Here is a 57,671-nt window from a genome sequence, read left to right as displayed (position 1 = left end):
ACAGCGAGACGGGCTCCTTGCACTCGTACTGGATGTACATCTCCAGGTGGTCCTGCAGGTTCTGGCCGACACCCGGCAGGTCGAGCACGACGGGGATGTCCAGTTCCTTCAGCCACGCGCCGGGGCCGACGCCCGAGCGTTGCAGCAGCTGCGGCGACGCGATCGCGCCGCTGCACACGAGCACTTCGCGGCGTGCATGCGCGCTCGCGCGCTCGCTGCCGCGCAGGTACGTGACGCCCGACGCGCGCTTGCCGTCGAACAGGATGCGGTCGGCGAGCGCATGCGTGACGATCTCGAGGTTCGGCCGCACCTTCGCCTGGTCGAGGTAGCCGCGCGCGGTGCTCGCGCGGCGGCCCTTCGGCGTGACCGTGCGGTCCATCGGGCCGAAGCCTTCCTGCTGGTAACCGTTCAGGTCGTCGGTGCGCGGATAGCCGGCCTGCACACCCGCATCGACCATCGCCTCGAACAGCGGGTTCACGCCCGGCTTGCTGGTCGTGACCGACACGGGGCCGCTGCCGCCGTGATAGTCGTTCGGGCCGACGTCGCGCGTCTCGGCTTTCTTGAAGTACGGCAGGCAGTCGAGATACGTCCAGTTCTCGAGGCCCTTGTGCGTCGACCAGTTGTCGTAGTCGAGCGCGTTGCCGCGGATGTAGCACATCCCGTTGATCAGCGACGAGCCGCCGAGCCCCTTGCCGCGGCCGCATTCCATCCGGCGGTTGTCCATGTGCGGCTCGGGGTCGGTCTCGTACGCCCAGTTGTAGCGGCGGCCCTGCAGCGGGTAGGCGAGGGCGGCCGGCATCTGCGTGCGGAAGTCGAAGCGGTAGTCGGGGCCACCGGCTTCGAGCAGCAGCACCGTGACGTCCGGATCTTCCGTCAGGCGCGTTGCGAGCACGTTGCCCGCGGAACCGGCGCCGCAGATGATGTAGTCGTATTCGCGTGTCGTCATGACGGTCAATCTCCTTTCGTGATCCTCAAAACACCGGGTTGTAGCGGCCGAGCTCGACCTGCACCGACTTGATTCGAGTGTAGTGCTCGAGCGTCGTGATGCCGTTCTCGCGTCCGACACCGGATTGCTTGTATCCGCCAACCGGCATTTCGGCCGGCGATTCGCCCCACGTGTTGATCCAGCAGATGCCGGCTTCGAGGCGATGGATCGTGCGGTGCGCGCGCGACAGGTTCTCGGTCACGACGCCGGCCGCGAGGCCGTAGTGCGTGTCGTTCGCGCGGGCGATCACTTCGTCTTCCGATTCGAAATCGAGGATGCTCATCACCGGCCCGAAGATTTCCTCGCGCACGATCCTCATGTCGTCGCGGCAATCGCCGAACACGGTCGGCGCGACGTACTGGCCGTTCGCGAAGTGGCCGTCGGTCAGGCGGGTGCCGCCCGCGAGCAGCTTCGCGCCTTCGGCCTTGCCGCTCTCGATGAAGCCGAGCACCTTGTCGAGCTGCGCGGCCGACACGAGCGGGCCGAAGTTGGTGTCGGCATCGGTCGGCTTGCCGACGCGGATGCGCTTCACGCGTTCGAGCACCTTTTGCGTGAACGCATCCTTGATCGAGCGGTGCACGAACACGCGCGTGCCGTTCGTGCAGACCTGGCCCGAGCTGAAGAAGTTGGCGGTCACGGCGATGTCGGCCGCACGATCGAGGTCCGCATCGTCGAACACGATCAGCGGCGACTTGCCGCCGAGTTCCATCGTCACTTCCTTCAGCGACGACGCGCCGGCCAGCGACATCACTTTCTTGCCCGTCTCGACGCCGCCCGTGAACGACACCTTCGCGATGTCCGGGTGGCCCGTCAGCAGCGCGCCGACCGAGCCGTCGCCCTGCACGACGTTGAACACGCCGGCCGGCACGCCGGCTTCCGTATAGATTTCCGCGAGCTTCAGCGCGGTCAGCGGCGTGACCTCGCTCGGCTTGAACACCATCGCATTGCCGGCCGCGAGCGCGGGCGCGGTCTTCCAGCACGCGATCTGGATCGGGTAGTTCCACGCGCCGATGCCCGCGCACACGCCCAGCGGCTCGCGGCGCGTGTAGACGAACGACTCGGCGCGCAGCGGCACCTGCAGCCCCTCGATCGCGGTCGCGAGGCCCGCGTAGTACTCGATCACGTCCGCGCCGGTGACGATGTCGACCGCGAGCGTCTCGCCGATCGGCTTGCCGGTGTCGCGCGTTTCGATCGCCGCGAGTTCGTCGTTGCGTTCGCGCAGCAGGTCGACCGCGCGGCGCAGGATGCGCGAGCGCTGCATCGCGGTCATCGCGGCCCATTCGCGCTGGCCTTCCTGCGCGGACGCGACGGCGCGCTCGACGTCGGCCGCGCTTGCCTGCTGCACCTGGGCGAGCAGTTCGCCGGTGGCGGGATCGAAGGTGTCGAAAGTCTTGCCGCTCGTGGCGTCGACGTAACCGCCGCCGATGTAGAGGCGCTGCAAACCGTATACGGACATGAGGATCTCCTGGTAGGCGACTGCGTGACGCGTCAGGCGGACGCGAGCAGCAGGTCGATGTAATCGTGGGCGAGCTTCAGTGCAGCCCGGGTGTCGATCGGGCCGCCGGCGAGCGCGCCGCGCAGCCACAGGCCGTCGATCAGCGCGGCGAGGCCGCTGGCGGCTTCGCGCGCTTTCGTGCGCGGCAAGGCCTTCGCGAACTCGGCGCACAGGTTCGAATGGAGGCGCCGCGTGTTGACGTGCTGCAGGCGCTTGAGCATCGGGTCGTGCATGCTCTGCGACCAGAACGCGAGCCACGTCTTCATCACGGGGGCGCTGACCTGCGTATCGTCGAAGTTCGCGGCGACGATCGCGCGCAGCCGCGAACGCGGATCCTTGCGCGCGGCCGTGCGGCGGCGCGTGGTGGCCGACCACAGGTCGCGCAGCACGTGCCGCATCGTCGCTTCGAGCAGGCCGTCCTTGTCGCCGAAGTAGTGGCTGACGATGCCCGTCGAGATGTTCGCGCGTTGCGCGACCGAGGCGAGCGTCGTGCCGGGCAGGCCCGCTTCGTCGATCGAGCGCAGCGTGGCATCGATCAACTGCGCGCGACGGATCTCCCGCATTCCGACTTTCGGCATCGCGACTCCCTTCGCCCGGACGGGGCCGTTCATGGAAGTCGAAAGCTTAGCGGTTTTTTATTGATCGTTCAATCAACAAAAAATCGGGGTCCGACGGCGAAACAGCACGCCGCGACGGGTGCCGCGTCGCCTCCGCGGTCATGTGCGGGTGCGGAAAAATGCATTGAAAGAAGGTTAATTAAATTGAAATCTGTTTAAAACGGATTCCGAAAAGATGACGCAATGCGAGGGAAAATTTCCACTTCCGGTGCATTACAAAACGAAAGAGTGTCGAAATATGTAAGATTATTCGCAATGTGAAATCGTCAATTCGGATCGTGAATGTGTGCGGCTTTCATGAAATCGTTTTAATCAGGCGATTAAAACATAATATGTATTTGAATTAAAACAATAATATCGATTTTTGAGCGCTTCTCCAGATTGCTCGCAAACGATTGCGTCCGCCCGCGTGGAGAATCCGCATACCATAGAAATTGACGAAAAAATTTGAATCATGGGCATTTTCTAACAGAGTAGAGGGGATCGTTGGAATGACTTGAGTAAGTAATATCGACCGTATTAGTATGGCGCCGCACCATCAGGAATCAATGAGCGCCGCCGGCATTTGCCGCGGTGCGTCGGCAATGGGCGCGATGACGGATCGCGCACGGGGCCGTCACCTGTCATTGCGCACCTGCAGCATGCCGCGACGTCGAGACGCCGCATCCACCGGAGAACGACGATGCCGACCGAAAAACACGTGGTCCCGCTACCGAATGGCCTGAAGGTCTATGTCGAACGGAACGTGTTCGACCCGGCGTTCGACACCGCGATGCTCGTCAACGGCGCGCTCGCGACGACGGCGTCGTTCGGGCAGACCGTCCAGTACCTCGGCGAGCGGATGAACACGATCTGCTTCGACCTGCCGTATGCGGGCCAGTCGCGTCAGTACAACCCGGGTTGCTGCATCCTGACCAAGGACGACGAAGCCGCGATCCTCCAGTACCTGGTCGAGCATTTCGCGCCGGCGTTCCTCGTGTCGGTGTCGTGGGGCGGCGTCGCGTCGCTGTTCGCGCTCGCGCGCGGCTGCCCGAGCGTGCGTCGCGCGGCGATCTGCTCGTTCTCGCCGTTCCTGAACGACGCGATGGTCGACTACGTGACGCGTGCCCGCGATCACATCGCGGCCGGCGAGAACCTGAAGGCCGCGCAGCTGCTGAACGACACCGTCGGCCGCTACCTGCCGCGCATCATGAAGCTGTACAACTACCGGTATCTCACGCGCCTGCCGCGCGACGAGCAGGACCAGGTCGCGTTCCACGTCGACCAGATTCTGTCGCTGCGGCCCGAGCGCTACTTCAGCGAGTTCTCGAACATCGGCTGCGAGCTGCTGTTCCTGAACGGCGAGCGCGACGAATACACGACGCCGGCCGACGTGCGCCAGCTCGGCGCGCACGTGTCGCGCGCACGGTTCGCGACGGTGCCGGACGCCGGCCATTTCCTCGACATCGAAGGCCGCGCGCAGCGCGAATGCACGCGCACGGCGCTGCTCGAGTTCTTCTGCGGCGAGGCGAGCGTCGCGGCCGGCATGGCGCGCGCCGCCGCGCATGCGTGCGTGCCCGCGCCGATGCACGCGCTGTCGTCGTGACGCCAACCGTCGTGCACCGGGTTCGCCCCGCACATCCGAATTCCCATCCCAACGAGGCAGGCCAGCCGTGAATATCGTTCAGACCATCGCCATCGTCGTTCCGTGGGCCGCATGGCTCGCTTACTGGATCGCCACGTCGCAGGGCGTGAAGACGACCGTGCGCAAGGAAGCGTCGCGCTCGCGCACGCTGCAGTCGATTCCGCTGATCGTCGGCGGCGCGCTGATCATCCTGCCCGATCCGTCGTGGCAGGCGCTCGTGCCCGACTGGCAGCGCTTCGGGCTGCAGGCGCAGTGCGGGCTTGCGGTGCTGGCGGCCGGTCTGTTGTTCTCGGTGTGGGCGCGGTTGCATCTCGGCACCAACTGGAGCGTGTCGGTCACGCTGAAGGAGAACCACGAGCTCGTCCGCACGGGGCCGTACGCGTTGGTGCGCCACCCGATCTATACGGGCTGCCTGGTCGCGCTCGCCGGCGCCGCGCTGATCGGCGGCGAATGGCGCGGCGCGGTCGGCGTGCTGCTCGTGTTCGCGTCGCTCGCGTACAAGGTGCGCGTCGAGGAGAGCTGGCTCACCGGTCATTTCGGGCCGGCGTACACGCAGTACCGCCGCGAAGTGGCGGCGCTGATCCCCGGTTTCTACTGACCTCCGCGAGGCGCGCGATGGCGAAGATGATCGTGACCGCGATCGGCTCGGCGGGCGACGTGCATCCGCTGCTCGGTGTCGCGCGCACGCTCGCGGCGCGCGGTCACGACGTGGTGTTCTGCACGCACGCGCCGTTCGAGGCGGCCGTGCGCCGCTGCGGGTTCGCGTTCGTGCCGGTCGGTACCGCGGCCGAATACGACGCCGCGATGGAGAACCCGGCACTGTGGGATCCGCGCACGTCGTTCCGCACGCTGTGGCAGGTGATCGCGCCGACGCTGCGCCCGCATTACGACGCGCTGCATGCGCTGACCGATGCCGACACGGTGCTCGTCGGCACGCTGTGGGCGTTCTCCGCGCGCTTCATGCAGGAACTGCATGGCACGCCTTACGTGTCGGTGCAGGTGTCGCCGTCGACGCTGCTGTCCGCGCATGCGCCGCCGACGCACCCGCGCCTGACGATTCCCGCGCGCTGGCCGCTGCCGGTGAAATCGGCGCTGATGACGCTGATCGAGCGCCAGGTGCTCGATCGTGTGTGCGGCCCGGCGCTCGACGCGGTGCGCCGCGAGCTCGGGCTCACGCCCGCGCGGCGCGTGCTCGGCCGCTGGCTGCATTCCACCGACGGCGTGCTGTGCCTGTTTCCCGCCTGGTTCGCGCCGCCGCAGCCCGATTGGCCGTCGAACCATCTGCAGAGCGGTTTTCCGCTGTTCAACGATATTGCGACGCCCGACGATGATGTGGCACTCGATGCGTTTCTCGCGGCCGGCGAGCCCCCGGTCGTGTTCACGGCCGGTTCGACCCGCGTCGATCACGCGGCCTACGCGCGCGCGGTGGCGGACGCGCTGCGCGCGACCGGCGCGCGCGGGATCCTGCTGACGCCGCACGATGCGGCGCCGGGCGACGAGCGGCTGCTCGTGCGCCGCTTCGTGCCGATGCGTACGCTGCTGCCGCGTTGCCGCGCGCTCGTGCATCACGGCGGGATCGGCACCGCGGCGCTCGCGTGCGAGGCGGGGATCGTGCAGGTCGTCACGCCGTTCGCGCACGACCAGTTCGACAACGCGCAACGCGTCGTCGCGAACGGCTGCGGCGTGCGCGTCGACGGCCCGGTCGACGGTGCGCGGCTCGGCGCGGCGCTCGCTCGCGCGCTCGACGAACCGGCGTTCGCGGTGCATGCGAAGCGCATGCGCGCGCTGCTCGCGGCCGCGCCGGACGGTTGCGAGGCGGCCGCCGATTTCATCGAACGATTCGTGCCGAAGCGCGGCCGGCTGGCCGCGCGGGCCGATCTCGCGGCGGCCGGCGCATGAGCACCGCGTCGCCGCTTCACGACGGGCCGGTCGCGCCGTCCGCGTTCGACACGCCCGCGCCCGCGCCGGCCGCGCAGCCGGTGCGCGGCATCCGCCTCGCGCTGCTGACGTTCGCGCTGTCGCTCGCGACCTTCATCGAGGTGCTCGATTCGACCGTGACGAACGTCGCGGTGCCGGCGATCTCCGGCAGTCTCGGCGTATCGAACAGCCAGGGTACGTGGGTGATCAGCTCGTACTCGGTCGCGGCGGCGATCGCGGTGCCGCTGACGGGCTGGCTCGCGCGCCGCGTCGGCGAGCTGCGGCTGTTCGTCGGCGCGGTGCTGCTGTTCACGCTCACGTCCCTGCTGTGCGGGCTGGCGCGCGACCTGCACGTGCTGGTGATCTGCCGCGCGCTCCAGGGGCTGTGTTCCGGGCCGATGGTGCCGCTGTCGCAGACGATCCTGCTGCGCACGTTCCCGCCGGACAAGCGCACGATCGCGCTCGCGCTGTGGGCGATGACCGTGCTGCTCGCGCCGATCTTCGGGCCGGTGGTCGGCGGCTGGATCGTCGACAACTTCTCGTGGCCGTGGATCTTCCTGATCAACCTGCCGATCGGGCTGTTCTCGTTCGCGGTGTGCACCGCGATGCTGCGCCCCGACGCGCAACGCGGCGCGGCCGGTCCGATCGACGTGCCGGGCATCGTGCTGCTCGTGATCGGCGTCGGTTCGCTGCAGGCGATGCTCGACCTCGGCCACGACCGCGGCTGGTTCGGTTCGCCGCTGATCGTCACGCTGGCGGTGGTCGCGACGCTCGCGATCGTGTCGCTGCTGATCTGGGAAGCGGGCGAGGCGCACCCCGTCGTCGATCTCAGCCTGTTTCGCGACCGCACGTTCTCGTTCTGCGTGCTGATCATCTCGCTGGGGATGATGAGCTTCTCGGTGGTCGGCGTCGTGTTCCCGCTGTGGATGCAGGCCGTGATGGGCTACAACGCGTTTCACGCGGGGCTCGCGACCGCATCGCTCGGCGTGCTCGCGCTCGTGTTCTCGATACTCGTCGGGATTCACGCGCACCGCTTCGACGCGCGCGTGCTCGCGACCTTCGGCTTCCTCGTGTTCGCTTCCGTGCTCGCGTGGGATGCGCACTTCACGCTGAAGATGACGTTCGCGCAGATCGCGGCGCCGGGGCTGATCCAGGGGATCGGGCTGCCGTGCTTCTTCATTCCGCTGACCGCGGCGACGCTGTCGCGCATTCCGGACGACCGGCTCGCCGCCGCGTCGAGCCTGTCGAACTTCCTGCGCACGCTGTCCGCCGCGTTCGGCACCGCGATGAGCGTCACGCTGTGGGAAAACCGCGCGACCTATCACTACGACACCGTGTCGCAATCGGTCACGCACGCGTCGGCGAACACGCAGCGCTTCGTGCACGCGCTGAACGCGATGGGCGTGGACGGCGTGCGCGAGTTGTCCACGCTGCACCACGTCGTGATGCAGCAGGCGTACATGATGGCGACCAACGACATGTTCTGGATGGCGAGCATGACGTGTCTCGCACTCGCGGCGATGATGTGGCTGACGCGGCCGAAGCGCGGCGCGGCCGCGTCGTTCGGGCATTGAGGAGAAGACCATGACGACACTCGGCGCACTCGTGATCCTGTATCACCCGAGCGATGCGCAGCTCGACGCGCTCCGTGCGTGGCGGCACGCGTGCGATGCGCTGCTCGTCGTCGACAACACGCCGCGGCCCGATGCGCGGGCGCGCGCGCTGTGCGACAGGGAAGGCATCGCGCTGCTGCATCACGGCAATCGCGGCGGGATCGCGGGTGCGTACAACGCGGGGCTCGCGGCGCTGTTTCGCGATCGCATCGACGCCGTCGCGCTGTTCGACCAGGATTCGTCGGTGCCGGCCGCCTATTTCCCGGTGATGCGCGACGTCTGTGCGGGGCTCGCGGGGCGCGCGTTCCTGGCCGGCCCGCGCATCTTCGACGAAAACGCGCGCAGCTTCCTGCCCGAACTCGCGACGAACGGCATCGGCCTGCGCCGCCTGCGCATCGAGCCGGGCGCGCCGCTGCAGCGCTGCGCGTTCCTGATCTCGTCGGGCTGCGTCGTGTCGCGCGACGCGTTCGACCTGCTCGGCCGCTTCGACGAGACGCTGTTCATCGATCACGTCGACACCGAATACAGTTTTCGCGCGCTGTCGCGCAACGTGCCGCTCTATGTCGTGCCGTCGCTGGTGCTGCCGCACCGGATCGGCGCGAAGCAGCGGCACGCGATCGGCCCTTTTGAAATGACGTCGATGAATCATTCGTGGCAACGGCGCTACTACAGCGCACGCAATGCGGTGCAGCTCGGGATGCAGTACGGGCTGCGCTTTCCGGTGGCGATCGTGCCGAACCTGCTGACCGTGTGGCAGGTCGTGCAGATCGCGCTCGTCGAGCGCGACAAGCGCGCGAAGCTGGCCGGCATCCTGTTCGGTGTCGCGGACGGCCTGTTCGGCCGGCTCGGCCCGCTCGAACGCACGCGGCCGCGTCTGGCCGCGCGTGCGCAGCGCGTTCGGCAGGGGTGACGATGCGGCGTTCGAGGAAAGCGGCGGGGCCGGCGCGCGGCGTGAGGGGCGGCGCGACGATCGCGGCGGCGGCCGCGTTGCTCGCGTTGAGCGGATGCGTGCCGTCGGGGTTCCTGCCTTCGCTGTCGCTGCGTGCGCCGGCCGACGACGCGCTCGCGCATACGGCCGGGCCCGGCGCGAACGGCGCATGGCCGGCACCGGACTGGGTGAAGCAGCTCCAGGATCCGCAGCTCGACGAGCTGGTGGCCGAGGCGTCGCGGAACAGTCCCGATGTGCAGGTCGCACAGGCGCGGTTGCGGATCGCACAGGCACAGCTTCAGCAATTCGATTCGCTGACCGGGTTGACGGGCACGGCCGGCGCCACGATCAGCCGCGCGCGGATGCCGAAGCCGGGCGACATCGCCGACGTGACGGCCGGCGGCTATCGCGTGCCGGTGCAGATCTTCGGCGATCCGAACGTATCGCCGTCGTCGATCTTCGTCGGCCTGAACTACCAGCTCGACCTGTGGGGCAAGAACCGCGCGGCGACCAGGAGCCTGATGTCGCTGCGCGACGCGGCCGGCGTCGAAGCGGAGCAGGTGCGGCTGACGCTCGCCGTCGCGATCGTCACCGTGTACTGCCAGCTCGATCAGGCGTACGCGGTGCGCGACCTGTTGCAGCAGAAGCTCGCGATCAGCCAGCGCGTGACGGCCGTGCTGCGCGAGCGCACCGCGCGCGGCCTCGACAACGCGTACGACGCGAGCGACGCGTCGATCAAGCGCAGCCGCCTGCTCGAACAGATCGCGCTGAACGACGAGCAGATCAAGCTCGCGCAACTGCAGCTCGGCGTGTTGTCGGGCCGCGGCCCGGAGCGCGGGCTCGCGCTGCAGCGGCCGCGCGTCGGCGCGTTCGCGGGCGGCGCCGTGCCCGCCAGGCTGCCGGCCGATCTGCTCGGCCGCCGGCCCGACATCGTCGCCGCGCGGCTGCGCGTCGAAGCCGCGTTCGCGAATGCCGATTCGACGCGCGCGCAGTTCTATCCGGACGTGAACCTCGTCGCGCTCGGCGGCGTGTTCGCGCTGACGCCCGCGTCGCTGTTCTCGCGCGATTCGCTCGCGGGCTCCGTCGGCCCGGCGATCTCGCTGCCGATCTTCGATCGCGGCCGGCTGAAGGCGAAGCTTGGCGCGGACGTCGCGCAGGCCGACGTCGCGATCGGGCTGTACAACAAGACCGTCGACGACGCGCTCGGGCAGGTCGCGCAGCTCGTCACGTCGTTGCAGACGTCGCAGACGCTCGTCGCGCAGCAACAGGACGCGGTCGCGGCCGCGCAGAAGATCGTGCAGATCGCGGCCGACCGCCACCGGCGCGGCGTGCTGATGCAGAAGGACGTCGATGTCGCGGATCTCACGCTGATCGACGAGCGCACGCAGATGATCGCGTTGCTCGGCCGGCAGCGGGCGTTGCGCGTCGGTCTGATCGGCGCGCTCGGCGGCGGGTTCGATGCGGGCGCAACGGTGGCGCAGGCACCGGCCGTGCATCGGGCGCGCAGCGGGGCGGCCAGGCGCGGGGCGCCGGCTCCGGTGGCGTCTAGTGCGGCGATCCGCGCCGCGGCGGCCGCACCGTCGAGCAATGCGCGTACGGCGAGCGCGTCCCTGTCGCCGGCCGCTACCGTCGCAAGTGTCGCGGCCGTGCCTGCAACGGCACCCGTGCGGCGTGACGACGCGGCGTTGCGCGGCACGCGGGCGCTGGCGCGCACGGCAGCGACGAACGCGGCGCCGGCCCCGTCGGTTAGCCAGCCGATCCCCTTGTTCCAGCACGATCGACTGATCGTCACGCAAAGCGACTGATGCACCACGACAACCTTCATACCGCCGCGCCGCCGGCCGCACAGACCGACCCGGCACTCGATGCGCGCCGCGCGACGCGCCGCAAGCGCTTCACGGTGTTCTTCGCGATCGTGCTGCTGGCGGCGATCGCGTGGATCGCTTACTGGCTGTTGAGCGACCGCTACTACGAAGACACCGACGACGCGTACGTCGCGGGCAGCATCGTGCAGGTCGCCGCGCAGATCCCGGGCGCCGTGACCGACGTGCTGGTGGCCGATACGCAGGCCGTGCGCGCCGGGCAGACGCTCGTGAAGCTCGACGACACCGAAGCGTCCGTCGCGTTCGCGCAGGCGAAGGCGCAGCTCGCGCAGGCCGTGCGGCAGGTGGCGAACGCCAAGATCTCGAACACGATGTACGTCGAGGCCGTGAATGCGCGGCGCGCTGATCTGTCGCTCGCGCAGCGTGCGCTTGCCGCTCGCTCGGGTGCGTCGGTCGAGATCGTCGCGCCCGAGGAACTCGCGCGTGCGCGCGCGGCGGTGGCCGGCGCGCAGGCGAACCTCGCGGCCGCGCAGGCCCAGCTCGACGCGGCGCGCGCGCTCGGCAGCAAGCTGCCCGTCGACGAAAGCCCGGCCGTCGTGCAGGCGGCCGCGCAGTTCAAGCTCGCGTACCGCAACCTGAAGCGCACGACGATCGTCGCGCCCGTCGACGGCACGATCGGGCAACGCTCGGTGCAGGTCGGCCAGCAGGTCGGGCCCGGCGTGCCGCTGATGTCGGTCGTGCAGCTCAACCGGCTGTGGATCGAGGCGAATTTCAAGGAAGGGCAGATCCGCCACATGCGCGTCGGCCAGCCGGTCGAGGTCGTGTCGGATCTCTACGGCTCGCGGATCACCTATCGCGGCCGCGTGCAGGGTTTCTCGGCCGGTACGGGCAGCGCATTCTCGATGCTGCCGTCGCAGAACGCGGCCGGCAACTGGATCAAGGTCGTGCAGCGCGTGCCGGTCGTGATCGCGCTCGATGCCCGCGATCTCGCCGCGCATCCGCTGCGCGTCGGGCTGTCGATGCGTGCGACGGTCGACACGCACGACCGCAACGGCCATGCGCTCGACAGCGAGCCGCCGACGCCGGCCGTCAGCACGCGCGTGCACGATGGCGTGGCGAGCGACGCGGAGGCGGCGGCCGCTTCGATCGTCCGCGAGAATCTGGGCGGGTAGCGCCCGTCGCGGAAAGGGGTAGAGCCGGCCGCGAGGGCCGGTCCGACCCCCGCGCGTCCGGTCCGGATCCTGCCCGGCGGTTCCCGTCCGACTTTCGTATTTCCGCCATCGATGTCGGCGTCGATCAAACGCATGTCGCGTTTGAGACATCGGCGCCCCTGTCTCCGGGACTACTCTCGAACAGCACGTCGCGCGTGCGCCGCACGAGCCGGCGCGCCGCGGCGTCATCCAACGAGACATGGAGACAATACGATGAGCAGCAATCGAGGTGTCGTCTATCTTGGACCGGGCCAGGTCGAAGTCCAGAAAATCGATTATCCGAAAATGGTCGACCCGAGCGGCCGCGCGATCGGCCACGGCGTGATCCTGAAAGTCGTCAGCACGAACATCTGCGGCTCCGATCAGCACATGGTGCGCGGCCGCACGACCGCACCGGTCGGCCTCGTGCTCGGTCACGAGATCACCGGCGAAGTGGTCGAGGTGGGCCGCGACGTCGAGACGCTGAAGCTCGGCGATCTCGTGTCGGTGCCGTTCAACGTGGCCTGCGGCCGCTGCGCGATGTGCAAGGACACGCATACGGGCGTGTGCCTGAACGTGAACCCGTCGCGCGCCGGCGGCGCTTACGGCTACGTCGACATGGGCGGCTGGATCGGCGGCCAGGCCGAGTACGTGCTCGTGCCGTACGCCGATTTCAACCTGCTGAAATTCCCGGACCGCGACCAGGCGATGGCGAAGATCCGCGACCTGACCTGCCTGTCCGACATTCTGCCGACCGGTTATCACGGTGCGGTGAGCGCGGGCGTGAAGCCGGGCTCGACGGTCTATATCGCGGGCGCGGGCCCGGTCGGCATGGCCGCTGCGGCGTCGGCCCGCCTGCTCGGCGCGGCCGTCACGATCGTCGGCGACATGAACGCGGAACGGCTTGCGCATGCGCGCGCGATGGGCTTCGAGACGGTCGACCTGTCGAAGGACGCATCGCTCGGCGAGCAGATCGAGCAGATCCTCGGCGTGCCCGAGATCGACTGCGCGGTCGACTGCGTCGGCTTCGAGGCGCACGGCCACGGTTCGTCGGGCCACGCGGAGGAAGCGCCCGCGACGGTGCTGAACTCGCTGATGGAAATCACGCGGCCGGCCGGCGCGATCGGCATCCCGGGCCTGTACGTGACGGACGATCCGGGCGCGAAGGACAAGGCCGCGCAGCACGGCAGCCTGAGCATCCGTTTCGGCCTCGGCTGGGCGAAGTCGCACTCGTTCTTCACGGGCCAGACGCCGGTGCTGAAGTACAACCGCAACCTGATGCAGGCGATCCTGTTCGACCGGCTGCCGATCGCGAAGATCGTCAACGTCGAGGTGATTTCGCTCGACCAGGCGCCGGAAGGCTACAAGAAGTTCGACGGCGGCGCGCCGCGCAAATTCGTCATCGACCCGCACGGGTTGCTGGCGGCCTGATGCGCTAGCGTTCGTTCGCTGCGCATCGAAGGAAACGGGCGGCTCCGGAAACGGGCCGCCCGTTTTTGTTGCGGGCCCGAGGCGATCGAGGGGGGCGGAAGATCGGTTCGGAACGCGAATCGTCCAGTGCGAGCGGCGAGGCCCGCGCTCAGTGGCCGCGATAGAGTTTCGCGATCTCGGCGTGGCCGGATGCGGTGTACCGCCGGTGGCGAACAGGCAGGCTCACGCGACGCATCGGATGCGTGCGATGCGCGGCATCGCGGCTGCTTTTCCAGTCCGCCACGCGAACCGTGTCGGCGCGTTTCCGGTCGGGGGCGCGCATCGACGGCGCGGCCTGTGCAACCTGCATCTTGCTTGCCGGCGGAGTGGCGTTCGCATCGCCGCGGGGCGGAATGGCCGCCTGCTGCGCGCCGTCAGTCGAATGAAACGGATAGGCCGGCGCCGGCAACACGGGCAGCACCGGATCGTTCGCCGCAAGCGGATGCGTCTCGGTCGCCGACGCGGACGGTGCGCCGGATCCTTTACAGACGGGATCGGTCCTGCAGGTGCGGTCGACCATCACATAACCGCCGACCAGCAGCACGAGTGTCACGATGCTCAGGATCGGTGCGCTCGACGCGCTCGGCTGCCGGAAGGCCGCGTCGCGCAACGTACGCGCGATGCGCGACGGCCACGTGTGTAAGGATCGCCGCGCATGCATCGCGTGTGCGTGGCGGGGCGTGCGGCGAACCGGATCGAACGGCCAGTCCCATTGGCCGCAGACGGGGCAATGCTCGAGTGCGTGGAGAGCCACGAAACCGCATTCCCTGCAGCGGCAAGCGGTGCACGGTCGCGATTCGACGCGCGCATTCAGCACGGCGCGCCACGCATCGCGCGCGCGAACGTGCCGGTTGGGCAGGACGCGCATCGTCAGCGGCGGGCGGGCGCCGCCGCCGGAGCACATGCTGGCCGTCGCTCGCAGTCGGTGTTCATGCGATTCTCCATAACATCGGACTTGTGGAACCCGTTCGTCCGCGGCTGCCCGACGTTCATTCTTGGCCGGTTGCACGCGAAACGCAAGGGCGATGTCGGTCGTCGCGGGCCGCATGTTTCGCGCTAACCGTCGTGTCGTTGCCGGGCCGCGAGCGTTCCGACGGTCTCCATCGCGCGCTCGACGGCCGGCGTCCACGGCCGGCCGTAGTTGAGCCGCAGGTAGCGGCGGAATCCGCCGGTCGCGGAAAAGATCGGCCCCGGCGCGATGCTGACGCCGCTTTCCATGGCAGCGTCGAACAGGTGCATCGCATCGACGTGCGGCGGCAGTTCGATCCATAGAAAATACCCGCCGCGCGGCGCGAACACTTCGGTGTCCGCCGGAAAATAGGCCCGTACGGCCGAGAGCATCTGCGCCTGGTGCGCGGCGAGATTGCGTCGCAGCTTGCGCAGGAAGCGGTCGTATGCGCCGTCGCGCAGGTAGCTCGAAATCGCCAGTTGCGCAGGCACGTCGGCAGCCGGCGCGCGCGTGATCTGGGCCTGCCGGATCTGCTGCGCGAAGCGTCCCGCCGCGACCCAGCCGATCCGGAACCCGGGCGCGAGGCACTTCGAGAACGACCCGCAATGCAGCACGAGCCCGCTGTCGTCATACAGTTTCGCGGGCCGCGTCGGCGACGGGCCGAAATGCAGCTCGCCATACACGTCGTCCTCGATCAGCGGCACGCCGCGCGACGCGAGCAGGTCGATCAGCGCGCGTTTGCGTTCGTCGGTCAACGTCGCGCCGGTCGGGTTGTGGAACGACGTCATGAACCAGCACGCGCGTACCGGATGCGCGTCGAGCGCCGCGGCAAGCGCATCGAGGTCGAGGCCCGCGCGCGGGTCGACCGGAATCTCGACGGCCTTCAGGTGCAGGCGCTGCACGGTCTGCAGCACCGCGTGGAACGCGGGCCGTTCGATCGCGACGAGGTCGCCGGGGCGCGTCAGCGCCTGCAGGCTGAGCGTCAGCGCTTCGAGCGCGCCGGTCGTGATGACGATTTCGTCCATCGGCAATGCGGCGCCCGCGTTCAAGTAACGCAGGGCAATCTGTCGTCGCAATGCATCGTTGCCGGGCGGCAATCCCGACAGCAGCTTCGAAAGGTCCATGTTGCGGGCCGCGGACGCGACGTGACGCCACAGGCTGCTCATCGGGAACAGCGAATAGCTGGCGAACGCCGAGCCGAGCGGCACGACGTCCTCGCGTCGGAGGGAGTCGAGCAGGCGGAACAGCACGTCTTTTTCGCCGGTTGGCGCGGTGCCCGGCTTGCGCGGCGGATCGTGGCCGAACCGCACGTGCTTGTCGTCGAGGTCCGCCACGAAATAGCCGGACCGTGCCCGCGCGACGATCAGACCCTCGCTTTCGAGCGCGTAGTACGCGCGAAACACGGTGGATGGACTGACCCGATGCGCGCGGCATGCCGCGCGCACGGTGGGGATACGCTCGCCGGCTGCCAGGTCGCCGCGCCGGATCGCGTCGGCGATCGTCTGTGCCAGCGCCGCATATCGCTTCATGCCTGCCCCCCGGCCGCTCGAAGCCTCGCTGAAAAACAGAGTAGGGCACGGCACCCGTCGCGTGCAAGCGCGCCCCGAATCGCTGATCCGCATGTTTTTTGAGTGCTCTGATGCTGTTCTTTCGTCTGATAAACAGGCATTCTCCAGCACGTTCCATTCCCGATGACCGACCGAGACGGAATCCACCCCGTACGGCCGTGGCTCCATGACCCAGTGGCGTGCGCGGGTTCTCGTCCGCGGCATCCTGACCCTACTCGGAAGCATCCAGCGTGAAATTGAAAACTCTCGTCGCCGGTCTCGTGGCCGGCCTCGCCCTCAACCTGTTCAGCGGCGCCGCAGCCGCAACCTGTACCAGCAATCCCGCCGCCCAGCCGAACGCGACGTTTCCCGCCGCGTTGACCGGCAAGCTTGTCTATCACAGCTATGTCAAGTACGGAGACGGCACGAGCCAGCTGTTCCTCTACGATTTTTCGGCGCATACGCTGACCCAGTTGAGCAAGAGCACGTGGGGCATCACCGATCCGATGAACGGCGTGTTCAGCCCCGACGGCAAGTGGCTCGCGTTCATGGGCATCAGCAACGGCGCATGGAACGTCTTCATGCTGCAGCTCGGCGCCGGCACGCCGCCCGTCAACATGACGAACAGCACGGGCGCCACGCGCAACGAAGACCCGAAGTTCAGCGCGGACGGCAAGACGCTCGTGTTCAAGCAGAACGGCGACATCAAGCAGGCGACGCTGTCGTATACGAGCGCGGGCCCGGCGTTCACGTCGGTGGTGAGCCTGACGAACGCGCCGGCCGGCGCCGAGTATTCGATGCCGTTCCTCGCGCCGGACGCGAGCGCCGTGTACTACGCGACCGGCACCGGCTCGAGCATGGGGCTGATGAAGCGCACGATCGCGACCGGCGCGACCGCCGTGTTCGATCATCCGGCCGGGCTGCAGACGTACTACCCGATCGTGCGTGCGGACGGCATGGTGTACTACGCGCGCTGGAAGGACAGCGGCGGGGCCGACCAGATCTATGCGAAGACGGCCGACCCGGCGTCGGTGCCGAATGCGCTGGCGCTCAACGACTGCATGAGCAACAACTCGGATCCGGCGCCGGCGAGCGGCACGAACTACCTGTTCTTCTCGTCGACGACCGCGGGCGGCTATCAGCTTTATGTGGGCGACGTGACGACCGGCCAGCGCTGGAGCCTGTCGCAGTTCGGCGTGAATGCCGACACGACGAAGGCGAAGCTCGGGTCGAGCTATTACGGCGGGCCGTCCACCGCCCGGATGACGCTGCTGTCGCAGGGCCGTCCGGCCGCGGCGTCGGCGAGCTACAACGCGTCGCTCACGGCGGACAAGGCGTTCGACGGCAACGCGACGGGCACGCGCTGGGATTCGCCGGAAGGCGCGGGCGTCGATCCGCAATGGATCTCGGTCGATCTCGGCGCGACGAAGCACATCGATCACGTCGACCTGTACTGGGATGCGGGCGCGCTCGTCTATCAGATCCAGACATCGAACGACAACGTCAACTGGACGACGCTCTATTCGACGAGCAACGGCGGTTCATATAACCACGTCACGCTGCCGAATCTCAACGGAAGCGGTCGTTACGTGCGGATGCTCGGCACGAAGCGCGCGACGCAGTGGGGCTATTCGCTCTACGAAATGCAGGTGTGGGGATCGTAAGCGCGGGAAGAAATCAGTCTGGCAAACCGGATGCCGTTCAGTTGATGAAACTGAACGGCATTTTTGTTTTCGAGATCGTGACCTGCGGTGAAGACCCGTGCAGGATTCGCGTAAAAACGCCGCCCGACACTTTGCGATCCTGCGTCGCATCTGCCGGAACCTGTTCGAAGCGGATACGACGACCAGGTCCGGCATCAAGAACCGACGGCCCGAAGCGGGTGCGGGCGACGGTTACCGTGCTCCGTTTATAACGTTTCACGTAATGGCTCGGGAGTGCAGCCGGAAATTTCAAATATCGTACTTGTACTATTTATTTTCAAGAAAATATAGTTCGAGTTCCATAGATCGCAGATAGAGCGATCCCTAAAATTGCATACAAGAAATCGATATCGCTGTGCGACGTCTTCCGGAAAGCGGGACGACGATGGGGGATGGGGTTTGACGCGAGCTGTACGAATGTAATCAGGGCGTTTCCGTGCTCGCCACCAACGAGAACGGATGATCGTTCGCTCGACGCTTTCTCGGGGCCTGTCGAGCATCATCAGCAAGTTCGACGGCATCGGCCACATCGTCACGACGATTCACTGGAGTGATGGGTCGACAATTATTTGTCGACGGCAATCACACGCGTGTTCGATGACGAGATCGAGCCGCGCGGCGCTCGGCACGTTCGACATCCGCGAGTTGTACGTTCGCGGCGGGGCCCTGTCAAACGGGTAGGGATTCCATTCACTCATTTTCAGCCGGTGGAGGAAACGAAGGAATTGTAAATCTTCATGAAGTTAGTTGTACATATGATTGAGCGGCGCGTATCCGATCGGAACGAGGCCGCTCAAGATTCTCATTTAACGATTGAGTGAACCAGAAATGAAAAAGATTGCAATGATGATGTCGGCAGCGGGGTTGGCATTCGCGGCGATGAACGCGGCTCACGCGGCGGACGGCACGATCAACTTCACGGGCGAGATCGTGGCCGCATCGTGCGGCATCACGGGTGGCAACGGCACGTCGGTGACCGGCGGCAAGGGCGAGCAGTCGATCGACGTCAAGCTGGGCAAGGTCAGCACCGACGCGCTGGGCGGCACGGCCGGCGGCGGCATCGCGGCCGGCACCGCGATCAACCTCGTCCTCGATTGCGGCTCGACCGCGAAGGGCCTGACCACGGTGAAGGTGCGTTTCGACCCGGCCAGCGGTTCGGGCGTCGACAGCACCAACAACAAGCTGCTGAAGACCACCGGCACGGCCGCGGGCGTCGGCATCGGTATTTACAACACCGCCGGCACGCTGCTGAACCTGAACGCCAACGAGACGTTCGACGCACCGCTGGTGAAGGGCGGGACGGATGCGGCGCCGACTTACACGGCGAACCTGGCGATGCGCGCCGGCTACGTGAAGAACGGCGTCGACATCGTGGCCGGCACCGCAAACGGCACGCTGCCGTTCACGCTGACCTACGAGTAATCCACCTCCGGGCGGGGAGGCGCTGCTTTCCCGCCCGATCAACGACTTTCTGTTCGACATGAAACGATTCCACTTTGCAGGACTGGCGCTGGCCGGCTCCCTGCTGTTGTCTTCGGCGGCTTCGCTCGCCGGCGTGACGCTCGACGGAACCCGCGTCGTGCTGGCCGCGCCGAGCAAGGAGGCGTCGATTCTGGTTCGCAACCGCGCGTCGGCCGACGTCATGATCCAGTCGTGGATGGACACGAGCGACGGCAAAGGGGACGTGCCTTTCGCGATCACGCCGGCATTGAACCGCCTCGGCGGCGAAAAGCAGCAGACGCTGCGCGTCCTTTACTACGGTCAGGGCCTGCCCGGCGATCGCGAGTCGGTGTTCTGGCTCAACGTGCAGGAGATTCCGCAGAAAGCGAGGGACGACAACACTTTGCAGATTGCGGTGCGTCAGCGCATCAAGTTCTTCTACCGGCCCGCCGGACTGCCCGGCAAGGTCGAGGAAGCGCCCGCGCAACTGCGCTGGAAGGTGGTTCAACGCGACGGCCAGACACAACTCGAAGTCAACAATCCGTCGCCCTTCTTCGTGTCGCTGGCATCGGTCAAGGTGCAGAGCGGCGGTCGCGACTATGACGCGCAAGCCGAGATGGTGCCGCCTTCCGCCACGCGTCATTTCGCCGTCAAGGGCCTGCCGGCCTCCGCCGCGGAGACCGGCGTCAAGGTCCACTTCGAATCGATCAACGACTACGGTGCCGTCGAAGCCCATGACGGCACTGCCGGCTGACATCGCCGGTTCCGCAGGTCGTATTGCTCCTCAACTTCGTCATCCCCGGGCCCTTGCCGTGGGGAGTGGACCGTTCGCGCCTGCGATGCCACTCGGGAGGTGAATCAACATAGAGAAAGGGTATGGAGAACGTCAGGAAGGAAGTCGATGTCTGGACCGCCGCGCAAATCGGCGCGCCGTGCCTTGCATTGATCGGTTTGGTACTGCCTGCGACCGGCCACGCGGTCGAGTTCAACGAGTCCTTTCTGCGCAAGGGCGAAGGGCCGGTCGAGCTGAGCTACTTCGAGAAGGGCAGCGCGGTGTCGCCCGGCCGCTACGACGTCGACATCTACCTGAATCACACGCTGGCCAAGCGCCAGGACGTCGCGTTCCGCGCGGACGCCGACGGCACCGTCAAGCCGATGGTGACGCTCGGGTTGTTGCGCACGGCCGGCGTCAACATCGCGCGGCTGGAAAAGGACGGGCGTATCGCTGCAGGCGCGGACGACGAGACGATCGTCGACTTGCCCGCCGTGGCGGATGGCGCTTCGGTGGAGTTCGAGTCCAATACGCTCTCGCTGAACATCAGCTTTCCGCAGCTCTACGTGTCGCGCACGTCGCGCGGCTACGTCGACCAGTCGCTGTGGGACGACGGCATCCCCGCGCTGTACACCGACTACCAGGCCAACTACAGCCGCAACGATGGCAGCGGCTACGGCAACGAGTCTTACTTCGTCGGTTTGCGCAGTGGCTTCAATGCCGGCGGCTGGCGCTTCCGCAACGAATCGGCGCTTACCGGCACCAAGGGCGCGAAGAGCAGCTTCACCAGCAACCGTACCTACGTCGAGCGCGACATCCGGCGTCTGCGCAGCAAGGTGGCGGCCGGCGAACTGTATACGTCGGGCGACATCTTCGACAGCGTGCGCTTCGTCGGTGCGCAGGCCGGCACCGATCTCGGCATGTTGCCGGACAGCGAAGTCGGCTTTGCGCCGATCGTGCGCGGGATCGCCGAGAGCAACGCGGTCGTGGAGGTGCGGCAGAACGGCTACGTGATCTATTCGACGCCCGTGCCGCCTGGCGCGTTCGAAATCACCGATATCTATCCGAGCGGTTCGAACGGCGACCTCGAGATCCGGATTACCGAAGCCGACGGCCGCGTGCGCCGGTTCACCCAGCCGTACTCGTACCTGCCGGTGATGGTTCGGCGCGGCAGCCTGCGGTACGCGTTTTCCGCCGGTCAGTATCGCGTCCAGGGCCAGTCGAGCCCGAAGTTCACGCAGGGCACGCTGGTGTACGGCATGTCCGACAACTTCACCGGTTATGGCGGCATCATCGCCGCGGAAAACTACGTGGCGGCCGCTCTCGGTATCGGCGTGAATACGCGCATCGGCGGCATGTCGCTGGATGTCACGACGAGCCGGTCGCGCACGTCGTCGGGCACCCGGCAAGGGCAGAGCTTGCGGTTCCTGTATTCGAAGACGCTCCATTCGACCAACACGACGTTCACGATGGTCGGCTACCGCTATTCGACGGATGGCTACCGCACGCTGAGCCAGCACGTCGAAGACACGGATCGCACCTACGGGCCGCGCATCGCGCGTCAGAAAAGCCGGCTGGACGTGAACGTCAACCAGCCGCTCGGCAGTGGCTCGATGTTCGCCGGCATCGGCGACACGACCTACTGGAACGGTGAAGGACACAGTCGGCGCCTGCAGGTCGGCTACAGCAACAGCTACAAGAACGTCAGCTACAGCGTGTCGGCGTCGCACATCCAGGAGTCGGGGCCGTTCGGGCGCCCGGACACGCAGTTCAACGTGTCGGTGAGCATTCCGCTGGGCAAGGCGTCGAGTTCGCATCGCCTGTACGCGAACGCGGTGTCGTCGACGCGCGGCGAATTCAACGTGCAGACCGGCGCGTCGGGTTACCTGAACGACAGCAACACCATCAACTACGGCGTGCAGACCGGCTACAGCCGCAGCGGCGGCGGCTCGGGCGGCGTGAGCGCGGGCTGGGATACGCGGAACGCGAAGCTGACCGGCAACTTCACGCAGGATCGTTCGGGCCGCCATTTCGACGCGGGCGTATCGGGCTCCGTCGTCGTGCATGGCGGCGGCATCACGCTCGGCCAGCCGCTCGGCGAGACGTTCGCGGTGGTGGAGGTGCCGAAGGTGCGCGACGTGACGTTCGGCGGAGCGTCGACGATCCGCACCGACCGGCGCGGCTACGCGGTCGTGCCGTATCTGCAACCGTATCGTCAGAACTGGCTGAACATCGATCCGTCGAGCATCGGCACGCAGACCGAGATCACCGACAACGCGAAGTCGGTGGTCCCGACTCGCGGGGCCATCGTGAGGACCCGCTTCGAAGCGGAATCGGGGCGCCGGGTGCAGTTCGAGCTGGGTCAGGACGGAGGCGGCAAGGTGCCGTTCGGCGCGCAAGCCTACGACGCGAAGGGCAAGCTGCTGGGCATGGTGGACAACCAGTCGCGCCTGCTGGTGTTCGGCATCGAGGACAGGGGTAGCCTCGACGTGCGGTGGGGCGACAACAGCTGCAAGCTGTCCTATCAATTGCCGACGCAGAACAAGGAACTGGCCTACGAGCGGCAGGCGGCGATGTGCATGCGTGCCGGTACGGTTGTTGGCGCGCGCTGAAGCGCATTCGAACGGCACTTCTCCATCCGGAGATACGGGAAACGACGCTGCATCATCGAACCATTTCCAAAACCTCGCTGCCGTTCTGCTTCGCGCGGCCATGCTGTCGCTTACCGACCACCGGATGACACACATCACACGTCTGCACGTGATGGAATTTATTGAAAGGGACGGAATGTCTGAAAAGAAACTGCGTTGGATGCGGGCAGCAATGGTTGCCAGCTCGTTGATCTGGGCGGGGGCTGCGTTTGGCGAATGCCGATACAGTGGTTCTTGGAGGCTGAACACTTTCGACGTGACATTGCCGGCAACGATGAACATCGCGGCTGCCCCGGTGGGCGGGGTGCTGGCGCGTTCCGAGATTGAATACATGGCGCTCGACGCCAGCAAGACCGTCGCGTGTTGGTCTCCGGATCGGATCGACTTTACGATCACGGTGCAGGATGGCCAACTGGTGCCCGGGTACAACAGTGTCTATAAAACCAATGTAGACGGTATTGGCGTGAGATTCGTGTTTGTAGGAACGCGAGAATATGTTCCGCCGTGGTCTGCCATCGGGGGGAATCCCAACTACCCTACTTCCTATTATATCGCCCCATACAAGGTGAGAATGGAACTGGTCAGAACGGCAACGAATGTGGCATCCGGCGGCAGCGTGTCGCTCGCGTTCAACGCAGCCTTCGGTGCTGCCGGGATGACCCAGCTCTACATCAACGGGCGAGGCACGACGCGGGTAATCAATAACATCTACTTCGGCGGCTGCAAGACGACAACACCCATCACCAATATACGAATGGGCAAGGAGCCCATCGAACGGATCAAGGGCGGCCGGGCAGCGGAACATCCGTTCTCGCTCGAAGTTGCATGTGGAACCAACAAGCCGGGCAATCCGCTGCCGGTGAAGGTGTACTTCGAAGGCGATAACGCGGCAGCAGGCTTGTTGAGCCTGTCCGGGCGCGGTACGCCGGGTGTTGCCGCCGGTGTCGGCATCGCGTTGACGAGCGACAGGGGCGTCAAGCTGCCGTTCAGCCAGGGTGATGCGCTGACAATGGACTGGAACCGCTCCAGCCCGGATGGCGAGGTATATCGCTTTACGGGCAAGGCGAAGTATGCGCCCACGACAGGCGCGATCACTGCCGGCCGCGGCAATGCCACGCTGAACTTCGTCATCCAGTACAACTGAGCGTGGTTGACAGGCAGGATGTACCGAGAAGGTAATCGGCGTCGCAAGCCGCGGCGATAGTGTGTTCGCGATATCGTCCGAAAAAATAGGGTTCAGCCGCCTGATTGAACATTCGGCTCAGCATGGGCTCCAGGCATAAAGCGAATGGCCCGGAAAGCTCGAACACCGTTCGCCCCCCGCGAGAGCGCCGCGACCTGCGTGCAGCGCTCTCGCGTCGACGTGACGCCGAACGCGTCGCGACAGCGTTTGTTGGAATGGCTCGCCGACTGGAAGCCACGCGCGAGATAGGCTGAACGGGAAACGGCAATGACTTTCCCGTGATACCTGATTCATCTCTCGTCCGCGTTGACAAACCGAGGCGTCACACGATGTCGCCTTGCGGTGTCATGCCGTCAAGGCCCAACCGGCGCGTGACGTTTTTAGCACGTTTCAACATCACGGATTTTGTCGAAATGAATGGCATTTTTGATAAAAAGCTTCGCTGGCTTCGAGCGGCAATGGTTGTCGGCTCGTTGATCTGGTCGGGGACCGCGTTGGGCTATTGTGACAACGACGGTGAGTGGGCCGGTGGCACCTACAACGTGACGTTTCCCGCAACGATGAACGTCGCGGCGGCGCCTGTTGGCGACGTGCTGGCGCGCGCCGAGGTTACGTTTGCGGCGGCGGGGACCGGAATCAGCACCGCGTGTTGGGACACCAAGGCTACATTGTCGATGACGGTACCGGATGGTCAACTGGTTTCCGGATACAAAGGCGTATACAAAACCAGCGTGGATGGCATTGGCGTGAGATTTGTATTTGTCGACTTCGGTAACGCGGCAGGAGATATTCCGCCGATGACCTATCCCAGTGGATCCACGATTCTGGGAGGCGGTGCGCCCGTTTTGTATCCGCCGCACAAGGTGAGAGCGGAACTGGTCAGAACGGCGAAGAATGTGGGGCCGGGCGGCACCGTATCGCTCGCGTTCAATGCGGTCTTCGATGCCGCCAAGGATCCGTCCGGCAAGATCCTCCGTCGCCATATCAACGGGAGGGGCACGACACAGGTGACGAACAACATCTATTTCGGCGGCTGCCAGACCACGACGCCCGTCACCAATGTGCGGATGGACAAGGAGCCGATCGAACGGATCAAGGGCGGCCGGGCAGCGGAACATCCGTTCTCGCTTGAAGTCGCGTGCGGGACCAACAAGCCGGGCAATCCGCTGCCGGTGAAGGTGTACTTCGAAGGCGACAAGGAGGCTGCGGGCCTGTTGCGTCTGACTGGACGCGGCACGCCGGGTGTCGCCGCCGGTGTCGGCATTGCGTTGACGAGCGACAAGGGCGTGAAGCTGCCATTCACCCAGGCCGACGCGCTGACGATGGACTGGAACCGCTCGAGCCCGGACGGCGAGGTCTACCGCTTTTCGGGCAAGGCGAAGTATGCGCCCACGACAGGCACGATCACCGCAGGCAGCGGCAATGCCACGCTGAACTTCGTGATCCAGTACAACTGAGCGGGAGCGGCAGGCCGGCCGGATGTACCGACAAGGTAATCGGCATCGCAAGCCGCGGCGGCAGCGCGCGCTCGATGTCGTCCGAAAAATCCGGTTCAACCGCCTGATTGCACACCCGGCTCGGCTCCGGCTTCAGGCATGGAGCGAATGGACCGGAAAACTCGACCCGCCGCTCGCGGCACCCTGCGACAGCGGCGCGACCTGCTTGCGGCGCTCGCGCGTCGGCGCGACGCCGAATGCGTCGCGATAGCTCTTGCTGAAGTGGCACGCCGACTGGAAGCCGCACGCCATCGTGATGTGCATGATCGACATGTCGGTCTGCAGCAGCAACTCGCGCGCGCGGCGCAACCGCAGCGTCAGGTAGTAATGCGTGGGCGTCATGCCGAGGTGCTCGCGGAACAGGCGCTGCAGTTGCCGCTGCGACATGTTCGCGAGCCGCGCGAGTTCCTCGCGCGACAGCGGCTCCTCAATGTTGTTCTCCATCAGCGAGATCACTTCGAACAGCGACTTGTTCGCCGAGCCAAGCCGCGCGACGAGCGGCATGCGTTGTTGCGCGCTCGTGTCGCGCACGTGTTCGACGATGAATTGCTCGGCGATCTGCGTGACGCGCGCGGTGCCCACGCGCGCGGCGATCAGGTTCAGCATCATGTCGAGCGGCGCGACGCCGCCCGTGCACGTGATGCGGTCGCGATCGATCACGAACAGTTCCTTCAGGAAGCGCGTGTCCGGAAACTCTTCCTTCAGCGCCGACATGTTCTCCCAGTGGATCGCGCACGCGTAGCCCGCGAGCAGTCCCGACTTCGCGAGTGCATAGGTGCCCGTGCACAGGCTGCCAAGCGGGATGCCCGAGCGCGCGAAACGGCGCAGCGTCGACAGATGGGCTGGCGTCGTCGCACGCTGCACGTCGACGCCGCCGCACACGAACACGATGTCGGGCTGCCCCGCGCATTCGGCCGGGCCCGTGTCGACCGTCAGGCCGTTGCTCGCCGTGACCGGGCCGCCGTCCGGGCTGATCACCGACCAGCGGTAGAGCGGCTGGCCGCTCAGGTAGTTCGCCATCCGAAGCACCTCGATCGCATTGGTGAACGCGATCATCGTGAAATTCGGTAACGGCATGAACGCGAAGTGGGACAGCGACGCTGTGCGGTCGGGCGACATGGGGAGCGTTCCTAGAATCTCTAATAGCTTTATGCCCGAAGGGCACGCATCGGGCTGCGGTATTGTGTGAGCGAGCGCAACAAGCGTGCCATACGGCTAAACCCTAGCTCCATACGTTGCCTGGGCGTCAGGCCCATGCTGCACTGCACCGTAACCGTGACATGCCGCACCCCGACCGGGCGGCAAACGCACTGCCGGTGTGCGTATCCATAGGTGAACGGCCGATACCGTTTGGGTTGGTCATCCCGAAAAGCACGACCGGTCACTTGTACAAAACGGACGCGCATGGCGGAAAAGGCAAAGAACGCGTCTAAATTCATCAATCCGCCGAAAATCCGAACGACAAGAATAGAGCCGTCGGCAGCCTTGCACTGGCGTAGCGGGAAACCCAGGCAGGGCGGGCCTTGAGCTTCGGTTGCAGCCCTTTATTCTTCGTCACGGACGCACTATGTCGAACACCCAGCCTTTCTTCTCGCAGCCCCTTGCCGAGCGCGACGCGCCGGTGCGCAGCGCCATCCTGAAGGAACTCGAGCGTCAGCAGTCGCAGGTCGAGCTGATCGCGTCGGAAAACATCGTGTCGCGCGCCGTGCTCGAGGCGCAAGGCTCGGTACTGACCAACAAGTACGCGGAAGGCTATCCCGGCAAGCGTTACTACGGCGGCTGCGAGTTCGCCGATGAAGTCGAGGCGCTGGCAATCGAGCGCGTGAAGCAGATCTTCAACGCCGGTTATGCGAACGTGCAGCCGCACTCGGGCGCGCAGGCGAACGGCTCGGTGATGCTCGCGCTGGCCAAGCCGGGCGACACGGTGCTCGGCATGTCGCTGGATGCCGGCGGCCACCTGACGCACGGCGCGAAGCCGGCGCTGTCGGGCAAGTGGTTCAACGCCGTTCAGTACGGCGTAAACCGCGACACGATGCGGATCGACTACGACCAGGTCGAGGCGCTTGCCCACGAACACAAGCCGAACCTGATCATCGCCGGTTTCTCGGCCTACCCGCGTGCGCTCGACTTCGCGCGCTTCCGCGCGATCGCCGACAGCGTCGGCGCGAAGCTGATGGTCGACATGGCGCACATCGCCGGCGTGATCGCCGCCGGCCGCCACGCGAACCCGGTCGAGCACGCGCACGTCGTCACGTCGACCACGCACAAGACGCTGCGCGGCCCGCGCGGCGGCTTCGTGCTGACCAACGACGAGGACATCGCGAAGAAGATCAACTCGGCCGTGTTCCCCGGCCTGCAGGGCGGCCCGCTGATGCACGTGATCGCCGGCAAGGCCGTCGCGTTCGGCGAAGTGCTGCATGCCGATTTCAAGACCTACATCGACAACGTGCTCGCGAACGCGCAGGCGCTCGGCGAAGTGCTGAAGGCCGGCGGCGTCGATCTCGTCACGGGCGGCACCGACAACCACCTGCTGCTGGTCGACCTGCGCCCGAAGGGCCTGAAGGGCGCGCCGGTCGAGCAGGCGCTGGAACGCGCGGGCATCACCTGCAACAAGAACGGCATCCCGTTCGACACCGAGAAGCCGACCGTCACGTCGGGCATCCGTCTCGGCACGCCGGCGGGCACGACGCGCGGTTTCGGCGTGGCCGAGTTCCGCGAAATCGGCCGCCTGATCCTCGAGGTGTTCGACGCGCTGCGCGCGAATCCGGAAGGCGACCCCGCGACCGAACAGCGCGTGCGCCGCGAGATCTTCGCGCTTTGCGAGCGCTTCCCGATCTACTGATCGATCCCACAAGAACAGACCCACGAGCGAGAGCGGATATGAGCACGCTGCATCAGGACAGCATCATCATCGACGGACTGAACATTTCGAAGTTCGAGAAGCCGGTGTTCGAGGACATGCGCAAGGGCGGCATCACGGCCGCGAACTGCACGGTGTCGGTGTGGGAGAACTTCACCAAGACCGTCGACAACATCGGCGTGATGAAGAAGAAGATCCGCGACAACGGCGAGCTGCTCACGCTCGTGCGCACGACGGACGACATCTTCCGCGCGAAGAAGGAAGGCAAGACAGGGATCATCCTCGGCTTCCAGAACGCGCATGCATTCGAGGACAACCTCGGCTACATCGAAGCGTTCGCCGACATGGGCGTGCGTGTGGTGCAGCTCTGCTACAACACGCAGAACCTGGTCGGCACCGGCTGCTACGAGCGCGACGGCGGGCTGTCGGACTTCGGCCGCGAAGTGATCACCGAGATGAACCGCGTCGGCATCATGGTCGACCTGTCGCATGTGGGCAGCAACACGTCGTCGGAAGCGATCGCGTTCTCGAAGAAGCCGGTGTGCTACTCGCACTGCCTGCCGTCGGGCCTGAAGGAGCATCCGCGCAACAAGAGCGACGCGCAGCTCAAGGAGATCGCCGATGCGGGCGGCTTCGTCGGCGTGACGATGTTCGCGCCGTTCCTGAAGCGCGGGATCGAAGCGAACATCGACGACTACATCGAGGCGATCGACTACGTCGTGAACCTGATCGGTGAAGACGCGGTCGGCATCGGCACGGACTTCACGCAGGATTTCGCGAAGGAGTTCTTCGACATGCTGACGCATGACAAGGGCCGCTATCGCCAGCTGACGAACTTCGGCAAGGTGATCAACCCGGATGGCATCCGCACGATCGGCGAATTCCCGAACCTGACCGCGGCGATGGAACGCCACGGCTGGAAGGAGTCGCGGATCCGCAAGATCATGGGCGAGAACTGGGTGCGCGTGTTCAAGGACGTGTGGGGCGCGTAAGCGCCGCATCCCGCCGAACCGCTACCCGCGATTCAACATTAGAAAAATCGGGACGCGCCCGCGCAAGCCGCGCGGGCGCGCGGACGATGTCGCGCCTGCGCGCTGAACCGCGCGGCCAATTTCCTCACGGAGTCACCACGATGCAACCGCAACTGCCGATCAACGTCGATCCCGATACCGGCGTCTGGACCACCGACGCGCTGCCGATGCTGTACGTGCCGCGCCACTTCTTCACGAACAACCACGTCGCCGTCGAGGAAGCGCTCGGCGTCGACGCGTATGCCGAGATCCTCTACAAGGCCGGCTACAAATCCGCCTACCACTGGTGCGACAAGGAAGCGAAGCTGCACGGCCTGACCGGCATGGCCGTGTTCGAGCACTACCTGAAGCGCCTGTCGCAGCGTGGCTGGGGCCTGTTCTCGATCATCGAGGCCGATCCGGCCGCCGCACGCGCGAAGATCGAGCTGCGCCACTCGTCGTTCGTGCTCCAGCAGCCGGGCAAGGAAGGCAAGCTCTGCTACATGTTCGCGGGCTGGTTCGCGGGCGCGATGGACTGGGTCAACGACACGACGCCGGAAGGCAAGGGTGCACCGCGCGCGCAGTCGAAGGAAGTGCAGTGCGCGGCCGAGCACCACGACCACTGCGTCTTCGAAGTGTCGCCGATCGCGCACTGACGCCTCGTTTCACTGAAGCAGAACAACACCCGCAACACGAGACATTCGAACGCCAGAGGTCGCCAGCGATGCGTTATCCCCACCTGTTCAAACCCATGCAGCTGAACCAGCTGACGCTGCGCAACCGGATCGTCAGCACCGCGCACGCGGAGGTGTATGCGGAGCCGGGCGGCCTGCCGGGCGACCGCTATATCCGCTACTACGAGGAAAAGGCCAAGGGCGGCGTCGGCCTGGCCATCTGCGGCGGGTCGAGCCCGGTGTCGATCGACAGCCCGCAAGGCTGGTGGAAATCGGTGAACCTGTCGACCGACAAGATCATCGATCCGCTCACGCGCCTGGCCGACACGATGCACAAGCACGGCGCGAAGATCATGATCCAGGCGACGCACATGGGCCGCCGCTCGTCGTTCCACGGCGAGCACTGGCCGCACCTGATGTCGCCGTCGGGCGTGCGCGAACCCGTGCACCGCGGCAACGCGAAGATCATCGAGATCGAGGAAATCCGCCGCATCATCGGCGATTTCGCGGCGGCCGCGAAGCGCGTGAAGGCGGCCGGCATGGACGGCATCGAGATCTCGGCCGCTCACCAGCACCTGATCGACCAGTTCTGGAGCAAGCGTTCGAACCATCGCACCGACGAATGGGGCGGCAGCCTCGAAAACCGCCTGCGCTTCGGCATCGAAGTGCTGACGGCCGTGCGCGAGGCGGTCGGCAAGGATTTCTGCGTCGGCCTGCGCATGTGCGGCGACGAATTCCACGAGGACGGCCTCGATCACGAAGCGCTGAAGGAAATCGCGCAGGCGATGTCGGAGACGGGCCTGATCGACTACCTGAGCGTGGTCGGCTCGGGCGGCGACACGCACAACACGATCGCGAACTGCATGCCGCCGATGGCATTGCCGCCGGAGCCGTTCGTGCACCTCGCGGCCGGCATCAAGTCGGTCGTGAAGATTCCGGTGATGCACGCGCAGAGCATCCGCGACGCGGGCCAGGCCGAGCGCCTGCTCGCGACCGGCATGATCGACCTGGTCGGCATGACGCGCGCGCAGATCGCCGATCCGCACATGGTGATCAAGATCCGCGACGGCCGCGAAGACGAAATCAAGCAGTGCGTCGGCGCGAACTACTGCATCGACCGCCAGTACAACGGCCTCGACGTGCTGTGCATCCAGAACGCGGCGACGTCGCGCGAAGCGACGATGCCGCACATCATCGAGAAGTCGCGCGGCCCGAAGCGCAAGGTCGTGGTGGTCGGCGCGGGCCCGGCGGGCCTCGAGGCGGCGCGCGTCGCGAAGCTGCGCGGCCATGATGTCGTGCTGTTCGAGAAGAACGCGGAAGTGGGCGGCCAGGTGATGATCGCCGCGAAGGCGCCGCAGCGCGAGCAGATGTCGGGGATCATCCGCTGGTTCGACATGGAGACGAAGCGCCTGGGCGTCGACCGCCGTCTCGGCGTGGCCGCCGACGAGAAGATGATCATGGCCGAGAAGCCGGACATCGTCGTGCTCGCGACGGGCGGGTCGAGCTTCACGTGGCAGGTGCCGGGCTGGGGCGTGGCCGAGGGGCTCGCCGTCAGCTCGTGGGACATCCTGACCGGCAAGGTCGAACCGAAGCAGAACGTGCTGCTGTTCGACGGCGTGAGCACGCATGCGGGTGCGGGCGTGGCCGACTTCATGGCGAGCCGCGGCTCGAAGGTCGAGGTCGTCACGCCGGACGTGAAGGTCGCCGACGATTGCGGCGGCACGACGTTCCCGATCTTCTACCGACGCCTGTACGCGTTCGGCGTGATCCCGACGCCGAACACGATGCTCGACCGCGTCTATGAAGAGAACGGCAAGATGATCGCCGTGCTGCGCAACGAGTACACGGAAGAACTGGAAGAGCGCGCCGTCGACCAGGTGGTGATCGAGAACGGTTCGTCGCCGAACGACGAGCTGTACTGGAAGCTCAAGCCGGAATCGGTGAACCGCGGCCAGATCGATCCGCACACGCTGTTCGCGGCCGAGCCGCAGCCGTGCCTGTCGGAAGAACTCGGCAACGGCCGTTTCCTGCTGTTCCGTGTCGGCGACTGCATCTCGATGCACAACGTCCACGGGGCAATCTACGACTCGCTGCGTCTCGTGAAGGATTTCTGAACGATGAACCCGTCCTTCCTCATTACCGCCCTGTTGTGGCTGTCGGTGGCGGGGCTCGCGTTCGCGGTCGCGAAGCGCTCGTCCTACTGGCGCCTGGGCCGCGCCACGGCGCCCGGCTCGTTCGGCGTCGCGAACCTGTTCGCGATTCCGAAGCGCTATTTCGTCGACCTGCACCACGTGGTCGCCCGCGATCCGTACATCGCGAAGACGCACGTCGCGACGGCCGGCGGCGCGATCGGCGCGCTGGCGCTGGTGTTCGTCAACTACGGCCTCGCGATCTATTCGCCCTGGCTCGACAAGCTGATTTTCCTCGCGGCGCTCGCGATGCTGGTTGGCGCGGTGTTCGTGTGGCGCCGCCGCGCGGCCCGGGACGTGCCCGCGCGACTGTCGAAAGGCCCGTGGAACACGCTGCCCTGGCTGCTCGGCTCGTTCGCGCTCGGCCTCGTGCTGTTCATGCTGGTGCCGACCGGCGCGATGTCGGGTGCGTTCGCGGTGCTCTGCGCGCTGCTGATCGGCGTCGGCGCGTTCACGATGACGATCGGCGCCGCGAAGGGCGGCCCGATGAAGCATGCGATCGCCGGCCTGCTGCACCTCGCGTTCCACCCGCGCCAGGAGCGTTTCGCCGCCACGCGCGAATCGTTCACCGGCAACGGCACGGCCACGCCGCCGACCGCGCTGAAGCTGCCGGACATCGAGCATCAGGAATACGGTGTCGCGAAGCCGGTCGAATTCCGCTGGAACCAGCTGCTGAGTTTCGACGCCTGCGTGCAGTGCGGCAAGTGCGAGGCCGCGTGCCCCGCGTTCGCGTCGGGCCAGCCGCTGAACCCGAAGAAGCTGATCCAGGATCTCGTCGTCGGGATGGCCGGCGGTACCGATGCGGCATACGCGGGCAGCCCGTCGCCGGGCCTCGCGGTCGGCCAGCATCTCGGCGAGCCGAACGGCCCGATCGTGTCGGGGCTGATCGAGGAGCAGACGCTGTGGTCGTGCACGACCTGCCGCGCGTGCGTGCAGGAGTGCCCGATGCTGATCGAACACGTCGACGCGATCGTCGACATGCGCCGCAATCGCACGCTCGTGCACGGCACGGTGCCCGGCAAGGGCCAGGAAGTGCTCGCGAACCTGCGTGAAACGGGCACGATGGGCGGCTACGACACGGCCGCGCGCTACGACTGGTCGGTCGACCTGAGCGCGCCCGTCGCGCAGCCGGGCAAGCCGGTCGACGTGCTGTTCGTCGCGGGCGAAGGCGCATTCGACATGCGCTACCAGCGCACGCTGCGCGCGTTCGTCAAGGTGCTGAACAAGGCGGGCGTCGACTACGCGGTGCTCGGCTCGACCGAGACCGACACGGGCGACGTCGCACGCCGGCTCGGCGATGAAGCGACCTTCCAGCAGATGGCGAAGCGCCTGATCGGCACGCTCGGCACGCTGTCGTACAAGCAGATCGTGACGGCCGACCCGCACGTGATGCACAGCCTGCGCAACGAATACCGTGCGCTCGGGCTGCGCGTGACGGTCAAGCATCACACGACCTATCTCGCCGAACTCGCCGACAGCGGCAAGATCGCGCCGAAGGCCGTCGAGTCGCTGCAGGAAAAGCGCACGACGTATCACGACCCGTGCTACCTCGGCCGCTACAACGGCGAGACGGAAGCGCCGCGCAAGCTGTTGAAGACGATCGGCATCCAGGTCGTCGAGATGGAGCGCAACGGCATGCGCGGGCGCTGCTGCGGCGGTGGCGGCGGCGCGCCGCTGACCGACATCCCCGGCAAGCAGCGCATTCCCGACATCCGCATCGCCGACGCACGCACGATCGGCGCGGACGTGGTCGCGGTTGCATGCCCGAACTGCACGGCCATGCTCGAAGGCGTCGTGGGCCCGCGCCCCGACGTGCTCGACGTCGCCGAACTCGTCGCCGCCTCGCTGGAGTGAATCGATGAATACGATCAAACGAATCGATCCGCGCCGGCCGTTCATCATCACGGCCGCCGGCCTGAAGCGCATCACGCTCGGCGAGGAAGGCAGCGCCGATGCGAACGCCGCGCACGGGTCCGTGCACGGCCATGGCGCGGTGGCCGCGAAGCCGCGCCGCGCGCTGCAGGATCCGAAACACGTGATGCTGGTGGTCGCGCACTGTGAGCGCGGCGCGCTCGACGACCATGCGCGGCAGGCGATCGCCGCCGCCGCCGTGCTCGCCGATGCGCAAACCGAAGTCGCGCTGCTCGCGTTCGGCGAATTGAAGGACGATGCGGCCGAACTCGGCGTCGACAAACTGCTCGAGCTGACCGGCTTCGATCGCCGCGCGTTCGATCCCGAAAGCGAATTGCAAGCGTTGCAGGCCTGTGTGGCCGCGCTCGCACCGAAACACGTGTTCGTGCCCGACAACGCGACGGGCGACGGCGATCTTGGCCGGCGTTACGCGGCGGCCGCCGGCGCGAGCGTCGCGACCCACGTCGTCGAGATCGACGCGAAGCATGTCGGCGCATATGCGCAGGCCGGGCGGGCGTTTGCCACGCGTGCGCTGCCCGACGTGATCCTGCTTGCGCCGAACGCGGCCGACGCGAAGCTGCCGTTCGTCGGCGCGGGCGAACGGCTGGCCGCCGATTTCATCCGCCCGGCGCATGACGCCGCGCAGCCGTACCGCGATCTCGGCCTGGAAGAAATCGACGCGGCCCAGGTCGCGCTCGAGGAAGCCGACTTCATCGTGTCGGCCGGCAACGGCGTGTCGGACATCGGCGCGTTCGAGCAGCTGGCCGGTGCGTTCGGCGCGGCGATCGGCGCGAGCCGTGTCGCGGTCGACAACGGCCACTTCACGCGCGACAAGCAGGTCGGCGCGACCGGCAAGACGGTCGAGGCAAGCGTGTACATCGCGTTCGGCATCTCCGGTGCGGTACAGCACTTGCAGGGGATCAAGGACTGCCGCCACGTGATCGCGGTGAACCTCGACGGCAGTGCGCCGATCGCGAAGCGCGCGAACCTGACGGTGGTCGGCGACGCGCAGGCGACGATCGCCGCGCTGATCGAGCAGGTACAGGCCGCGCGTGCCGCGCGCGGCGAATCGCCGGCCGCGGTCGGCGCCCGTGAACCGGAAGGAGTGGCCGCATGAACGCCCCCCGCCTCTTGCAACGCATCGCGGTGCTCGTGTCCGTCGGCCGGCATCCGGTCAGCGGCGTCGCGCGCTACAGCCGTAACGACGCGGCCGCGCTCGAAACCGGTCGCCAGCTCGCCGAGCAGCATCGCGCGACGCTCGACGTGATCCATGCCGGCGATCCCGCGAATGCGGCGCTGGCCGAATATCTCGCGCTCGGCGCGCGGGAGGTCGAAGTGCTGGCCTGCCGCGACGGCGACGATGCCGTCCACGCGCTCGCCGCGCGTATCGAAGGCTACGACCTCGTGCTGACCGGCACGCGCGCCGAGGGCGCGTACGACACCGGGATGCTGCCGTACCGCATCGCCGCGGCGCTCGGTTATCCGCTGGTCGGCTCGGCCGTCGACGTGACGGTCGAAGGCGGCCGCGCGGCTGTCCGGCAATTTTTGCCGAAAGGGTTGCGGCGTCGCGTCGATGCCGCGCTGCCGGCCGTGATTGCCGTCCATCCGCTCGCCAATGCCGAGCCGCGCTACGCGTATGCGCGGCTGCGCGCCGGCGCGATCCGGCCGGCGCTTGCGGCGCCCGGCGCGGACGCCGACGCGACCGCGTGGACGGTTGGCCCGGTCGAGCGTAAGCCCGTCAAGCTGGTTGCCGCCGAGAAGCGTTCCGGGCATGCCCGGATGCTGTCCGCGACGACGACCGAAAGCCGGGGCGGCAACGTCGTAAATGAAGGGAGTTCGGTCGAAAAAGCACAAGTGATCCTCGCGTATTTGCGCGAGCATCAGCTCATCGACTACTGATTTTGATGCCTGTCGGCAAGAACCCAGGGATGCAAGGAATCCGGAGCAAACGATGAAAGTATCGGCAGACATTCGTGCACTGATCGAGCGGCGCAAGGAAGGGCACAGCCTCGAGGCGCCGTTCTACACGAGCGAGGACATCTTCGCGCTCGACATGGAGGCGATTTTCCGCCAGCACTGGATCCAGGTGGCGGTCGAACCGGACATTCCCGAGCCGGGCGACTACGTGACGGTCCAATTGGGGAGCGATTCGATCCTGATCGTGCGCGACGACGACATGGCGATCCGCGCGTTCCACAACGTGTGCCGTCACCGCGGCGCGCGCTTGTGCAACGAGGACAAGGGTTCGGTCGGCAACATCGTGTGCCCGTACCACAGCTGGACCTACAACCTGACGGGCCAGCTGATGTTCGCCGAGCACATGGGCGAGAAGTTCGACCGCTGCAAGCACAGCCTGAAGTCGGTGCACGTCGAGAACCTCGCGGGCCTGATCTTCATCTGCCTCGCCGACGAGCCGCCGGTCGACTTCGCGCAGATGCGCGCCGAGATGGAGCCGTACCTGCTGCCGCACGATCTGCCGAGCACGAAGATCGCCGCGCAGATCGACATCATCGAGGAAGGCAACTGGAAGCTCACGATGGAGAACAACCGCGAGTGCTATCACTGCGTCGCGAACCATCCGGAGCTGACGATCTCGCTGTACGAATACGGCTTCGGCTACCAGCGTTCCGACGCGAACGCGGAAGGCATGGACGCATTCGCCGAAACGTGCGTGCGGCGCGGCAAGGAGTGGGCCGAGATGGGCCTGCCGTCCGCCGAAATCGAGAAGCTGCTCGACGTGACGGGTTTCCGCACGCAGCGCCTGCCGCTCGACCGCAGCGGCGAATCGCAGACGCTCGACGCGAAGGTCGCGTCGAAGAAGCTGCTCGGCGGCTTCGACAAGGCCGACCTCGGCGGCCTGTCGTTCTGGACGCAGCCGAACTCGTGGCACCACTTCATGAGCGATCACATCGTGACGTTCTCGGTGATCCCGCTGTCGGCCGGCAAGACGCTCGTGCGCACGAAGTGGCTCGTGCACAAGGACGCGAAGGAAGGTATCGACTACGACGTGAAGAACCTGACGGCCGTGTGGAACGCGACCAACGACCAGGATCGCGCGCTCGTCGAGTTCTCGCAGCGCGGCGCGAGCAGCAGCGCGTACGAGCCGGGCCCGTATTCGCCGTACACGGAAGGTCTCGTCGAAAAATTCTCGGCATGGTACATCGGCCGGCTCGCCGAAAAAACCGGCGAATAGGTCATAGCAGCGGACAAGCGGAGCAACTGATGAAACGATCCCCACGCTCACTGCGTTCCCTGCCCCCCACGGGGGCGGTCAGCCTCCTTGGGGCGGCCCTGCGGAGGCTGACATGATGCGAGACGCGGCCAATTTCGAGCCGACGGACAGCCGGGTCACGCGCCCGGCATTCTGGAACGGCCTGCCCGAGCGCTGGACGAGCGACGTCGAGGAAACGCTGGTGTGCTGTCACGTGCGGCAGGAAACGCACGACGTGAAGAGCTTCTTCTTCCGTTCGCCGCAGGGCCGCACGTTCTCGTTCGAGCCCGGGCAGTTCCTCACGCTCGAGCTCGACATCGACGGCGAAACGATCAACCGCTGCTACACGATCTCGTCGTCGCCGGCGCGACCGCACACGGTGTCGATCACGGTGAAGCGCGTGCCCGGCGGCAAGGTGTCGAACTGGCTGCACGACAACCTGCAGCCCGGCGCCTCGGTGCGCGTGCTCGGCCCGGCCGGCGAGTTCACGTGCGCCCGGCATCCGGCGCGCAAGTACCTGTTCCTGTCGGCCGGCTCGGGCGTCACGCCGCTGATGTCGATGAGCCGCGCGCACCACGATCTCGCGGAAGATCGCGACATCCTGTTCGTGCACAGTGCGCGCACGCCGGACGACATCATCTTCGCGCGCGAGCTGGACCTGATCGCGTCGAACCATGCGAACTTCCGCACGTCGTTCGTCGTCGAGCGCCTGGGTGCGCGCACGAACTGGCCGGGCGTCACGGGTTTCCTGACGCTGCCGCTGCTGAAGCTGATCGCACCGGACTTCATGGAGCGCGAGATCTTCACGTGCGGCCCCGCGCCGTACATGAAGGCCGTGCGCGACCTGCTCGACGAAGCCGGTTTCGATCGCAAGCAGTATCACGAGGAAAGCTTCTCGTTCGAGACGCTCGCGCAGACCGCGAGCGACGAGCTGCTCGCCGATCTCGTACCGCCGGCCGAAGGCGGCGACACCGACACGAAGCAGTACACCGTCAGCTTCGCGAAGAGCAACCGCGAGATTTCGTGCGGCTCGGAGCAGCACGTGCTCGACGCGGCGCGCCAGTCGGGCGTGCGGCTGCCGGCCTCGTGCACGCAGGGCATGTGCGGCACCTGCAAGGTGAAGCTCGTGTCGGGGCAGGTCGAAATGAAGCACAACGGCGGCATCCGCCAGCGCGAGATCGACCAGGGGATGGTGCTGCTGTGCTGCAGCAAGCCGCTGTCGGATCTCGTGATCGACAAGTAGTCGCGATGTGTCGGCGCTTGTCCGGACACGTCGCGTCCGGACAAGCATCCGTCGGAAAACAACGATACCGCGGATTTGTGGTTGAAGAACCTAGAGAGACAACGCGCACGGTGCGCTTATCAAGGAGATCGACCATGAAACTGTTCGGAAAACTGTTGTGGACCGGCGCACTGTCGGCGATGGTGGCGCTGAGCACGTCGGCACTCGCCGATACGAAGCCGACGCTGAAGATCGGCTACGTCGAAGGCTGGGACGACAGCGTCGCGACGTCCAACGTCGCGGCTCGCGTCATCGAGAAGAAGCTCGGCTACGAGGTGAAGCTCGTGCCGGTCGCGGCCGGGATCATGTGGCAGGGTGTCGCGCGCGGCGACCTCGATGCGACGCTGTCCGCGTGGCTGCCGGTCACGCACGGCTCCTACTGGGATGAATACAAGGCCAAGGTCGTCGACCTCGGCGCGAATTTTCCCGATGCGAAGATCGGCCTGATCGTGCCCGCGTACGTGAAGGCGAAGAGCATCGACGACCTGAATGCGGAGAAGGCCAGCTTCGGCGGCCGGATCGTCGGCATCGATGCGGGCGCCGGCGTGATGCGCAAGACCGACGACGCGATCAAGAGCTACGGGCTGAACTACACGCTGATGCCGAGTTCGGGCAGCGCGATGACGGCCGAGCTGTCGCGTTCGGTCGGTGCGAGCAAGCCGGTCATCGTGACGGGCTGGGCACCGCACTGGATGTTCGCGAAGTGGAAGCTGCGCTTCCTCGAGGATCCGAAGAAGGTGTTCGGCGGTGCCGAGCACGTCGACAGCGTCGTGAATCCGGGGCTCGAAGCCAAGGCCAAGCCGGTCGTCGCGTTCCTGAAGAAATTCCAGTGGAAGCCGGGTGAAATCGACAGCGTGATGCTGGCGATCCAGAACGGCTCGAAGCCGGAAGCGGCCGCGGACGCGTGGATTGCCGCGCATCCGGACCGCGTGAATGCGTGGACGGAAGGCGCGCAGTAAGCGTCACCCAATACGTCGTACGAATCATCATAAAAACATGCCGGGAATGGTTTGCAGGAATCCGAAATAATCGAGATGCCATGCGGCCATATCCCGGAATTCTTTTTCGGATTCTGCAAAAAAGCCCGTAAATTGTTACACTACGGCGCTTGTGCAAAATCATCACAGCTTGCATCGAACCAGAGTAAGCGCTAAAGCGCCAACTCCGATCGAGAGGAGGAATTGGATGAGTCAGGCAGGACTGCGTGCGAATCGCACCAGTGACGTTGAGGCAACCATCTCACATGATTCGACGGGCCACACGCTGCATCGTGGCCTGACCTGGAAAGACGCATTTTGGGTGACGAGCGGCGTGCCGGCAGGCGTGCTGTTCACGATCGGCGGCGTATGCGCGACGATCGGCCAGCCCGCGTGGGCGATCTGGATCGCCGCGATCACGATGGGGCTGATTCAAAGCGCGACTTATGCGGAAATCTCGGGGCTATTTCCTCATAAATCGGGCGGCGCGTCCGTATATGGCGCGATCGGATGGGTCCGTTACAGCAAGCTGATTGCCCCGGTTTCCGTGTGGTGCAACTGGCTCGCGTGGTCGCCGATGCTTGCGCTCGGCTGCGGCCTCGCGGCGAGCTATGCGCTCACGAGTCTCTTTCCCGCCAACGCGGCGGTGCTGCAATGGCAGCTCAAGATCGCGGATCTCGGTTTCATCAAGCCGGGTTTGTCCCTGCGGATCAATGCGACGTTCATCATCGCGACGATCCTGCTTCTCATCACGTTCAAGCTTCAGCACAGCGGCGCATCGAAGGCGGCACGCACGCAGCGCATCCTCGGCATCGCGTCGCTCACGCCGCTACTGATCGTCGGCATCGTGCCGTTCGTCACCGGCGACGTGCCGATGTCGAACCTGCTTCCGCTGCTGCCGCTCGGTCACGACGCGCAAGGCAACCTCACGACCGCGACGTTCGGTTCGTGGAACGGGCAGGGCGTCACGATGGCGCTCGGCGCGATGTTCATGGCCGGCTGGGCGTCGTATGGTTTCGAGACGGCCGTCTGCTACACGCGTGAATTCCGCGATCCGCGCCGCGATACCGCGAAGGCGATCTTCTGGTCGGGCGCGCTGTGCCTCGTCGTGATGACGCTCGTGCCGATGGCGTTCCAGGGCGCGCTCGGCACGCAGGCGATGCTCGATCCGTCGATCGGCGACGGCACGGGTGTCGCGGCCGCGATGGCGAAGATCGTCGGCGGCGGCGCGTGGGTCGCGAATGCGGTCGTCGTGATGCTGATGCTGTCGATCCTGCTGATCGTGATGACGTCGATGATGGGCTCGTCGCGCACGCTGTACCAGGCATCGGTCGACGGCTGGCTGCCGAAGTACCTGTCGCACGTGAACGAGCACGGCTCGCCCACCCGCGCGATGTGGACGGACCTCGGCTTCAACCTCGTGTTGCTGATGATGTCGGACTACATGACGGTGCTGTCGATCTCGAACGTCTGCTACATGCTGTTCGTATTCCTGAATCTCCAGTCGGGCTGGATCCACCGGATGGATCGCGGCAACTGGGATCGGCCGTTCCGCTGCCCGACCTGGCTGCTCGTCGCAGGCTCGATCTGCGGCTACGCGAACCTCGTCTACGTCGGCGCGGGTGCGAACCTGCAGGGCGAAGGCACGTTGCGCAACGGACTGATCGCGATGCTGCTGATCGTGCCGGTCTTCCTGTATCGCCACTACTGGCAGGATCGCGGCCGCTTCCCCGAGCAGATGCAGCGCGACATGGAGCTCGAAGTGCCGAAGCGCGCGATGTGGCTGAACCTGATGCCGTATGCCGCGCTGATCGGCGCGGGGCTGACGATCTGGCTGTCGTATTACCTCGCATGGGTGAAGTGACGCGTCAGGCCGTGTAACGGCGCCCATCACCCGGAAACCGCACACGGCGGTGCGATCTCGCCGCCCGCAACGAAGCCCGACCGGCTGCAACCGGCCGGGCTTTCGTCATTCAGGGCCGGCGGCATGGCCGGCGTGCACGGCGCCCGCCCGCGAGCGACGACGCTTGATTTTGAGAATGATCGGTTCTAATATCCTGACTCATGAGTCCAACTTCTCCCGGCTCCCGTGACAGGGGGCGCCCACGCGAATTCGACACCGACGAGGTGATCGACGCCGCGGCGCGCGTGTTCTGGGCGCAGGGATATCACGCGACGTCGATCGATACGCTGTGCGAGGCGACCGGCGTGTTTCGCGGCAGTCTGTACCGGACGTTCGGCGACAAGCACGGGCTGCTGGTCGCCGCGTTCGACCGTTATGCGGAAGGCGCGATCGCGCGGCTCAAGGAACGTCTCGCGGCGGACTTGCCGCCGCGTCAGGCCCTCAGGGAAGCGCTGCTGTACTACACGGAAATCGGCGTGCGGCTGTCGGAGCGCCGCGGCTGCCTCATCACGAATTCGGCCGTCGAATTGCTACCCGGCGACGACGTGTTGCGACCGTACATCGAATCGACGCTGCTGCGCATCGGCACGCAATTCAGCCTTGCGGTCGCACGCGGCCAGCAATCGGGCGATTTCGACCGGAACCTCGATCCGGAAGAGGTTGGCCGGTTCCTGCTGTGCCTGATCCAGGGCATGCGCGTGCTGGGCAAATCGAGTGCGTCGGAGGCGGAACTGGCTTCGATCGTCGAAATCGCGATGCGGGCGCTGACCTGATTTTTTTGATTATTTTGAGAACGATCGGTTTCAAATGATGCGTGTTCCACGGACGGCAGTCGAGACCTTGACGGGCAAGCCGATTCGAAAAAGCAGCTGAAAAAACGCCGCCGCTGCGCGCAGCCGCACCGGCCTCATTGTTCAATTAATTTGGGAATGATCGGTCATGAATGGCGCAAATAACGCAGTGCCGGCCGCGGGCGCGTACGGGAAGGGGATCGCGGCATGTGTCGGTGCGACGATCCTGATGGGCGTGATGTTTCCGGTGATGACCGACGCGTTGCGACACATCGATCCATTCACGTTCACGTCGCTGCGCTACCTGATCGCGGGCAGCGCATTCCTCGTGTTGTTGCGGGTCGTCGAAGGGCCCGGCGCATTCCGCGCGGCCGGCGAATCGGTGCCGCTTGCATGGCTGCTCGGCTCGATCGGCTTTTGTGGGTTCGGGTCGTTCGTGTTCCTGGGCCAGCAGCTGGCCGGCGACGAAGGCGCGCTGACCGCATCGATCATGATGGCGACCCAGCCGATGATGGGGCTGCTGCTCAACGCGCTGGTGCGGCGCGTCCCGCCCGCGCCGGTGTCGGTGCTGTTCGTGGTGCTGTCCTTCACCGGCGTGGCGCTCGTCGTCACGCGCGGCGACGTGGTGGCCGCGCTGCACGAACCGCAGCACCATGCGGCCAATGCGCTGATCGTCGTCGGTGCGTTGTGCTGGGTCGTCTATACGTTCGGCGCGGCGCGTTTCTCCGGCTGGTCGGCATTGAAATACACGACCTTCACGACGTGGCTCGGACTGACCACGATCGTCACGGTCAATCTGATGCTGGTCGCAACGCACCGGATCGCGGCGCCGTCATGGGCCGCCGTGCACGCGGTGCTGCCGCATCTCGCGTACATGGGGCCGGTGGCCGGCTTCGGCGCGATCCTGCTGTGGATGACGGGCAACCGGATCCTGGGGCCGATGAACGGCGTGCTGTTCATGGACGTCCTGCCCATCACCGCGTTCATCGTGTCCGCCGCCACGGGCGTGGTGCCCACTCGCGCGCAAATCGCGGGCGCCGGGTTGACCGGCGCGGCACTGATTCTCAACAACCTGTATCTGCGGCGCCGGGCGCGGCGAATCGGCACGGCGCCGGCGCGCGTGCCTTCCGCCTCGACGTGAGGCACGGGGCGAGCCGGCCGCCGTTTCGCATGCCTACGAAAACACCACCGTCCGATCGCCGTTCAGGAACACGCGCCGTTCGATGAACGCCTTCACCGCGCGCGCGAGCGTGAGGCTTTCGACGTCGCGCCCGACCGCGAGCAGTTGCTCGGGGCGCAGCGCATGATCGACGCGCTCGACGACCTGCTCGATGATCGGCCCTTCGTCGAGATCGTCGGTGACGAAGTGTGCGGTCGCGCCGATCAGCTTCACGCCGCGTGTGTGCGCCTGGTGATACGGCTTCGCGCCCTTGAAGCCGGGCAGGAACGAATGATGGATGTTGATCGCGCGGTTCGCGAGCTTCGCGCTCGTTTCCTGCGACAGCACCTGCATGTAGCGCGCGAGGATCACGAGTTCGGCGCCGCTCGATTCGAAGAAGTCGAGCCATTGCGCTTCCTGCTGCGCCTTCGTGTCGGCCGTGATCGGGAAGTGCCGGAACGGCAGCCCGTGCTGGGCGGCGAGCGGCTCGAAATCGGGGTGGTTCGACACGATGCCGACGATGTCCATCTTCAGCTCGCCCATCCGCCAGCGGAACAGCAGGTCCGCGAGGCAGTGCTCGAGCTTCGACACCATGATCAGCACCTTCGGCCGTGCGTTCACGTCATGGATCGCCCATTGCATGTCGCCCTGCGCGCCGCCGAGGCTCGCGGCGATCGGCGTGAATTCCTGGCGCAGCGCGTCGATCTGCAGCGTTTCATCCGTCGGATGAAACACGCAGCGTACGAAGAAGCGGTTGCTGAGGTCGTCGTCGAACACGTTCAGCGCATCGACGTAGCAGCGATGGCGATCGAGAAAGCCGACGACGGCGGCGACCTGGCCGGCCGCGCTCGGGCACGACAGCGTCAGGACGAATTGATCGGGGCGGTGCTCGGCGGTCATGAGACTCCTCGGTTGGCATGGGCGCACGGCCGTGCGGCGGCGCACGACGGCGCCGCACCGCGCGGGTAGCGGGAGGCTCAAGTAAATCAGGACGATTCCGGGGCGGATAGAACCAACGCGCCGTGTGGCTGGTATCGGCGCGCCAGTGCGTGCGGGCCGGCCGGGCCCGTCAGGCGCCGGCGCAGGCGTCGAGCAGCCAGCGCCGGAACACGTGGGTCGCATCCGGCTCGGGCCGCTGCGGCGGGCGCACCAGGAAGTAGCCGCGCGACGTGACGACGGGCGCGTCGACGAGCTTCACGAGCTGGCCGGACGCGACGAGCTCGTCGACGAGCGGCGACCAGCCGAGCGCGACGCCTTCGCCGAGCAGCGCCGCATGGATCACGAGCGCGTAGCTGTTGAAGGTCACGCCGCGCGCGGCGGGCGGCGGCTCGAGGCCATGCGCGTCGAACCAGCCGGACCACGACAGCCAGCGCTCGGGGCGCGTCGGCTGCACGTGCAGCAGCGGCAGTGCGAGCAGGTGGTCGGCCCGCGCGACGTCGCGGTGCGCGGCGCGGAACGCGGGCGAGCACACGGGCGTGACCGATTCCGGAAAGAGCCGTGCGGCCGTGCACGACGGCCAGTGACCGTCGCCGAACAGGACCGCGATGTCGGCGTGGTCGCGCTGCGGGTCGTAATCCTGTGACGTGACGACGCGCACGTCGACGTCCGGCATCACGCGCTTCAGGCCGGCGAGCCGCGGCATCAGCCAGTAGGTCGCGAAGCCGAAGTCGGTGACGATCGTGAGCGCGCCGTGCTCGCGGCGCGCGCGCAGCGTGGCGGTCGCGCCGCGCAGCGTGTCGAGGCTCAGCCGCACCGCTTCGTACAGGCACTGGCCGTCGGCCGTCAGCGTGACGCCGCGCGGGCTGCGCTCGAACAGCGGCACGCCCAGTTCGGCTTCGAGCTGGTACACCTGCTGGCTCACGGCCGGCTGCGTCGAGCCCAGCTCGCGCGCGGCGGCCGTGAAGCTCGCGAGCCGGGCGGCCGATTCGAACGCGCGCAGCGCCTGCATCGACGGTAACGGTTCCGGTTTCGACATAAGTCTCTCTAATGGCCCCATAAGGGCCGGACGCCTACCCGCGCGAATTCGGGCGGGCGATAGTGCATCGGACGGTGCGGCACACGCGCTTCGCGGCCGCCGGGCAATGCGTTCCGCGATTCTAGCCAGCGCGGCCCGCGTGCGCGGCGGTTTCTGCGGGCTGTCTCCGTCATGCCGGACGTCCCGCCGCCGGAGCGGCGCGCCGCTCCGTTCGAACACCGCTTTCCCCACGACCGCTCATGACGAACCCGACACCCAACATCCTGATCCTGATGGCCGACCAGTTGACGCCGTTCGCGCTGCCGGCCTACGGCAACCGCGTCGCACGCACGCCGACGCTCGACCGGCTCGCCGCGCAAGGCGTGGTGTTCGACGCCGCCTACTGCGCGAGCCCGCTGTGCGCGCCGTCGCGGTTCTCGCTGCTGACCGGCAAGCTGCCGTCGGGGATCGGCGCCTACGATAACGCCGCCGAGTTGCCGGCGCAAACGCTGACGTTCGCGCACTACCTGCGCGCGGGCGGCTACCGGACGATGCTGTCCGGCAAGATGCATTTCTGCGGGCCCGACCAGTTGCACGGCTTCGAGGAACGGCTCACGACCGACATCTATCCGGCCGATTTCGGCTGGGTGCCCGACTGGGACCAGCCGGGCGAGCGGCCGAGCTGGTATCACAACATGAGCTCGGTGCTGGAGGCGGGCCCGTGCGTGCGCACGAACCAGCTCGATTTCGACGACGAAGTCACGTTCGCCGCGAAGCAGAAGCTCTACGACGTCGCGCGCGAGCGCGCGGCCGGGCACGATGCGCGGCCGTTCTGCATGGTCGTGTCGCTGACCCATCCGCACGACCCGTACGCGATCACGCGCGAATACTGGGATCTGTACCGCGATGACGAGATCGACATGCCGGCCGTGCGGCTCGATGCGGCGGAAAGCGATCCGCATTCGCAGCGGCTGCGCGTCGTCTGCGAGAACGATCGCACGCCGCCCACCGACGCGCAGATCCGCGCCGCGCGCCATGCGTACTACGGCGCGACGTCCTATGTCGACGCGCAGTTCGGCAGCGTGCTGGCCGCGCTGGAGCAGTGCGGTTTCGCCGACGACACGATCGTGATCGTCACGTCCGACCATGGCGACATGCTCGGCGAGCGCGGGCTCTGGTACAAGATGACGTTCTTCGAGGGCGGCTGCCGCGTTCCGCTGATCGTCCATGCGCCGGGCCGCTTCGGCGCCGCGCGCGTGCGCGGGCCCGTGTCGCATCTCGACCTGCTGCCGACGCTCGTCGACCTGGCCGGCGCCGCGCCCGCCGGCGGCTGGCCCGACCCGGTCGACGGCGCGAGCCTCGTGCCGCACCTGCACGGCACGCCCGCGCACGATGTCGCGCTCGGCGAATACCTCGCGGAAGGCGCGCTCGCGCCGGTCGTGATGATCCGGCGCGGCGACTGGAAGTACGTGCATTGCCCGCTCGATCCCGACCAGCTCTACCACCTGTCGGACGACCCGCGCGAGCTGACGAACCTGGCCGGCGTGCCCGAGGCCGCCGACGTGCTCGCCGCGTTCCGCGCGGAAGCCGCGGGGCGCTGGAACCTGCCCGAGCTCGACCGGCAGGTGCGCGCGAGCCAGCGGCGCCGGCGCTTCCATTACGCGGCGACGACGCAGGGCCGCATCCAGGCGTGGGACTGGCAGCCGTTCACCGACGCGAGCCAGCGTTACATGCGCAATCACATCGAACTCGACACGCTCGAGGCGATGGCGCGTTTTCCGCGGGTCGGGCGCTGAGCGTCCCGCCTCGCGAACATGAACGAACGACGGAGGAAGCGGACGATGAAACGGCAATGGAATGCAGCAATCCGGATCGGCGCGGCGCTCGCCGCGGCCGCGTGCCTGGTGACGGCGCAGGGCGCACGGGCGGCCGACCCTCGGACGTGCGGCGACGTGAAGATGGCGGCGCCCGGCTGGACCGACATCGACGCGACGAACGCGATGGCGGGTGTCGTGCTGAAGGCGCTCGGCTACCGGCAGGAGGTAGCGAACCTGTCGGTGCCGATCACGTACCAGGGGCTGAAGAAAGGGCAGGTCGACGTGTTCCTCGGCAACTGGATGCCCGCGCAGGCGCCGCTCGTGAAGCCGTTCGTCGACGACAAGTCGATCGACGTGCTGCACGCGAACCTGAGCGGCGCGAAGTTCACGCTCGCGGTGCCCGACTACGTGGCGGCCGCCGGCGTGCATACGTTCGCCGATCTCGCGCGTCATGCGGACCGCTTCGGCGGCAAGATCTACGGGATCGAGCCCGGCGCGCCCGCGAACCAGAACATCAAGCGGATGCTCACCGACCACGCGCTCGGCCCGTCGAACTGGTCGCTCGTCGAATCGAGCGAGACGGGCATGCTCACGCAGGTCGAGCGGGCGGTGCGCGACAAGCGCTGGATCGTGTTCCTGGCCTGGGAGCCGCATCTGATGAACACGAAGTTCCATCTGACCTATCTGTCCGGCGGCGATGCGTACTTCGGCCCGAACTACGGCGGCGCGACGGTCAACACGGTCACGCGTGCCGGGTTCGCCGGCCAGTGCGCGAACCTCGCACGCCTGTTCCGGCAGATGACGTTCTCCGTCGACGTCGAGAACCGGATGATCGCCGACATGCTCGACAACAAGACGTCGCCCGCGCTCGCGGCGCAGCATGCGCTGAAGGCCGACCCGGCGCTGGTCGCCGGCTGGCTGGACGGCGTGACGACGGCGGCCGGCGCACCGGGCCTGCCGGCGGTGCGCGCGGCCCTCGACGGCCGCTGATTCCCTCCCGCCGGGCGGCCGGTTTTCACCGTGCCGCCCGTCTACGTGTTTTCCCGACCGGTCGCATCGTGACCATTTAGTGTCGCCTTCAGACGGGTGGCGAGAAATATGGGTTTGTATTTTTCGCCAATGGCTGCGTTATTGCGGAAAACGAAATGCCGAAGCCAGCTGGCGGTCTGAATTCGAATCCGCCGGCGCATCGCGGCACGCGCCGGGACGAGATTCTATCCATCGAACGGTTCAGGGAGGGTGGTCGACAATGAAGCACACGAAAGTTGCCGTAGCCGCCGCGCTTGCATGCGCGGCCTGCATTCCCGCCATCGGGCACGCGCAGAGCAGCGTGACGCTGTACGGGATTCTCGACGCGGGCATCACGTACGTGAACAACACGGGCGGCTCGCACGTCGTCAAGTTCGACGACGGCGTCGCGTACGGGAACCGCTTCGGGCTGAAGGGCACCGAAGACCTGGGCGGCGGCCTGAAAGCCGTGTTCACGCTCGAGAGCGGCTTCCGCCTCGGCAACGGTCAACTCGGCTTCGGCGGCGCCGAATTCGGCCGGCAGGCGTATGTCGGCCTGCAGAACGACTGGGGCACGCTGTCGTTCGGCAACCAGCTCGACATCACGAACGAACTCGTGTCGATCTACAACATCTCGGCGTGGGGCAGCGGCTATGCGATCCACCAGGGCGACTTCGACCGCTTCAACGGCGACCGCCTGCCCAACTCGGTGAAGTTCCTGTCGAACGACCTCAACGGCTTCAAGGTCGGCGCGATGTACTCGTTCGGCAACGTCGCGGGCAACTTCCATCGCAACAGCGCATGGAGCGCGGGCGCGAGCTTCACGAAGGGCGACTTCTCGATCGGCGCCGCGTACACGCGCCTGAACAACCCGAACGGTATCTACGCGTTCGACCCGTACGCGATGATCGGCACGCACACGTTCCTCGGCCAGCAGACCGTCACCGTCGACCCGGCGACCGGCGCGCGCACCGACCTGTTCGCGAACACGCCGATGGACGTCGACAGCCAGGGCACGTTCGGCATCGGCTCGAGCTACACGATCGGCAAGCTGACGCTCGACGCCAACTTCTCGTACACGACGATCAAGGGCTTCGGCCAGTCGTCGCACATGCAGGTGTATGAAGGCGGCGGCCTGTACCAGTTCACGCCGGCGCTCAGCCTGATCGCGGGCTACCAGCACACGCGCTTCGAAGGCCATCACTGGAACCAGGGCACGGCGGGCCTGCATTACCTGCTGTCGAAGCGCACCGACGTGTATATCTCCGGCGACTACCTGCGCGCGTCGCAGGGCGTCGATGCGGTGGTCGGCTACAGCTTCACGCCGTCGACGACGCAGACGCAGGCCGACGTGCGGATCGGGATGCGGCATTCGTTCTGAGCGGGGTGGAGCAGGGCAGCGACGTCTTCAGCGAGATCTCTCTTTGGCGCGAACCGAGGTTCGCGCTTTTTTTTTCATGGTGCGATTCGATGCGGCGTCGCGCGGCGCATGCCGGCCGCGCCTGCCTCGGCCGGGCGTGCGGCAGGGTTTCGGCGGTTGAAGCTATCATCGCGGTTTGGCCGCATCGCGTATCGGCGATCGCCGGCCTTCCTTCGATGACGTCTCGCCGATGACCGCCCCGTTACCCGACTCCAGTTCGCCGTCTCCGTTACCCGCCAACCTGTTCCGCCACGCACCGTTCCAGCGTTTCTGGGGCACGCGCGTGATGTCTTCCCTGGCTTTCCAGATCCTGTCGGTTGCGATCGGCTGGTATGTCTACGCGCTCACGCACAGCGCGTTCGCGCTCGGCCTCGTCGGGCTCGCGCAGTTCGTGCCGATGTTCGCGCTGACGCTCGTCGTCGGGCAGGTGGCCGATCGCTACGACCGCCGGCGCATCGCGACGATCTGCCAGGGTGTCGAGGCGCTGGCCGCCGGCGTGTTCCTGCTCGGCGCCGTGCAAGGGTGGCTGGCCGCGCCGGCCGTGTATGCGCTCGCGGCGATCGTCGGCACGGCGCGCGCGTTCGAGTCGCCGTCGGTGTCGTCGCTGCTGCCGGCCGTCGTGCCGCGCACCGACCTGCCACGCGCGACCGCGCTGTCGACGTCCGCGAACCAGGCCGCGCAGATCCTCGGGCCCGCGTTCGGGGGGCTCCTCTATGGCGTCGGTGCGCCCGTCGCGTTCGGGACGAGCGTCGCCGCATTCGCGATCGCGGCCATGCTGAGCAGCACGATTCCGTTGCGCGGCGCGCCGCCTGCCCGCGAGCCGGTCACGCTGCGCTCGGTGTTCTCGGGGATCGCGTTCATCCGGCGCGAGCCGGCGATCCTCGGCGCGCTGTCGCTCGACCTGTTCGCGGTGCTGTTCGGCGGCGCGACCGCGCTGCTGCCGATCTACGCGCGCGACATCCTGCAGGTCGGCCCGTGGGGGCTCGGCGCGCTGCGCGCGGCGCCGGCGGTCGGTGCGCTCGCGGGCACGCTGTGGCTCACGCGCTTTCCGCTGAAAGGGCGGCCGGGCCGCGCGATGTTCGGCGGCGTGATCGCGTTCGGCATCGCGACGATCGTGTTCGGGTTGTCGCGGCACTTCGCGCTGTCGCTCGTCGCGCTGGCCGCGCTCGGCGCGTCGGACGTGATCAGCGTCGTCGTGCGCCTGTCGCTCGTGCAGTTGCGCACGCCCGACGACATGCTCGGTCGCGTGAGCGCGGTCAACGCGCTGTTCATCGGCACGTCGAACCAGCTCGGCGAATTCGAATCGGGCGTGACGGCCGCGTGGTGGGGCGCGCCGACGGCGATCGTCGTCGGCGGCGCGGCGACGATCGCGGTTGCGCTCACGTGGATGCGGCTGTTCCCGCAGCTCACGAACATGAAATCGCTCGAGCGCGACGCGTGACGGGCGTCACGCGTCCTGCGTCACGCGCACGGCCGTGCCGTAGCAGATGACTTCCGTGACACCCGAGCCGATTTCGGTCGAGTCGTAGCGCATCGCGACGATCGCGTTCGCGCCGAGCTTGCGCGCGTCGGTCAGCATCTTGTCGAAGGCCTGCTGGCGCGCTTTCTCGCACAGCGACGTATAGAGCGTGATGTTGCCGCCGAAGATCGTCTGCAGCGACGCACCGAACGAGCCGACGATCGAGCGCGAGCGTACGACGATGCCCTGCACGACGCCGAGCGAACGAACGGTCGTGTGGCCGGGCAGGTCGAACGCGGTCGTGACGCGCGCGGGCGACAGATCGTCGACGGAGCGGGAAAAATCGGTCATGGCGGAGCACCGGGGTGCGGTAGTGGTCGAACGGCGATTCTATCCGGAAGGGGCCGCGGCATCGGAACGGGGGCGCGCGGCGCCACCCGTTCCGGCGTGACGGTGAACGGCCGCGCGCCGCGGATCGGTCAGGGCTTGGCCGTCGTTGCGGCGTTCCCGCCGAGATCGACCGCATAGGCCAGCGCCAGCTTGCCGAACTTCAGCGCGTGGTTCGCCTGCCGGTCCGAGTTCTCCAGCGTGTCGTTCACCGTGTGGATATACGGGCTGTCGTTCTGGTCGGCCTCGAACGGGAACGATGCCGGATAACCCTGCGCATTCCACGACGCGTGATCCGAGCACGCGTACCCGCACTGCGACGTGCCGATCGCGAGTTCCGGCAGGTAGGTCTTCGCCAGGTTCGTCAGGTAGGTGTTCTGCGCCGAGCTCGTGTAGTCGGTGATCAGGTAGATATCCTTCGGATCGCCCTTGTAGTTCGTCATGTCGAGCTGCAGCACGCCGACCACGTTCGCGTTCTGCGTGCGGAACTGCTTCGCGATCGCCTTCGAGCCGAGCAGGCCGGCTTCCTCGGCCGCATACCCGACGAACTTGATCGTCCGTTTCGGCCGGTAGTCGTTCGCGATCAGCACGCGCAGCGCTTCGGTGAGACTCGCGATGCCCGATGCATCGTCGTCCGCGCCGGGCGAGCGCGTGTTCTCCGTCGTGCGGCCGACCGTCGAATCGAGGTGGCCGCCGAGCACGATCGTGCCGGCGGCGGGATCGCTGCCGCGAATCGTCAGGATCACGGATTTCTGCGGAAAGCCGGTGTGCGCGAACTGCTCGACGGTGATGTCGGCGCGTGGGCCGGCCAGTTGTTTCCACTGCAGCGCGAGCCAGTCCGACGCGGCGACGCCGTGCGACGTCGTGTAGTAGCGGTTCGTGAAGCCGGACAGCGACGTGATCGTGCCGACGATGTTGCTGGCCTGCAATTGCTGGATCCAGGTACCGATCTGCGGCGCGTTCGACACCTTGTACACAGGCGCCGCCGCCTGTTTCGCGAGCGTCAAGGGCAGCGGCTGCAGTGCCTGCCGCGCGTCGTCGAACGAATCGTGCACGACGTAGCCGGGCCCGTGGCCGCGCGTATGGTGGACGGCATGGGCGAGGTCGCCGAGCCGTGAATCGTCGATCTCGACGACGTGAACGGTTTCGCGGCGCGCGGCGCCGTCGGCCGTCTTGCCGGCATCGACGGTCGTGCTGTATTGCACGGTGGCGCTTGCATCGATGCGCTGAAGCTGGCGCAACGCGGTGTCGCCGAGCGTGATCCAGACGGGGGTCGCGTGCGCGGCGGCGGTCAGCAGCATGCCGCCCAGCGCGGCGCTCAGGCGGGTCGGTTTCAGAGTAGGCATGTTCGATCTCGTGAGGATGGCGATGTCGATGTCGATGAAGGGAGCGCGCCGCAGGTCGTGCGCCGCACTCCCGCCTGCTGCGGAATTACGACTTCTGCGGGACGGTCACGCCGTACGTGCAGCTCTTGTTGTACGCGTTGCCGATCGCGGTGAGCTGCGCGTTGCTGTAGCCGAGCGCGGATGCGGCCGTCAGCACGGCCTGCGCGGCGGCCTTCTGATTGGTCGAGCTGTTGGTCATCGACAGCCCCTTCAGGAACGCCTTGTCCATCGCCTGCGCGCCGATCGCGTCGCGCGCGACGAGGTTGCACGACGCCCAGTACTGGCCGGCCGTATGGATCTCCGCGCCGCGTGCCTGCGCATAGGTGCGCCCGACGTTCCAGTTGGTCACGCGGCCGCCCCAGTATTCGTTGTGGCCGTCCCAGTTGTAGACCCAGTGGTACTGCGCGTCCGACGGGCTCCACTGGTTGAAGTCGCGGCTGTACGCGGCGGCGAGATAGTCGCCGGTGCCTTCGGACAAGCCTTCCTGTTGCGACAGGCCGCCGTTCGTCACCCAGTCGTGGATGCCGTGGCCGAGTTCGTGGATCACGACGTCCGAATCTTCCGCGTCGTCGACGCCGCCCTGACCGAAGGTCAGCCGGCCGCTGCTCGACGAGTACGACGAGTTGTCGTCGCCCGATTCGCCGTGCGGGTCGTACTGCACGCCGCCGGTGTACTGGTACGGGAGCGCCTTGATGCCGAGCGTCTGGTTCACGTAACGCAGGAACGTGTCGATGTGGTAGTACGCGTTCACGGCCTCGAAGTACAGGTTGCCGCGCGTGAACTCGAACGTGGGCGTCGATTGCGACGGGCATGCCTTGTCGAGCGGCGCATCGAAATCGATGCACGCCGCGTACGGGCCCGTCAGCGTGTAGCGCGAACCCGACTGCGCGAGATCCTTCAGCGTCACGCGCACGCGCGCGGCCGTGAGCTGCGTCGAATCGGCGTCGTTGTTGTCCTTGTAGCCCGTGCTGCCGTAGCTGCTCTTCGTCGGCGACAGCGGATCGGGCCGGAACACGAAGCCGGTGCCGTCGGTCGCGTAGAACGCCTTGTCCTCGGCGCGCAGCACTTCGCCGCTGCCCGAATCGATCAGCAATTCCCAGTCGCCCTTCGGCCCGTCCTGCGGGCGGCCGCGCACCTTCCACGCGGTGTGCGTGCCGGCCTGGTCGACGAACGCGACGAGCCGCGCGTCGAGATGCGTGAAGCCGCTCACGCCGAGATACGCACGGGCGCGGTCGAGCGCCTGCTGCTGGTCGACGGCCTGCGACTTGCGCGTCGTCGCGACCACGCCGTTGATCGTGTTGCTCGCGACGTACAGGATGCGGCCATCCTTCGCGACCGTCACCGCGATGTCGCTGCCGTACACGGGCAGTCCGGCGGCCTGCTGCTGCAGGCGTACGACGGTGAAGTCGGCGTCGTTGCGCTCGGACGTGACGACGAGGCTCGCGAGCGCGGTCGCGTCGAGCCCGAGTTGCGCCGCCTGCGATGCGACGAAGTCGCGTGCGGTCGCGGCGGGCGTCGCGGCGGCCTTCCTGGCGCGATAGGCCGGGTTGTACAGCGTGACGGCGACGCCGTCCGCGCGGAACTGCCCGCCGGCCGTATCGGATTTCGCGGCCGGCGGCGCGAGGCCGCGCGTCAGGCTTTCGCGCAGGCTTGCGGCCTGCGGGTTCGACACCTTCGTATCGGCCAGGGTGCCGCCGACGATGCCGAAGCCGAGCGCGAGACCCAGGGCGAGCGGCAATGCGTTGCGTGATGTCTGCATACGTGATCCTCATCTCAACGGTTGGACACGCCCGCGCGCTCGTGGCGCGCAGGCACGACACGGCCCGCGCGCCGGTTCGATGGAACCGGTGCGGCGAAGCGGTGTTGGGAGTGTCGAATGACTAAGGAAACCTAAATGTCAGGTCGAAAAGAAACAGGCGGAAGAGGCGATGGAGAAGCGAACGGCAGGCAGGTGCGGCGACGGCGAATCGAGCATCGTCATGTCTTACCCCTCGGATCGATATTGATATCGGTGGCGGCCCGTGCGGGACGAGATGCGTCGAGCACGTCGAGCGCCTCGTTAGGCTGCCTATCTAATTGCGAGGTATGTTACAGAATATTTTCAGCGACATTCCAAATTATTTTCGATGATCGCCTCGGTTGACCGATCAATCGCCGGCATTGTTCAGCGAACGGCGGGAAACGCTGCCGGAACGCGTAATACCGCGCCGGATTGTGATTAAAAGCCGCGACGATCAGCGCGTCGCGCGGCGATCGCTGCGCGGGCTGACGCCGAACCGCGCGCGATACGTGCGCGAGAAATGCGACGGCGATTCGAACCCGCAGGCGACGCACACCGACGTGATGCTCATGTCGGTCTGCTGCAGCAGTTCGCGCGCGCGATCGAGGCGCAGGTTCAGATAGAAGTGCGTCGGCGTGTCGTTCAAGGTCGCGCTGAACAGCCGTTCGAGCTGGCGCCGCGTGATCGACACATCCTGCGCGAGCGCGTCGGAGCCGAGCGGGTTCTCCATGTGCTGCTGCATCGTGCCGATGACCTGGATCAGCTTGCGGTTGTGCACGCCGTAGCGTGCGGCGATCTCGAGCCGCTGGCTGTCCGAGCGCTGCCGGATGCGGCTGACGACGAACTGCTCGGAGATCGCCGCCGCGAGGTCGGCGCCATGCCGGCGGCCGATCAGGTCGAGCATCATGTCGATCGACGCGGTGCCGCCCGCGCACGTGATGCGCCGGTCGTCGATCTCGAACAGTTCCTGCGTCGCATTCAGGCCCGGATAGCGCTCGCGGAATGCGGCGAGCGCTTCCCAGTGCAGCGTGAGCGGTTGCGACGCGTCGAACAGCCCGGCTTCCGCGAGCACGAAGCTGCCCGTATCGATGCCGCCGAGCGTCGCACCGTGGCGGTGCTGGCGGCGCAGCCAGTCGCCGAGCGCGCGCGTGTAGCACACGAGCGGATCGAAGCCCGCGACGACGAACACCGTGTCGACCTGCTCGACGTCCGCGCACGCGGCTTCGGCCGCGACCGGAATGCCGTTGCTCGCGGCGACGGGCACGCCGTCGGCGCTGATCACGTGCCAGCGATAGAGTTCGGTGCGAAAGCGGTTCGCGACGCGCAGCGGTTCGACCGCCGACATGAAGCCGAGCGCGGAGAAACCGGGCAGCAACAGGAAGTGAAAATCCTCGGGCATCGGGGCAGGGGATCGAATCCGGTGGTCGTCTCGCGTCGCACGGGGGGCGATCGGGCGGGCCTGCGCCGCGCCGGTTCGCACGCGCCGAACGGTCAGCGGGAGATTATCGCGGGTTTTGCGCGCGTCAGCGCGTTTTTGTGCCGCGCATGGAACGGCGCGCGGTGGTCGACGGCAGTTCGCCGAATTGCGCCTTGTACGCGTTCGCGAAATGACCGAGATGGATGAAGCCCCAGCGCGCGGCGGCATCGCTGATCGGCACCTCGGCCTGCCGCGTGTCGAGCAGCATCCGTCGCACCTGCGACAGGCGCAGCGAGCGCACATAGTGCAACGGGCTCGTCTGGACGACCGACTGGAAGCTGTTCTGCATCGTGCGCCGGCTCACGCGCAACTGCGCGCACAGGCTCAGCACGTCGACCGGCGCTTCGGGGTGCCCGATCACGTAGTCGTGCACGCGGCGCACGATGTCGGCGCGGCATGCATGCGTGAGCCGGTTCGACGGCTCGGGCATCCGGTACGTGAGCAGATCGACGAGCACGTTGCCGACTTCGCCGCGCAGCTCGCGCTGCACGCGTGCGTCGGCGTATGTCTCGGGGGAGGACAGCACGCGTTCGAGCTGCGTCGCGATCTGCACGCTCGCGCGCATCAGCACGGCCGTCGGCATGTCGACGACGCCGCGCCGCAGCGTCGCTTCGTCGAGGCGCACATCGGCGGCATCCTCGACCTGCTGCAGCAGGTCGGCATCGGCGACGACGCCGATCAGCGACATGTCGTCGGGCGAATGCAGTTCGAACGGGACGCCGCCGCGTGCCACCACCATCGTGCCGCGTTCGATCCGTGCGCCGCCGAACGCGAACGCGCCGGCGCCGGTGAGCGGCATGCCGAACACCGTATCGCCGGGCGGCAGCCGGCCGCGCTGGATGATGCGCACGTTCGCGGCTTCCTGGAACAGCTGCAGGCCGTCGAGCATCGCGTGCTTGACCGCGCTGCGGTACGAACCCGGGCCGATCTGGTCGTAGCGCTGGTTCCAGCCGCGCAGCGCCTCGGCATGCCGGTCCGCGTCGTCGAACATCTCGTGAAACACGAACACAGCGCCTCCGGGGGTGTCGAGCAGGACCGCGAAAGATTAAACCGGCCGAGCGGTCGGCGCAATAAGGGGGAGCGCGATTCCGCGCGCATTCTTCAGAGGGTCGGAAGGCGTCCCGCCGCCGAGGCTTTCACGCGCATTTCCAATATCCCGAATCGGCACGCACGCGTTGCCGGTCCGGGTGCTGACCGGATTTATTGTCGAACTACAGTCGCCCCACATTACGTGAATCCCCAACTGGAGGCGACATGAGGACAAGGCGACGAAGCGCGGCGCTCGCGGCGACGCTGGCGTGCGCGGCGGCGTGGGCCGGCAGCGCGAACGCGACGGAACAGCCCGAGGAGCTGGTCGTGCAGAAGATGCCGCCATGGCATCCGCACGAGGTCTATATCGTCGACATCTCGATGCCGTCGATGACCGACGGGCGCATCTACGTGTACGACGCCGATGCGAAGAGGCTGCTCGGCCAGATCGACGGCGGCTTCGGCCCCGGCCTCGCGATCTCGCCGGACCACAAGACGAGCTTCGTCGCGACGACCTACTTCTCGCGCGGCTCGCACGGCACGCGCACCGACGTCGTCGAGATGACCGACAACACGACGCTCGAT

At 66.7% G+C, this 57,671-nt stretch carries 46 protein-coding genes (2 of these 46 cut by a window edge); 32 read left to right on the top strand and 14 right to left on the bottom strand.

From position 1 onward, the window contains the following. The 3 genes in view from betA to betI are tightly spaced (at most 32 nt apart) and all read right to left on the bottom strand, a layout consistent with a single transcriptional unit that may run on beyond the window. Positions 1-946 carry the 5' portion of a choline dehydrogenase gene (betA, locus tag AC1VVG_RS17550; protein ID WP_059556914.1) on the bottom strand. Its footprint begins 755 nt before the window's first position, so 946 of the gene's 1,701 nt are visible here — the first part of the coding sequence; its start codon is at positions 944-946; its stop codon lies off the left edge, out of view. Between the two features lie 25 nt (positions 947-971). Then, entirely contained in the window at positions 972-2,441 is a 1,470-nt protein-coding gene (gene betB / locus AC1VVG_RS17545; RefSeq protein ID WP_034186071.1) for a betaine-aldehyde dehydrogenase, read from the bottom strand. 32 nt (positions 2,442-2,473) lie between these two features. Further along, positions 2,474-3,058, bottom strand: coding sequence for a transcriptional regulator BetI (betI, locus tag AC1VVG_RS17540; RefSeq protein WP_034186211.1), 585 nt, complete (start codon positions 3,056-3,058; stop codon positions 2,474-2,476). Between the two features lie 721 nt (positions 3,059-3,779). Here betI and AC1VVG_RS17535 point away from each other — a divergent pair. The 8 genes from AC1VVG_RS17535 to fdhA all read left to right on the top strand — a co-directional run bounded on the left by AC1VVG_RS17535 (position 3,780) and on the right by fdhA (position 13,623). Continuing rightward, positions 3,780-4,682 carry an alpha/beta fold hydrolase gene (locus tag AC1VVG_RS17535; RefSeq protein ID WP_034186072.1) on the top strand — a complete coding sequence of 301 codons (903 nt, stop codon included), beginning with the start codon at positions 3,780-3,782 and terminating at the stop codon, positions 4,680-4,682. A 67-nt stretch (positions 4,683-4,749) separates the two neighbouring features. Then, positions 4,750-5,319: a methyltransferase family protein gene (locus tag AC1VVG_RS17530; protein ID WP_034186073.1), complete on the top strand. Its 570-nt coding sequence runs from the start codon at positions 4,750-4,752 to the stop codon at positions 5,317-5,319. Positions 5,320-5,336: 17 nt separating this feature from the next. Continuing rightward, positions 5,337-6,620, top strand: a complete 1,284-nt coding sequence (locus AC1VVG_RS17525) for a glycosyltransferase (protein WP_069245997.1) — start codon at positions 5,337-5,339, stop codon at positions 6,618-6,620. Then, positions 6,617-8,212 carry a DHA2 family efflux MFS transporter permease subunit gene (locus tag AC1VVG_RS17520; RefSeq protein WP_482835947.1) on the top strand — a complete coding sequence of 532 codons (1,596 nt, stop codon included), beginning with the start codon at positions 6,617-6,619 and terminating at the stop codon, positions 8,210-8,212. Before AC1VVG_RS17525 ends, AC1VVG_RS17520 begins: the two co-directional genes overlap by 4 nt. 10 nt (positions 8,213-8,222) lie before the next feature. Beyond that, on the top strand, positions 8,223-9,161 hold the full coding sequence (locus AC1VVG_RS17515; RefSeq protein ID WP_034186076.1) for a glycosyltransferase family 2 protein: 939 nt from the start codon (positions 8,223-8,225) through the stop codon (positions 9,159-9,161). A gap of 2 nt (positions 9,162-9,163) precedes the next feature. Next, positions 9,164-10,984, top strand: coding sequence for an efflux transporter outer membrane subunit (locus tag AC1VVG_RS17510; RefSeq protein WP_482835946.1), 1,821 nt, complete (start codon positions 9,164-9,166; stop codon positions 10,982-10,984). Beyond that, entirely contained in the window at positions 10,984-12,174 is a 1,191-nt protein-coding gene (locus tag AC1VVG_RS17505; RefSeq protein ID WP_482835945.1) for a hemolysin secretion protein D, read from the top strand. Before AC1VVG_RS17510 ends, AC1VVG_RS17505 begins: the two co-directional genes overlap by 1 nt. A gap of 252 nt (positions 12,175-12,426) precedes the next feature. Continuing rightward, positions 12,427-13,623: a formaldehyde dehydrogenase, glutathione-independent gene (fdhA, locus tag AC1VVG_RS17500; RefSeq protein ID WP_006488979.1), complete on the top strand. Its 1,197-nt coding sequence runs from the start codon at positions 12,427-12,429 to the stop codon at positions 13,621-13,623. 148 nt (positions 13,624-13,771) lie between these two features. Here fdhA and AC1VVG_RS17495 read toward each other — a convergent pair whose 3' ends face one another. Beyond that, positions 13,772-14,530: a hypothetical protein gene (locus AC1VVG_RS17495; RefSeq protein ID WP_482835944.1), complete on the bottom strand. Its 759-nt coding sequence runs from the start codon at positions 14,528-14,530 to the stop codon at positions 13,772-13,774. Positions 14,531-14,718: 188 nt separating this feature from the next. Continuing rightward, positions 14,719-16,140, bottom strand: a complete 1,422-nt coding sequence (locus tag AC1VVG_RS17490; RefSeq protein ID WP_200087895.1) for an aminotransferase-like domain-containing protein — start codon at positions 16,138-16,140, stop codon at positions 14,719-14,721. Positions 16,141-16,409: 269 nt separating this feature from the next. Between AC1VVG_RS17490 and AC1VVG_RS17485 the strand changes: the two genes are divergently transcribed. Next, the gene (locus AC1VVG_RS17485) at positions 16,410-17,822 is read left to right on the top strand and encodes a discoidin domain-containing protein (RefSeq protein ID WP_226227886.1); all 1,413 of its coding nucleotides are present in this window, start codon (positions 16,410-16,412) and stop codon (positions 17,820-17,822) included. Positions 17,823-17,859: 37 nt separating this feature from the next. On the opposite strand, the gene AC1VVG_RS17480 is transcribed toward AC1VVG_RS17485, so the two are convergent. Next, positions 17,860-18,081, bottom strand: a complete 222-nt coding sequence (locus tag AC1VVG_RS17480; protein ID WP_367188711.1) for a hypothetical protein — start codon at positions 18,079-18,081, stop codon at positions 17,860-17,862. 608 nt (positions 18,082-18,689) lie between these two features. Here AC1VVG_RS17480 and AC1VVG_RS17475 point away from each other — a divergent pair. The 5 genes from AC1VVG_RS17475 to AC1VVG_RS17455 all read left to right on the top strand — a co-directional run bounded on the left by AC1VVG_RS17475 (position 18,690) and on the right by AC1VVG_RS17455 (position 25,364). Continuing rightward, entirely contained in the window at positions 18,690-19,283 is a 594-nt protein-coding gene (locus tag AC1VVG_RS17475) for a fimbrial protein (RefSeq protein ID WP_034186082.1), read from the top strand. A 58-nt stretch (positions 19,284-19,341) separates the two neighbouring features. Beyond that, on the top strand, positions 19,342-20,055 hold the full coding sequence (locus AC1VVG_RS17470; RefSeq protein WP_034186083.1) for a fimbrial biogenesis chaperone: 714 nt from the start codon (positions 19,342-19,344) through the stop codon (positions 20,053-20,055). Positions 20,056-20,177: 122 nt separating this feature from the next. Beyond that, positions 20,178-22,685, top strand: coding sequence for a fimbria/pilus outer membrane usher protein (locus AC1VVG_RS17465; protein ID WP_482835943.1), 2,508 nt, complete (start codon positions 20,178-20,180; stop codon positions 22,683-22,685). A 100-nt stretch (positions 22,686-22,785) separates the two neighbouring features. Further along, positions 22,786-23,868, top strand: a complete 1,083-nt coding sequence (locus tag AC1VVG_RS17460) for a fimbrial protein (RefSeq protein ID WP_482835942.1) — start codon at positions 22,786-22,788, stop codon at positions 23,866-23,868. 410 nt (positions 23,869-24,278) lie between these two features. Further along, complete coding sequence (locus tag AC1VVG_RS17455; RefSeq protein WP_197423860.1) at positions 24,279-25,364, top strand: fimbrial protein; 1,086 nt, start codon at positions 24,279-24,281, stop codon at positions 25,362-25,364. A 132-nt stretch (positions 25,365-25,496) separates the two neighbouring features. Here AC1VVG_RS17455 and AC1VVG_RS17450 read toward each other — a convergent pair whose 3' ends face one another. Continuing rightward, positions 25,497-26,522, bottom strand: coding sequence for a GlxA family transcriptional regulator (locus AC1VVG_RS17450; protein WP_034186086.1), 1,026 nt, complete (start codon positions 26,520-26,522; stop codon positions 25,497-25,499). 448 nt (positions 26,523-26,970) lie between these two features. Here AC1VVG_RS17450 and AC1VVG_RS17445 point away from each other — a divergent pair, with 448 nt between their 5' ends. The 13 genes from AC1VVG_RS17445 to AC1VVG_RS17385 all read left to right on the top strand — a co-directional run bounded on the left by AC1VVG_RS17445 (position 26,971) and on the right by AC1VVG_RS17385 (position 43,352). Then, the gene (locus AC1VVG_RS17445) at positions 26,971-28,245 is read left to right on the top strand and encodes a serine hydroxymethyltransferase (RefSeq protein ID WP_034186087.1); all 1,275 of its coding nucleotides are present in this window, start codon (positions 26,971-26,973) and stop codon (positions 28,243-28,245) included. 38 nt (positions 28,246-28,283) lie between these two features. After that, entirely contained in the window at positions 28,284-29,255 is a 972-nt protein-coding gene (locus tag AC1VVG_RS17440; protein ID WP_482835941.1) for a dipeptidase, read from the top strand. Between the two features lie 140 nt (positions 29,256-29,395). Beyond that, positions 29,396-29,929, top strand: a complete 534-nt coding sequence (locus AC1VVG_RS17435; protein ID WP_034186089.1) for a DUF5943 domain-containing protein — start codon at positions 29,396-29,398, stop codon at positions 29,927-29,929. A 68-nt stretch (positions 29,930-29,997) separates the two neighbouring features. Next, on the top strand, positions 29,998-32,061 hold the full coding sequence (locus AC1VVG_RS17430; RefSeq protein ID WP_034186090.1) for an NADH:flavin oxidoreductase: 2,064 nt from the start codon (positions 29,998-30,000) through the stop codon (positions 32,059-32,061). Positions 32,062-32,064: 3 nt separating this feature from the next. Beyond that, positions 32,065-33,990, top strand: coding sequence for a (Fe-S)-binding protein (locus tag AC1VVG_RS17425; RefSeq protein WP_482835940.1), 1,926 nt, complete (start codon positions 32,065-32,067; stop codon positions 33,988-33,990). Positions 33,991-33,994: 4 nt separating this feature from the next. Beyond that, on the top strand, positions 33,995-35,164 hold the full coding sequence (locus AC1VVG_RS17420; protein WP_124669615.1) for an electron transfer flavoprotein subunit alpha/FixB family protein: 1,170 nt from the start codon (positions 33,995-33,997) through the stop codon (positions 35,162-35,164). Further along, entirely contained in the window at positions 35,161-35,946 is a 786-nt protein-coding gene (locus AC1VVG_RS17415) for an electron transfer flavoprotein subunit beta/FixA family protein (RefSeq protein ID WP_301742258.1), read from the top strand. Before AC1VVG_RS17420 ends, AC1VVG_RS17415 begins: the two co-directional genes overlap by 4 nt. Positions 35,947-35,998: 52 nt before the next feature. Beyond that, positions 35,999-37,240, top strand: coding sequence for an aromatic ring-hydroxylating oxygenase subunit alpha (locus AC1VVG_RS17410; protein WP_034186094.1), 1,242 nt, complete (start codon positions 35,999-36,001; stop codon positions 37,238-37,240). Between the two features lie 112 nt (positions 37,241-37,352). Beyond that, entirely contained in the window at positions 37,353-38,501 is a 1,149-nt protein-coding gene (locus AC1VVG_RS17405) for an FAD-binding oxidoreductase (RefSeq protein WP_200087903.1), read from the top strand. 134 nt (positions 38,502-38,635) lie between these two features. After that, complete coding sequence (locus AC1VVG_RS17400; RefSeq protein WP_034186096.1) at positions 38,636-39,499, top strand: glycine betaine ABC transporter substrate-binding protein; 864 nt, start codon at positions 38,636-38,638, stop codon at positions 39,497-39,499. Between the two features lie 226 nt (positions 39,500-39,725). Next, positions 39,726-41,381 carry a trimethylamine N-oxide permease gene (locus tag AC1VVG_RS17395; protein WP_034186097.1) on the top strand — a complete coding sequence of 552 codons (1,656 nt, stop codon included), beginning with the start codon at positions 39,726-39,728 and terminating at the stop codon, positions 41,379-41,381. A 200-nt stretch (positions 41,382-41,581) separates the two neighbouring features. Continuing rightward, a complete protein-coding gene (locus AC1VVG_RS17390; protein WP_069705485.1) occupies positions 41,582-42,193 on the top strand; it encodes a TetR/AcrR family transcriptional regulator in 612 nt (203 codons plus the stop codon). Between the two features lie 166 nt (positions 42,194-42,359). After that, positions 42,360-43,352, top strand: coding sequence for a DMT family transporter (locus AC1VVG_RS17385; RefSeq protein WP_482835939.1), 993 nt, complete (start codon positions 42,360-42,362; stop codon positions 43,350-43,352). 33 nt (positions 43,353-43,385) lie between these two features. On the opposite strand, the gene purU is transcribed toward AC1VVG_RS17385, so the two are convergent. Both purU and AC1VVG_RS17375 read right to left on the bottom strand, forming a co-directional pair. Beyond that, positions 43,386-44,270: a formyltetrahydrofolate deformylase gene (gene purU / locus AC1VVG_RS17380; RefSeq protein ID WP_034186100.1), complete on the bottom strand. Its 885-nt coding sequence runs from the start codon at positions 44,268-44,270 to the stop codon at positions 43,386-43,388. A 169-nt stretch (positions 44,271-44,439) separates the two neighbouring features. Further along, a complete protein-coding gene (locus tag AC1VVG_RS17375; RefSeq protein ID WP_034186101.1) occupies positions 44,440-45,345 on the bottom strand; it encodes a choline sulfate utilization transcriptional regulator in 906 nt (301 codons plus the stop codon). Positions 45,346-45,584: 239 nt separating this feature from the next. Here AC1VVG_RS17375 and betC point away from each other — a divergent pair, with 239 nt between their 5' ends. From betC to AC1VVG_RS17355, 4 genes are all read left to right on the top strand, one after another. After that, on the top strand, positions 45,585-47,120 hold the full coding sequence (gene betC / locus AC1VVG_RS17370) for a choline-sulfatase (RefSeq protein ID WP_124607603.1): 1,536 nt from the start codon (positions 45,585-45,587) through the stop codon (positions 47,118-47,120). 45 nt (positions 47,121-47,165) lie between these two features. Then, positions 47,166-48,131: a choline ABC transporter substrate-binding protein gene (gene choX, locus AC1VVG_RS17365; RefSeq protein ID WP_482835938.1), complete on the top strand. Its 966-nt coding sequence runs from the start codon at positions 47,166-47,168 to the stop codon at positions 48,129-48,131. Positions 48,132-48,390: 259 nt separating this feature from the next. Beyond that, positions 48,391-49,530 carry a porin gene (locus AC1VVG_RS17360; protein WP_034186103.1) on the top strand — a complete coding sequence of 380 codons (1,140 nt, stop codon included), beginning with the start codon at positions 48,391-48,393 and terminating at the stop codon, positions 49,528-49,530. Positions 49,531-49,759: 229 nt separating this feature from the next. Beyond that, positions 49,760-51,010 carry an MFS transporter gene (locus AC1VVG_RS17355; RefSeq protein ID WP_034186104.1) on the top strand — a complete coding sequence of 417 codons (1,251 nt, stop codon included), beginning with the start codon at positions 49,760-49,762 and terminating at the stop codon, positions 51,008-51,010. A gap of 6 nt (positions 51,011-51,016) precedes the next feature. Here the strand turns inward: AC1VVG_RS17355 and AC1VVG_RS17350 are convergent, their stop codons facing one another. The 5 genes from AC1VVG_RS17350 to AC1VVG_RS17330 form a co-directional block, all read right to left on the bottom strand. Continuing rightward, positions 51,017-51,379 (bottom strand): YbjQ family protein, encoded by a 363-nt coding sequence (locus AC1VVG_RS17350; RefSeq protein ID WP_034186105.1) that lies wholly within the window; start codon positions 51,377-51,379, stop codon positions 51,017-51,019. Positions 51,380-51,507: 128 nt separating this feature from the next. After that, complete coding sequence (locus AC1VVG_RS17345; protein WP_034186106.1) at positions 51,508-52,761, bottom strand: M20/M25/M40 family metallo-hydrolase; 1,254 nt, start codon at positions 52,759-52,761, stop codon at positions 51,508-51,510. 85 nt (positions 52,762-52,846) lie between these two features. Further along, entirely contained in the window at positions 52,847-54,559 is a 1,713-nt protein-coding gene (locus AC1VVG_RS17340) for a M36 family metallopeptidase (RefSeq protein WP_482835937.1), read from the bottom strand. A 475-nt stretch (positions 54,560-55,034) separates the two neighbouring features. Continuing rightward, positions 55,035-55,979 (bottom strand): GlxA family transcriptional regulator, encoded by a 945-nt coding sequence (locus tag AC1VVG_RS17335; RefSeq protein WP_482835936.1) that lies wholly within the window; start codon positions 55,977-55,979, stop codon positions 55,035-55,037. A 124-nt stretch (positions 55,980-56,103) separates the two neighbouring features. Continuing rightward, positions 56,104-57,066 carry a helix-turn-helix domain-containing protein gene (locus AC1VVG_RS17330; RefSeq protein ID WP_034186109.1) on the bottom strand — a complete coding sequence of 321 codons (963 nt, stop codon included), beginning with the start codon at positions 57,064-57,066 and terminating at the stop codon, positions 56,104-56,106. A gap of 245 nt (positions 57,067-57,311) precedes the next feature. On the opposite strand from AC1VVG_RS17330, the gene AC1VVG_RS17325 reads away from it, so the two are divergent. Continuing rightward, on the top strand, positions 57,312-57,671 hold the 5' end (the start) of the coding sequence (locus AC1VVG_RS17325) for an amine dehydrogenase large subunit (protein WP_482835935.1). Its footprint extends 798 nt past the window's final position; only the first 360 of its 1,158 coding nucleotides appear in the window; the start codon lies at positions 57,312-57,314; its stop codon lies off the right edge, out of view.

This window comes from Burkholderia sp. L-4, from assembly GCF_056856535.1.
The sequence above is the reverse complement of the archived record's forward strand: the minus strand, read 5'-3'. Positions and strand labels throughout refer to the sequence as shown.

Bases quoted from the DNA above. Each gene is read 5' to 3' on its own strand.
- betB (WP_034186071.1), bottom strand. From the start codon at position 2,441: ATGTCCGTATACGGTTTGCAGCGCCTCTACATCGGCGGCGGTTACGTC.
- betI (WP_034186211.1), bottom strand. From the start codon at position 3,058: ATGCCGAAAGTCGGAATGCGGGAGATCCGTCGCGCGCAGTTGATCGAT.
- AC1VVG_RS17535 (WP_034186072.1), top strand. From the start codon at position 3,780: ATGCCGACCGAAAAACACGTGGTCCCGCTACCGAATGGCCTGAAGGTC.
- AC1VVG_RS17525 (WP_069245997.1), top strand. From the start codon at position 5,337: ATGGCGAAGATGATCGTGACCGCGATCGGCTCGGCGGGCGACGTGCAT.
- AC1VVG_RS17520 (WP_482835947.1), top strand. From the start codon at position 6,617: ATGAGCACCGCGTCGCCGCTTCACGACGGGCCGGTCGCGCCGTCCGCG.
- AC1VVG_RS17515 (WP_034186076.1), top strand. From the start codon at position 8,223: ATGACGACACTCGGCGCACTCGTGATCCTGTATCACCCGAGCGATGCG.
- AC1VVG_RS17510 (WP_482835946.1), top strand. From the start codon at position 9,164: ATGCGGCGTTCGAGGAAAGCGGCGGGGCCGGCGCGCGGCGTGAGGGGC.
- AC1VVG_RS17505 (WP_482835945.1), top strand. From the start codon at position 10,984: ATGCACCACGACAACCTTCATACCGCCGCGCCGCCGGCCGCACAGACC.
- fdhA (WP_006488979.1), top strand. From the start codon at position 12,427: ATGAGCAGCAATCGAGGTGTCGTCTATCTTGGACCGGGCCAGGTCGAA.
- AC1VVG_RS17495 (WP_482835944.1), bottom strand. From the start codon at position 14,530: ATGCGCGTCCTGCCCAACCGGCACGTTCGCGCGCGCGATGCGTGGCGC.
- AC1VVG_RS17490 (WP_200087895.1), bottom strand. From the start codon at position 16,140: ATGAAGCGATATGCGGCGCTGGCACAGACGATCGCCGACGCGATCCGG.
- AC1VVG_RS17475 (WP_034186082.1), top strand. From the start codon at position 18,690: ATGAAAAAGATTGCAATGATGATGTCGGCAGCGGGGTTGGCATTCGCG.
- AC1VVG_RS17470 (WP_034186083.1), top strand. From the start codon at position 19,342: ATGAAACGATTCCACTTTGCAGGACTGGCGCTGGCCGGCTCCCTGCTG.
- AC1VVG_RS17465 (WP_482835943.1), top strand. From the start codon at position 20,178: ATGGAGAACGTCAGGAAGGAAGTCGATGTCTGGACCGCCGCGCAAATC.
- AC1VVG_RS17460 (WP_482835942.1), top strand. From the start codon at position 22,786: ATGCTGTCGCTTACCGACCACCGGATGACACACATCACACGTCTGCAC.
- AC1VVG_RS17450 (WP_034186086.1), bottom strand. From the start codon at position 26,522: ATGTCGCCCGACCGCACAGCGTCGCTGTCCCACTTCGCGTTCATGCCG.
- AC1VVG_RS17445 (WP_034186087.1), top strand. From the start codon at position 26,971: ATGTCGAACACCCAGCCTTTCTTCTCGCAGCCCCTTGCCGAGCGCGAC.
- AC1VVG_RS17440 (WP_482835941.1), top strand. From the start codon at position 28,284: ATGAGCACGCTGCATCAGGACAGCATCATCATCGACGGACTGAACATT.
- AC1VVG_RS17435 (WP_034186089.1), top strand. From the start codon at position 29,396: ATGCAACCGCAACTGCCGATCAACGTCGATCCCGATACCGGCGTCTGG.
- AC1VVG_RS17430 (WP_034186090.1), top strand. From the start codon at position 29,998: ATGCGTTATCCCCACCTGTTCAAACCCATGCAGCTGAACCAGCTGACG.
- AC1VVG_RS17425 (WP_482835940.1), top strand. From the start codon at position 32,065: ATGAACCCGTCCTTCCTCATTACCGCCCTGTTGTGGCTGTCGGTGGCG.
- AC1VVG_RS17420 (WP_124669615.1), top strand. From the start codon at position 33,995: ATGAATACGATCAAACGAATCGATCCGCGCCGGCCGTTCATCATCACG.
- AC1VVG_RS17415 (WP_301742258.1), top strand. From the start codon at position 35,161: ATGAACGCCCCCCGCCTCTTGCAACGCATCGCGGTGCTCGTGTCCGTC.
- AC1VVG_RS17410 (WP_034186094.1), top strand. From the start codon at position 35,999: ATGAAAGTATCGGCAGACATTCGTGCACTGATCGAGCGGCGCAAGGAA.
- AC1VVG_RS17405 (WP_200087903.1), top strand. From the start codon at position 37,353: ATGATGCGAGACGCGGCCAATTTCGAGCCGACGGACAGCCGGGTCACG.
- AC1VVG_RS17400 (WP_034186096.1), top strand. From the start codon at position 38,636: ATGAAACTGTTCGGAAAACTGTTGTGGACCGGCGCACTGTCGGCGATG.
- AC1VVG_RS17395 (WP_034186097.1), top strand. From the start codon at position 39,726: ATGAGTCAGGCAGGACTGCGTGCGAATCGCACCAGTGACGTTGAGGCA.
- AC1VVG_RS17390 (WP_069705485.1), top strand. From the start codon at position 41,582: ATGAGTCCAACTTCTCCCGGCTCCCGTGACAGGGGGCGCCCACGCGAA.
- AC1VVG_RS17385 (WP_482835939.1), top strand. From the start codon at position 42,360: ATGAATGGCGCAAATAACGCAGTGCCGGCCGCGGGCGCGTACGGGAAG.
- purU (WP_034186100.1), bottom strand. From the start codon at position 44,270: ATGACCGCCGAGCACCGCCCCGATCAATTCGTCCTGACGCTGTCGTGC.
- AC1VVG_RS17375 (WP_034186101.1), bottom strand. From the start codon at position 45,345: ATGTCGAAACCGGAACCGTTACCGTCGATGCAGGCGCTGCGCGCGTTC.
- betC (WP_124607603.1), top strand. From the start codon at position 45,585: ATGACGAACCCGACACCCAACATCCTGATCCTGATGGCCGACCAGTTG.
- choX (WP_482835938.1), top strand. From the start codon at position 47,166: ATGAAACGGCAATGGAATGCAGCAATCCGGATCGGCGCGGCGCTCGCC.
- AC1VVG_RS17360 (WP_034186103.1), top strand. From the start codon at position 48,391: ATGAAGCACACGAAAGTTGCCGTAGCCGCCGCGCTTGCATGCGCGGCC.
- AC1VVG_RS17355 (WP_034186104.1), top strand. From the start codon at position 49,760: ATGACCGCCCCGTTACCCGACTCCAGTTCGCCGTCTCCGTTACCCGCC.
- AC1VVG_RS17350 (WP_034186105.1), bottom strand. From the start codon at position 51,379: ATGACCGATTTTTCCCGCTCCGTCGACGATCTGTCGCCCGCGCGCGTC.
- AC1VVG_RS17345 (WP_034186106.1), bottom strand. From the start codon at position 52,761: ATGCCTACTCTGAAACCGACCCGCCTGAGCGCCGCGCTGGGCGGCATG.
- AC1VVG_RS17340 (WP_482835937.1), bottom strand. From the start codon at position 54,559: ATGCAGACATCACGCAACGCATTGCCGCTCGCCCTGGGTCTCGCGCTC.
- AC1VVG_RS17335 (WP_482835936.1), bottom strand. From the start codon at position 55,979: ATGCCCGAGGATTTTCACTTCCTGTTGCTGCCCGGTTTCTCCGCGCTC.